39 protein-coding genes and 1 pseudogene are annotated in these 45,351 nt (G+C 61.2%); 16 read left to right on the top strand and 24 right to left on the bottom strand.

What is annotated here, in order from left to right; all coding sequences use genetic code 11:
* Positions 1 to 270 precede the first annotated feature (270 nt).
* A complete protein-coding gene (locus AC5DC2_RS01200) occupies positions 271 to 1,458 on the top strand; it encodes a helix-turn-helix domain-containing protein (RefSeq protein ID WP_491697199.1) in 1,188 nt (395 codons plus the stop codon).
* 21 nt (positions 1,459 to 1,479) lie between these two features.
* On the opposite strand, the gene AC5DC2_RS01195 is transcribed toward AC5DC2_RS01200, so the two are convergent.
* The 4 genes from AC5DC2_RS01195 to AC5DC2_RS01180 all read right to left on the bottom strand — a co-directional run bounded on the left by AC5DC2_RS01195 (position 1,480) and on the right by AC5DC2_RS01180 (position 5,367).
* On the bottom strand, positions 1,480 to 2,019 hold the full coding sequence (locus AC5DC2_RS01195) for a hypothetical protein (RefSeq protein WP_491697198.1): 540 nt from the start codon (positions 2,017 to 2,019) through the stop codon (positions 1,480 to 1,482).
* Positions 2,020 to 2,089: 70 nt separating this feature from the next.
* Positions 2,090 to 3,391, bottom strand: a complete 1,302-nt coding sequence (locus tag AC5DC2_RS01190; RefSeq protein WP_491697197.1) for an alpha-amylase family protein — start codon at positions 3,389 to 3,391, stop codon at positions 2,090 to 2,092.
* Positions 3,392 to 3,431: 40 nt separating this feature from the next.
* Positions 3,432 to 4,001 (bottom strand): TetR/AcrR family transcriptional regulator, encoded by a 570-nt coding sequence (locus AC5DC2_RS01185; protein WP_491697196.1) that lies wholly within the window; start codon positions 3,999 to 4,001, stop codon positions 3,432 to 3,434.
* 400 nt (positions 4,002 to 4,401) lie between these two features.
* Positions 4,402 to 5,367, bottom strand: a complete 966-nt coding sequence (locus AC5DC2_RS01180) for a LysR family transcriptional regulator (RefSeq protein WP_161633066.1) — start codon at positions 5,365 to 5,367, stop codon at positions 4,402 to 4,404.
* Positions 5,368 to 5,472: 105 nt separating this feature from the next.
* Between AC5DC2_RS01180 and AC5DC2_RS01175 the strand changes: the two genes are divergently transcribed.
* The 5 genes from AC5DC2_RS01175 to AC5DC2_RS01155 all read left to right on the top strand — a co-directional run bounded on the left by AC5DC2_RS01175 (position 5,473) and on the right by AC5DC2_RS01155 (position 9,869).
* The gene (locus AC5DC2_RS01175) at positions 5,473 to 7,128 is read left to right on the top strand and encodes a glutaredoxin domain-containing protein (protein WP_491697195.1); all 1,656 of its coding nucleotides are present in this window, start codon (positions 5,473 to 5,475) and stop codon (positions 7,126 to 7,128) included.
* 172 nt (positions 7,129 to 7,300) lie between these two features.
* The gene (locus tag AC5DC2_RS01170; RefSeq protein WP_024709937.1) at positions 7,301 to 7,774 is read left to right on the top strand and encodes a hypothetical protein; all 474 of its coding nucleotides are present in this window, start codon (positions 7,301 to 7,303) and stop codon (positions 7,772 to 7,774) included.
* Positions 7,775 to 8,173: 399 nt separating this feature from the next.
* Entirely contained in the window at positions 8,174 to 8,842 is a 669-nt protein-coding gene (locus AC5DC2_RS01165) for a MarR family winged helix-turn-helix transcriptional regulator (RefSeq protein WP_491697194.1), read from the top strand.
* On the top strand, positions 8,842 to 9,120 hold the full coding sequence (locus AC5DC2_RS01160) for a thioredoxin family protein (RefSeq protein WP_491697193.1): 279 nt from the start codon (positions 8,842 to 8,844) through the stop codon (positions 9,118 to 9,120). Before AC5DC2_RS01165 ends, AC5DC2_RS01160 begins: the two co-directional genes overlap by 1 nt.
* A gap of 5 nt (positions 9,121 to 9,125) precedes the next feature.
* A complete protein-coding gene (locus AC5DC2_RS01155; RefSeq protein ID WP_491697192.1) occupies positions 9,126 to 9,869 on the top strand; it encodes a hypothetical protein in 744 nt (247 codons plus the stop codon).
* Positions 9,870 to 10,244: 375 nt separating this feature from the next.
* Here the strand turns inward: AC5DC2_RS01155 and AC5DC2_RS01150 are convergent, their stop codons facing one another.
* On the bottom strand, positions 10,245 to 11,273 hold the full coding sequence (locus tag AC5DC2_RS01150) for a LacI family DNA-binding transcriptional regulator (protein WP_036238347.1): 1,029 nt from the start codon (positions 11,271 to 11,273) through the stop codon (positions 10,245 to 10,247).
* A gap of 207 nt (positions 11,274 to 11,480) precedes the next feature.
* Here AC5DC2_RS01150 and AC5DC2_RS01145 point away from each other — a divergent pair, with 207 nt between their 5' ends.
* The 8 genes from AC5DC2_RS01145 to AC5DC2_RS01110 all read left to right on the top strand — a co-directional run bounded on the left by AC5DC2_RS01145 (position 11,481) and on the right by AC5DC2_RS01110 (position 20,396).
* Positions 11,481 to 12,467 (top strand): ABC transporter permease, encoded by a 987-nt coding sequence (locus tag AC5DC2_RS01145; RefSeq protein ID WP_491697191.1) that lies wholly within the window; start codon positions 11,481 to 11,483, stop codon positions 12,465 to 12,467.
* A 191-nt stretch (positions 12,468 to 12,658) separates the two neighbouring features.
* The gene (locus AC5DC2_RS01140) at positions 12,659 to 13,633 is read left to right on the top strand and encodes a substrate-binding domain-containing protein (RefSeq protein WP_371260704.1); all 975 of its coding nucleotides are present in this window, start codon (positions 12,659 to 12,661) and stop codon (positions 13,631 to 13,633) included.
* Between the two features lie 103 nt (positions 13,634 to 13,736).
* Positions 13,737 to 15,281, top strand: coding sequence for a sugar ABC transporter ATP-binding protein (locus AC5DC2_RS01135; protein WP_036238344.1), 1,545 nt, complete (start codon positions 13,737 to 13,739; stop codon positions 15,279 to 15,281).
* Entirely contained in the window at positions 15,278 to 16,315 is a 1,038-nt protein-coding gene (locus AC5DC2_RS01130) for an ABC transporter permease (protein WP_024709930.1), read from the top strand. The genes AC5DC2_RS01135 and AC5DC2_RS01130 overlap by 4 nt, the downstream gene beginning before the upstream one ends.
* Before the next feature lie 28 nt (positions 16,316 to 16,343).
* Positions 16,344 to 17,342, top strand: coding sequence for a dihydroxyacetone kinase subunit DhaK (locus AC5DC2_RS01125; protein ID WP_491697190.1), 999 nt, complete (start codon positions 16,344 to 16,346; stop codon positions 17,340 to 17,342).
* An 11-nt stretch (positions 17,343 to 17,353) separates the two neighbouring features.
* Entirely contained in the window at positions 17,354 to 17,992 is a 639-nt protein-coding gene (locus AC5DC2_RS01120; RefSeq protein WP_491697189.1) for a dihydroxyacetone kinase subunit L, read from the top strand.
* Positions 17,993 to 18,076: 84 nt separating this feature from the next.
* The gene (locus AC5DC2_RS01115; protein WP_491697188.1) at positions 18,077 to 18,961 is read left to right on the top strand and encodes an NAD(P)-dependent oxidoreductase; all 885 of its coding nucleotides are present in this window, start codon (positions 18,077 to 18,079) and stop codon (positions 18,959 to 18,961) included.
* A 277-nt stretch (positions 18,962 to 19,238) separates the two neighbouring features.
* Complete coding sequence (locus AC5DC2_RS01110; RefSeq protein WP_491697200.1) at positions 19,239 to 20,396, top strand: M20 aminoacylase family protein; 1,158 nt, start codon at positions 19,239 to 19,241, stop codon at positions 20,394 to 20,396.
* On the opposite strand, the gene AC5DC2_RS01105 is transcribed toward AC5DC2_RS01110, so the two are convergent.
* From AC5DC2_RS01105 to AC5DC2_RS01020, 18 genes are all read right to left on the bottom strand, one after another.
* On the bottom strand, positions 20,393 to 22,159 hold the full coding sequence (locus tag AC5DC2_RS01105; RefSeq protein ID WP_491697187.1) for an adenine deaminase: 1,767 nt from the start codon (positions 22,157 to 22,159) through the stop codon (positions 20,393 to 20,395). The two genes, AC5DC2_RS01110 and AC5DC2_RS01105, sit on opposite strands and share 4 nt — an antisense overlap.
* Positions 22,156 to 23,091 (bottom strand): nucleoside hydrolase, encoded by a 936-nt coding sequence (locus AC5DC2_RS01100; protein WP_024707521.1) that lies wholly within the window; start codon positions 23,089 to 23,091, stop codon positions 22,156 to 22,158. The genes AC5DC2_RS01105 and AC5DC2_RS01100 overlap by 4 nt, the downstream gene beginning before the upstream one ends.
* Positions 23,092 to 23,100: 9 nt before the next feature.
* Positions 23,101 to 24,123, bottom strand: a complete 1,023-nt coding sequence (locus AC5DC2_RS01095; protein WP_491697186.1) for an ABC transporter ATP-binding protein — start codon at positions 24,121 to 24,123, stop codon at positions 23,101 to 23,103.
* The gene (locus AC5DC2_RS01090) at positions 24,116 to 24,895 is read right to left on the bottom strand and encodes an ABC transporter permease (RefSeq protein WP_024707523.1); all 780 of its coding nucleotides are present in this window, start codon (positions 24,893 to 24,895) and stop codon (positions 24,116 to 24,118) included. Before AC5DC2_RS01090 ends, AC5DC2_RS01095 begins: the two co-directional genes overlap by 8 nt.
* Positions 24,892 to 25,719, bottom strand: coding sequence for an ABC transporter permease (locus AC5DC2_RS01085; RefSeq protein WP_491697185.1), 828 nt, complete (start codon positions 25,717 to 25,719; stop codon positions 24,892 to 24,894). Before AC5DC2_RS01085 ends, AC5DC2_RS01090 begins: the two co-directional genes overlap by 4 nt.
* Positions 25,720 to 25,815: 96 nt before the next feature.
* Positions 25,816 to 26,841: an ABC transporter substrate-binding protein gene (locus tag AC5DC2_RS01080; RefSeq protein ID WP_491697184.1), complete on the bottom strand. Its 1,026-nt coding sequence runs from the start codon at positions 26,839 to 26,841 to the stop codon at positions 25,816 to 25,818.
* Positions 26,838 to 27,890 (bottom strand): LacI family DNA-binding transcriptional regulator, encoded by a 1,053-nt coding sequence (locus AC5DC2_RS01075; RefSeq protein ID WP_491697183.1) that lies wholly within the window; start codon positions 27,888 to 27,890, stop codon positions 26,838 to 26,840. Before AC5DC2_RS01075 ends, AC5DC2_RS01080 begins: the two co-directional genes overlap by 4 nt.
* Positions 27,891 to 28,235: 345 nt before the next feature.
* Complete coding sequence (locus tag AC5DC2_RS01070; protein WP_491697182.1) at positions 28,236 to 29,336, bottom strand: Gfo/Idh/MocA family protein; 1,101 nt, start codon at positions 29,334 to 29,336, stop codon at positions 28,236 to 28,238.
* 253 nt (positions 29,337 to 29,589) lie between these two features.
* On the bottom strand, positions 29,590 to 30,375 hold the full coding sequence (locus AC5DC2_RS01065) for a ThuA domain-containing protein (RefSeq protein WP_491697181.1): 786 nt from the start codon (positions 30,373 to 30,375) through the stop codon (positions 29,590 to 29,592).
* A gap of 57 nt (positions 30,376 to 30,432) precedes the next feature.
* Positions 30,433 to 31,461, bottom strand: a complete 1,029-nt coding sequence (locus AC5DC2_RS01060; protein ID WP_491697180.1) for an ABC transporter ATP-binding protein — start codon at positions 31,459 to 31,461, stop codon at positions 30,433 to 30,435.
* A gap of 12 nt (positions 31,462 to 31,473) precedes the next feature.
* Complete coding sequence (locus tag AC5DC2_RS01055) at positions 31,474 to 32,307, bottom strand: carbohydrate ABC transporter permease (RefSeq protein WP_024709198.1); 834 nt, start codon at positions 32,305 to 32,307, stop codon at positions 31,474 to 31,476.
* Positions 32,304 to 33,284 carry a carbohydrate ABC transporter permease gene (locus AC5DC2_RS01050; RefSeq protein WP_024709199.1) on the bottom strand — a complete coding sequence of 327 codons (981 nt, stop codon included), beginning with the start codon at positions 33,282 to 33,284 and terminating at the stop codon, positions 32,304 to 32,306. The genes AC5DC2_RS01055 and AC5DC2_RS01050 overlap by 4 nt, the downstream gene beginning before the upstream one ends.
* Positions 33,285 to 33,380: 96 nt before the next feature.
* Positions 33,381 to 34,658, bottom strand: a complete 1,278-nt coding sequence (locus AC5DC2_RS01045) for an ABC transporter substrate-binding protein (protein WP_491697179.1) — start codon at positions 34,656 to 34,658, stop codon at positions 33,381 to 33,383.
* Positions 34,659 to 34,803: 145 nt separating this feature from the next.
* Positions 34,804 to 35,829 (bottom strand): substrate-binding domain-containing protein, encoded by a 1,026-nt coding sequence (locus tag AC5DC2_RS01040; protein WP_491697178.1) that lies wholly within the window; start codon positions 35,827 to 35,829, stop codon positions 34,804 to 34,806.
* Positions 35,830 to 35,974: 145 nt separating this feature from the next.
* Complete coding sequence (locus tag AC5DC2_RS01035; protein ID WP_491697177.1) at positions 35,975 to 37,765, bottom strand: DUF2264 domain-containing protein; 1,791 nt, start codon at positions 37,763 to 37,765, stop codon at positions 35,975 to 35,977.
* Between the two features lie 114 nt (positions 37,766 to 37,879).
* Positions 37,880 to 39,799, bottom strand: coding sequence for a TRAP transporter large permease (locus AC5DC2_RS01030; protein ID WP_491697176.1), 1,920 nt, complete (start codon positions 39,797 to 39,799; stop codon positions 37,880 to 37,882).
* 214 nt (positions 39,800 to 40,013) lie between these two features.
* Positions 40,014 to 41,000, bottom strand: a complete 987-nt coding sequence (gene dctP, locus AC5DC2_RS01025; protein ID WP_491697175.1) for a TRAP transporter substrate-binding protein DctP — start codon at positions 40,998 to 41,000, stop codon at positions 40,014 to 40,016.
* 44 nt (positions 41,001 to 41,044) lie between these two features.
* Positions 41,045 to 42,277 carry a hypothetical protein gene (locus tag AC5DC2_RS01020; RefSeq protein WP_491697174.1) on the bottom strand — a complete coding sequence of 411 codons (1,233 nt, stop codon included), beginning with the start codon at positions 42,275 to 42,277 and terminating at the stop codon, positions 41,045 to 41,047.
* 328 nt (positions 42,278 to 42,605) lie between these two features.
* On the opposite strand from AC5DC2_RS01020, the gene AC5DC2_RS01015 reads away from it, so the two are divergent.
* Positions 42,606 to 43,706, top strand: coding sequence for a LacI family DNA-binding transcriptional regulator (locus AC5DC2_RS01015; RefSeq protein WP_491697173.1), 1,101 nt, complete (start codon positions 42,606 to 42,608; stop codon positions 43,704 to 43,706).
* Between the two features lie 98 nt (positions 43,707 to 43,804).
* Here AC5DC2_RS01015 and AC5DC2_RS01010 read toward each other — a convergent pair whose 3' ends face one another.
* Positions 43,805 to 44,944 carry an ROK family transcriptional regulator gene (locus tag AC5DC2_RS01010; protein WP_024706848.1) on the bottom strand — a complete coding sequence of 380 codons (1,140 nt, stop codon included), beginning with the start codon at positions 44,942 to 44,944 and terminating at the stop codon, positions 43,805 to 43,807.
* A gap of 265 nt (positions 44,945 to 45,209) precedes the next feature.
* Here AC5DC2_RS01010 and AC5DC2_RS01005 point away from each other — a divergent pair.
* Positions 45,210 to 45,351, top strand: a pseudogene (locus AC5DC2_RS01005) (sugar ABC transporter substrate-binding protein); the annotation flags it as partial.

Below are 45,351 nucleotides of genomic sequence, written 5' to 3'. Positions count from 1 at the left end.
GCACAGCGCCAGCGCCAGCACGGCGACGATGAGGATGTTTCTGTGGTGGAGGAGCGTTTGCTTCAAATGTCCGAATCCGTGATCGCTTCAATCACGGGTGCGCTATGACGAAGACGCCGTCGCGTCGTCCTGACCGGCAGGCGAGGACATCGGACAGGCTGGAAACCGCCTTTCTCCCGGGCGTTTTCCCGAAAAGGCCGGAATTTGCGGTTACCGGAAGGGCGCGCTAGAAAGTTTCCTCAACGAACGATAGAAACGCCGACACCGCCCTTGATCGACCAGTTCAAAACCATTGCCGATACGGCCCTGCCGGTCGTCGCGCTCTATTCGGCCGTGCTGGCCTTTGGCCAGACGCGGTTTCACACAAGCTCCCGGCTGCTCGGATGCCTGTTCCTGCTGGTCTTCATCATCTCGCCCCTGCCCTTGCGTTTCGACGAGAACACGCTTGCGGGGCATGTCTATTCCTCGCTGGTGTGGGGGCTGTTCGCGCCGGCAAGCACATTGCTGGCGCCGCTCTTTTACTTCTATGTTCTGGCGCTGACGCGGGAAGGACCGCCCCGCAGACCGTCGATCCTGCATTTCATCCTGCCCGCCCTTGCCGCCGTCGCCGGCATCGCCATGGCCCTGCTGCCTGTCGCAACGCGCAACGGCCTGTTTTCCGCCGCGGAAACCGGGACGCCGCTGCCGGTGGCGCTTTCCGCTCTTGTCGTCATCTGGCGATTGCTCGGCCCGGCGACGTTCACCCTGTGGCTGGTCTATGTCGTGCTGATGTACCGGAGGCTGACAGGCTACCGCAAGCGGCTCTGCGATCTCTATGCCAGCACCGAGCGGCTGGAGCTCTACTGGATCAACTGGCTGATGGGCTTGGTCGCCATCTACGCCCTGCTCAATCTTGTCGATGCCGCCCTTCTCGACCCCCTGGGCTGGGCCGTGGTTCCGGTCGCCATCGACCGTCTGTGGTCGCTGTTGATTGTCATGGTTCTGGGCGTCTGGGGGCTACGCCAGCGACCGGGCCTTGTGCCGCCGGACGAGGCCCAGGCAAGGACAGGCGAAAGCGGCAAATATGAAAGAAGCGCGCTGTCACGCGAGATGCAGCAGCGGATCGCGGAGAAGCTCACCGCCGCGATGACGGACGAGCGGCTCTACCGGGACGCCAATCTCTCGCTCTGGTCTTTGTCTCAGCATATCGGCGTTACGCCCAATTATATTTCGCAGACGCTGAGCGAAACGCTTGGCCAGTCCTTCTACGCATTTGTCAACGGCCACCGGATCGACGCGGCCAAGAGGCTTCTGGTTTCCGAAACGCAAACGGTTCTCGAGATCGCCTATGATGTCGGCTTTAATTCCAAGTCCGCTTTCTACACCTCGTTCCGGCGCATGACCGGACAAACGCCTGCGGCCTTCCGCAAATCGCAGGGAACGGACGACGACGCAGACCCGAACGGCACCATGGGCTAAAACTGGCGGCCTGCCTTTTCTTCAAACGTGGGAAGCGGAAGCGCCGCGCCGGCGTCGCACAGCCCAGAGGACCAGGAAGACGAGGACGAGGCCGTAACCGGCGCTGCCGAAGACGGACTTGGCGATCGTCAACCGGCTGGCGGTCTCGACCTGTTCGGGCTGAAGGATTGCCGGCCCGGCGAGAAGCATGGCCCTGACGGCGGCGTTTTCCAGATAGTCGAACGCCATCCCGATCACCGGTATTGCGGCAAAGCACAGCTTCCAGAACCGGGTGAAGGGCGCAAGCCGATAGAGCGCAAGGCCAAGCCCAAGCGCAAGCGCTGCCGGAAAGACAAGATCGAGATGCTGCTGCGGACCGAGATAAAGCGCCCGCCCGTTCTCCGACAGCGCCGACAGGAAGGCTTTCGCTTCGCCGAATGTATAGCCGCCCGGCCGCATATCGAAAGGCGGAAGTCCGCCAGCGGTCCGACTGATCGCCGGCAACGTCCAGAGCGTCATTGTCGCGTAAAGACAGGCGGCGATCGCCAGGGCTGCCCAGGCCGTTATACTGATGCGTTTCATGATGTCTGCCTTCACAGGTTTCCGCTCTACAGTGTCTTTGGCATCAAACAGCGCGTTTGGGCCGATGAGGTCAACACTGCGCTGTCGACAGAATGGCCCAGCCCTTTGCCCCCAGATGCAGCGAACCTGCGCCGGAGAAATGCGCATCCCGCCCCGCAAGCACCGTTTTTGCCTCCGGCACGGCAAAGGATGCCGGTCCGTCGAGATTGAGGGCCAGGAAAAGCCGCCGCTCGTCATGCGCCAGTTCGAGGAGGAGCCGGGTGTTTTCCAGCCGCAGGACCTTCGTGTGCGCCCTGACAAGCCAGGGGTGGCGGCGCCTCACCCCGATCAGCTCCTGATGGCGGCGGTAGACCGTCCAGCCATCCGGCCAGAGACCCTGCGGACTGTCGGGAAAGGCTGGGCGAACCGCGTCGTCGCCGCCCTCGCCTTCCGTCTTGACGCCATGGAAGGCCTGCTCGTCGCCGGCATAGACCGAGGGAATGCCGCCGACCGTAAACAGCACGGCAAGCGCCTGTTCCAGCGCGCCGGCGTCCTCAAGGCAGCTCGCCAGCCGCGTGACGTCGTGATTGCCGACAAAGGTTTGCGGAATGAAGTGGTCGAGAAAGCCGTTATGCCGGTCGAGCGCCCAGCTCAGTTCAAAGAAATTGTGGTCGTTGAGCGCGCTCCAGATGGCTTTCCAGAGTTCGTACTGGGTCATGGAATCGACGCCGCTCGTTTGGACGAATCCGGCATAGTCGCCATGGATCATCTCGGCGAAGATGAAGGCGTCGGGGTGGCGCTCGCGAACGCCCGGCAGCACCCGCGCCCAGAATTCCGGCGCCATCGCGTAAGCCGCATCGAGCCGCCAGCCGGAAGCCCCGCGGTCGAGCCAGCGGAGCATCACCGTGCGGACATAATCCTCGACCGCGGGATTTTCCCCGTTAAGCGCCACAAGACCGTGGTGCCCCTCGAATGTAGCAAGTTCGCCCTCCGGCGTGGAACGAAACCACGACGCTTTCGGCGACGATGCGCCGCGCTCCAGCACGTCGCGGACAAAGGGGTGGCTGCGCCCGACATGATTGAACACGCCATCGAGCACGACCCGCAGGCCGCGTGCGCGCGCCTCAACGATCAACCTGTCGAAATCGTTTTCATCGCCGAGCCGCGGATCGATCCGGAAATGGTCGGTGGTGTCGTAGCCATGGGTCGCTGAGGCGAAGATGGGGCCCAGCAACAGGACGGAAGCGCCGAGTTCGACGGCGTAATCGAGCCATTCCAGCAGATGGTCAAGCCTGTGCTCAAGCGGCATGTCGGCATCGGGACGGATCGGCGCCCCGGTGAAGCCGAGTGGATAAAGATGCCAGAAAACGGCGTGCTCAATCCATGAGGGCATCGGTCGCCCCTGATTATGTACTGACTGGTACATTGTGCGATTATTCTCCGTCGGAAGAAGAGGGCGGCAGGGCGCCGTTCAGGAACATGGCGACCGTGTCGGCCGCCGAGCGCGCGTTGAGCGTCGCGAAGCTGTTGAGCGCGATGCCGATATGATTGTTGACCAGGCCGAGAAAGGAGGCCGCCAGAAGCCTGTGCCGCCCCGTCAGCCCGCCGCCGGAAGCTTGCTCATGGGCGCGGAAACAGGCGTCAAACGCCTCGAAATGGCGCTGGTGGTGCTCTTCGGCCGCCTGCCGCGCCTCGCTTTCGACCGGGGCGAACCAGAGCGTCAGGTAAAAGCGGTAGAGCGCGGGTTCCTCACGGGCGAAACCGAATGTCGTTTCCGCGAGCGCAGCGAGCGCACGGTCGAACGGCGCAACCAGGCAGGCCCGCTCCAGCGCTTCGTGCAAGGGGGCCAGACGCTCCTTCAGCAAGGTTTCGAGAAGGCCAAGCTTGGACCCGAAATAGTGATAGAGCGTGGGCTTCCCCACGCCGGCATCGTTGCAGATCTGCTGAACGCCAACGCCTTCATAGCCATAGGCGGAAAAGAGACGAAGGGCATGTTCGAGCAATATGGCTCTCGTGGGGGTCGCGTGTATCATGACTTGATCTATACCGTTCGGTATACCGTCGTCAAGATATACTCTTCCCCTAAGAACGGTATTTGGCTGCAAAAGAATGGTAACGTTCGATGCAAAGCGGGACGCAGCGGCGCATATTTGCGCAGAACGTGACGTGAGGCAGCATCCGGCGTTTTCTGTCTTTGTCAGTTGACCGGCCGGGCATGCGGTATCGGAACATCCGGACTGGAGGCAATCAACCCCACGAAGCCGTAAATCAAGCGGCCAGCAATCACCGTTGGGCCGCGACTTGTCCTAGGCTTCACGCAACGTCCTGACGCGTTCGGCGACCCCGAACCTATCCCCGTGCCCCATCGGTTCTGGCAGGATATCCGGCCGAAATAGGGCCGGCTCAAGTTGCTCTTGCGGTTCTTGAAGCCATCGAGATTCGTTCCGTCGTGAAGTCGTAGGCGCTGGCGACGTCCTTGATTTCCATCACGTGGGAAACAAGCAGATCCAGAAAGGCCCGGACCGCCGGTACGTTCGACCTTTTTGGCGGCAGCGCTGCAAAGAGTTCCATTTGCGGTCCGATGAAATCCGGCAGCGCCCGAACAAGGGCGCCGGCGCGGGCCAATGGCTCAGCGTACAACATCGGCAGAAGCGCGACCCCGGAGCCGGCGCTCAGGATGCCGAGAGCGACAGTCGGTTCACTCACCGTCATCAACGGCTCGCTTGTGAGGTATACGACCTCACCCTTCGAGCCGGTCATTCTCCATTCATGGGGAAACTCATCAATGGCGATGTCGATCCGGCCAAGACCCTCTACAGCGCTCGGATCGGAAAGATCAACCTCAGCGCCGCGCGTGCGGAAGGTGTAGAGCGCGAGCGGCGAGGCGGCGATCTTCCTTGCAACGAGGTAAGGCTCGTTCGGCCGCCCAACGCGGATTACGACATCAAGATCCTCGGTCACCGGATCCGGGCCGCTACTCGTGACACGCAGGCTGGCCTGTACGGCCGGATACCGTTCGGTCAGCCGGGCGAGCACCGGCGCAAGCAGCTTCTGGCCCGAAAGTGCGCTGGACGCGATGCGCAAACGTCCGCTCGGCTCCCCCTGACCGAGGCGCACGGCTTCCTCCGCCGTCGAAAGGAGCGATAGCGCCTCCTCGGCGGCAGGTAGGAGACTCTCGCCGAGCGGCGTCATGCGCAAGCCCCGGCCGATACGATCGAAGAGAGGGGCGCCCGCGGCGTTCTCCAGTCGGTGCAGTGCGCGAGACAGGGTTGCCTTGGGCACCCCGAAGCGTCGCGAGGCGGGACTCAATCCGCCAGCGCTCGCGATCAGGCCAAATCCATGAAGATCGTTCAGATCAAAATTGTTCATATTATTGTTCCGATTTCCGAACGTTTTGTTCAAGAATGATCGGTTTTCGCGCTGAATGTCCAGTGCCAATATATGCTCAACGCGAACAAACGAACGGAGCCCGATATGACCGAGAAGCTGCAACTCTTCACCAAACCCGATTGCCGGTTCTGCGTCGCGGCCAAGGAGACGCTGTCACGCGCCGGCCTCGGATTTGGCGAGCATGACGTGAGCGCCTCGCCGCGGACCGCCAATCTCAGCGTCTACCTGTCCGGTGTATCGACAGTGCCGCAGGCCTTCGCCGGCGAGATGCATATCAACGGTTCGCAGGATCTTGTCGCGCTTAACGCCGCCGGACGACTTGTGCCGCTCGTTGCCGCAGCGACCGCCGCGATCGACACGGATCACCTCTCTGACGAAACCATCGCGCATGGCGCGGAGGATATCGTGCTCAAAGACTATATTCCCGAAAGCGACGGAACGCGTTCGGATGATCCCGAGCAGTGGGCTATTCTGCGTTTCTATAAGGATTTTTTCGGTTTCTGGCCGAACTGTTTTTACTACCAGCATCATTGGCCGGAGAGTTATAAGCTCTTTGTCTATGCCCACAATGTCGGCGCCATCGGGACGGGACAGAGGATTCTCGGCGAACCGGTGATGGTGGCAACCGGCTTTTCCACGTCCGAGGCGTCGGGATGCAACTATTGCCAGGTCCACATGACTTCGGCGGCGGGCGAGAAATCGCTCGGCATCCCGAAACTGATCGAAGCCGCCCGACGGGGGCAGGCACCGGAAGGTTCTCCGATCGGCCCCTTCGAAGCGGCGCTTGCCGATCTCGCCGCTGCGGCGGCGACCAACACGGTTAGCGACGAACTGCTGGCGCGGGTTCGGGCAAATGCCTCGCGGAAGCGCATCTCTCAGGAAGACGTCGAGGCCAATATCACCGGCACGGCGATGATCGCCTCGGCGTTCGGTTTCCTCAACACCTTCAACGATCTTGCCGGTGTCGACATCGAAGCCCATTGGGCGCGACAGTCCGAGCAGAGCGCGGGCATCGAGGCCGGTCGTCACGGTGTGAGCGAGGATCGCACAGCGACCAATCTCGACCACGACCTGCCCCAGGGCGGTCCCTCTGTGGAAGCGATGGTCGCGAAATACGAGGCAATTGTTGAGGCGGCGGGCGGCGTGAACGCATATACCAGACGGGAACTGGGCCTCCTGCCGGACTGGATGCGCCTCTGGCCGGAGCACCTGCGCGCCCGTCACGCGATCTTCTATGCCGAGATGATGCAGGACCGGGATCATTCGCCGGTGCCATCCGAACTCAAGCATCTGATGGCGCGCGTCTCGGCCATTGCCAGAGGCCATGACTATCTCGCCGCGGTGGAGGGGCTGCTTGCCTACAGGGCGGCCGGGAGCGATCAACGCGCGGTCGAGCGTGCCCGTCATTGTTTCGATGCGGCGAAGTCGCGCCCCGAGGGGCAGGCGCTCTTCACCGAAAAAGAGCGTGCCGCGTTGACCGTGGCCTGGCTTTCAGGTCAAGCGCCGATCACCACCCCCAGGCGTTTCATTCAACCCGCGATCGATCACTGGACACCGGTCGAGCTCATTCACCTTTTCACCGTCTGCGGCGTTGCGGGCCTCGTTCAGCGGTTCTCGGCTATTGCCAGGCCGAAGATCGAAGCCCAGGTCCGAGACTTTCTGGAGCAGCACAAATTGACCGCGGACACGCTCGCCCTGCGCTATCCGCTCCCCGAGGAGCGCCACGGGGCGGCGACCTGACGGAATGAATTGCCGGTGGTCCGGGAGCTTCCGACGTTCGACTGCGGCAACCTCAAGGACAAATGCCGGAACCGGACCGCCAGAGCTTTTACGCAGTTGCGGACGGTGACCCGGTATCCACTGCGTCTGAAATCGCTCCAGACGCAGCGTTAACCCGAAAAGGACTCTTTTCATGACCTCTTTGATCTCATCGCTTGTCACGGTCTGCTTCGCCTTCGCATGCGGAATATTCCTGACGCTGTCCTATATCGAGAAGCCGGTCTGGGCGGTCATGCGCAATCCGATGACGCAGAACGTGTCGGACGAGACGGCGCGGACGGTCCACGCGGCACTCAACCGCCTGATCCGGCTCTTGCCCCCGACCATGATGGCCACGATGGGTACGGGAACGGTGTTGCTCGCAGTGCAGGCGTGGCAGCGCGATTTCGCCTGGGCGCCGCTCACGGTGCTGATCGTGCTGGCGCTTTGCCTGGGTTACATGCTGAGTCAGCTCTTCGGCCGTATCGAGGCGGTCAAGGACTACCCGTCCGACGGCAGGATCGAGATCGTACGCGAGGGTCTGGGCAAGCTGGCCGCGCTCCATCATGTCGGGTTGTTCTCGGCGGCACTCACTGTCTTGCTGCAGATCGCACTCGTTCAGGCGTAATCAACAAGTCCAGCGCTTGCGGTGCCAATCCCGCCCGAAACGTCGCCCTCGCCGGAAAACGACCAACTTTGTGCACCCCCAGGCGCTGAACGCTGCCATTTCTCCTCATTGCCTATCTTTGCGCTCCGCCCGCAGCGTGAAACGTCAGCTAATGGTTGACGTTATCGTCCGTCATGGCGGCAAAATCGCCGCTGTTGTCGACCATGCACGGCGGACACGGGTTGCAGCAGGCCGATGTCACCGGCAGAGGCATGTGCACAATCCGGTTGGTCTTGGACAAGGCAAGCTTTTCACCAAATCCTGCCCGGTCCCCTGACCGAAGGGGAAGCTCACAACCAACCGTCGGCTTCGTTGACATACATAGGAGTCCTATGTAAAAAGAACGGCATGGAGAGCGCGATGACAGAGAAATTTCATATTGCCACAGGCCTTGCCAAGATCGGCCTGTATCTAAGGGCTGAAGGGTGGCAGCAGGCCGAGACTGAATCTCTCACGCCGACACAGGCGCAGATCCTCGTTCATCTCGTTCGGCGCGGTCCCGCACGCATCACCGCGCTCGCGGAGGAACTTGCAGTCACGCAACCGACCGCAAGCGACGCATTATCGGCGCTGATCCGCAAGGGCCACGTCGAAAGACGGCCCGATCCGGCAGACGGGCGCGCCTCGCTGCTGCATGTGACGACGCAAGGGCAGCGTGTCGCGGAGGTGATGGCCGAATGGCCCGATGCGCTTCTCGGCGCGATCGATACGCTGGAGGCCGACGAACAAGGGGTTTTTCTGAGGACCCTGACCCGGATGATCCGCGAGTTGCAGGTCCGCGGCGCGATCCCGGTTCAGCGCATGTGCGCGACCTGCAGCTTTTTCCGGCCGAACGTCCATAACGATCCGGCCGCGCCACATCACTGCGCCTTCGTGGACGCCGCCTTCGGGGACGCGAAATTGCGTCTCGACTGCGGCGAGCATGAACCGGCGGGCGAACCCGAGACCTCGGCCCTGTGGCGGAAGTTTCTCGGGACGTCATCCGGAAAAGTGGACGCCCCGCCCGCGGCAACGGGCGAGACGTCCTGATGTCTGAACCCGACTCTCAAAAGACAGGAGACTCCAATATTATGACACAGAAAGCGATTTTCTACCATGCAGGCTGCCCGGTCTGCGTTGCCGCCGAAAACAACATCACCGAGATCATCGATCGCGCCCGCGTCGATCTGGAGATCGTCCATCTCGGCGATGCGCCTCAGCGGATCGACGAGGCCGCTGCCGCAGGGGTGAACTCCGTGCCTGCGCTTGTCATCGATGGTTCTGCGCTGCACATCAATCATGGCGCCGCTCTCTCGGATTTGAGGTGATGGCCATGAGAAACGCTATAGCAGCAGCGGCGATTGCCGCCGCCCTGGCCGCACCGGCGGCGGCGCATGATACGGATCATACGGGGGGCATCCACGCCGAAGCGTCGGACGCGATCCCGGCACAGTTCGACATCGTTCATGCCCGGATCACGACGGAGAAGAATACCGCCACCTTCCATATCGGCGTCTCCGGACGCGCGGGCGAAAGCAAGCCGACACCATCAGGCCAGCTGGCAGGAAGCGAAGTTTTCGCCTATGTCTGGCCGACGAACATCGACCCCTATGAAGTCGGGTTCGAACGCGGGACGGGTCTGCTCGCCCTCGCCGTCACGGCCCATCCGGATTTCGACGATACACCGCTGTTCGATGAGAATGGCGATGGCAACCCGGGCAATGACGGCGACCTCTGGCACAGCCACTGGGTCGTCCTCGGTCCCGACGATGCCTGCGGACCCGGCGCGTTGAAGGTTATCGACATCCCCGAGAGCGCCAGCCCGAGACTGCCGAAGACCTGGCCGGGCCTGCCGATCCTGATCGACAGTCCGGGCTGGGACCCGCTGATCCGCGGAGGGATCGTCGAGGTGCGCGTGCCGTTCGACGATATCGGCGTCGTTGAAGCTGCGTCCTATGACGGCGTGACCGTCGGACTTCGGGTCAATGAGAGTATTCACGCACCGCTTCTGTGCGTCGTCGATGTCTTCGACATCGTTTCGGGCGATCTGAGCCTGCCCGGAAAAGTGAACGAGTGAACCTGTGACCATGCGCCTCGAGCCTGCTCCGGCGCTCCAGGCGGCTCGGCGGCTGAACGCCCCGAGCCGCCATACCAGACCACGTCTGCGACGGCGACATGCCCATCGAAGCCTTCCGGAGGCTATGCCCGGCCCGCGACGAGGTCGAATGCACCGCCCCCAAAAGATTGCAGGGAGATCGCCCAGTATGAAGTCAGCAGCTATCCCCCACAGTTTCCCTGTGGCGCGCGGCACGGATGGCATCCTGCGCAATCTCTCCGGCGTTCGGAGGCGGACTGCCACCGCCTGTGAATTTCTTCGGGCGTTTCCGGAGATGCGGGCACAGCGGGACTTGCCCCTTTGCCCGTCGCGGAGGCGCCCGCTCCGGAAGCCGGCTTAGCCGCTGGAGCGGGCGACAAGATCAGCGCCGACCAGCATCTTTACACACGGAAGGTCGGCAGCACCGTTGATGATGTCATCAAGCAAGGCAACGGCATGAAAGCCGATCTTGCGCTTGGATACGTCAATCGTCGTCAACGGCGGATCGCTGGTGGCACTCATCGGCAGATTGTCGAAACCGATCAGCGAAACATCCTGAGGAATACCGATACCGTTCTCCCGCAAAGCCCGGGCAAAGCCGAGCGCCATGATATCATTGGTGCAAAAATAGCATTCCGCCAGCTTTCCGCCGGACGCCAAATAATCAGACGCACCGCGATGGGCGCCAGTAAAGGTCGATTCGACGGAAATGATCAGCGAAGGATCAACCGCAAGACCGAGCCGCTCCATGTTGCGGAAATAGGCGTCATGCCGCAGTTTGAAGTTGGTCGTTCCAACATGGCTTGCGACAAAACCGACCCGTGAAAAGCCGCGCGACTTGAAGCGCTCCAGCACCTTGTAGACGGCGTCGATATTGTTCATGTTGACGAAATTCGCCTCAACGACGTCGTAAAAGGTATCGATAAACACGATCGGCGCCCCGACGCTTTGCAGCAAGCGGATGTCCTCTTCGCTCAGTTCCGTTCCAAGAGCGATAACGCCGCTGACGCCGGCGGCCCCGGCCACGGCTTCCGCAATCGAGGCAATGGTCTCGCCATCGTGGCTGGCAACCTCGAGCGCATAGCCTCTGCGCAGCGCCTCCTGCGACATGCCGTCGATGTAATCGGAAATGAAATGGCTGTGGTCGCGGTTCACCGTCTGGCCGTGTTTGGCGATTTTCAGGAACCGCAATGTCTCCTTGACCTCGCTGGAACGGCTTCGGGAGGCGCGCGGTACGTATTTAAGGCGCGATACGGCTTCGAGAACCCGCACCCGCGTCGCTTCGGAAATCTCCCCCTTGCCGTTGAGCACAAGAGATACCGTCGCGGCTGACACCCCTGAGGCAGCTGCTATGTCGCGAATCGTGGGAATGGTCTTGGTTTTCATATTCTCAAAATTGCTGGTTGGCGCTCAGGTTGCAACCGTCTTGTCTTCGCGCATTTTGTTTAGTGAATTTTAGCTGGAGCCTAGGCGTATTCCATGCCTTTGAGAAGACCAAATTACGGCTTTTTCCCAAATTTAGCTCTTGATGGCGTCTCGTTCGTCTGCTAGCGTTTAGTAAAGTTATGGCAATTTAGTAAACGGGAGGTGCTAATGCGTCGGCTGGATGGTCAGTTGCTCGTGCTCGCGGTCATGAACCTGGCACTGTTGGCAATCGGCGCCCTGATTTCGGGCGGCACCTTTCTCTCGCTTTTCAATCTGCAATCAATGGCGATACAGGTCCCCGAGATCGGCCTGCTGGCGATCGGCGTGGCGCTTGCCATGTGCGCGGGCAATGGCGGCATCGACCTGTCGGGCATCTCGCTTGCCAATCTCGCCGGCGTGGTTTCGGCAATCGTCGTGACGAGCTTTCTCGATCCCTATGATCAGCCGGTGATGTTCACCGCGACATTTGCGCTGATCGCCGTCGTCGTCGGCTGCCTTGGCGGACTGGTCAACGGGCTCCTGATCTCGTTTGTCGGCATTACGCCGATCCTTTGCACGCTCGGAACGCAAATGGCCTTCACCGGCCTGGCCGTGATCGTCTCGGGAGGGCGCGCGGTGACCGTCGGCAGTCCGGATCCGCTCTACAATATCGGCAATGGCTTCATCTTTGCCGTGCCGGTCGGCTTCATCATCTTCATCGCCGTCGCAACGGTGATCGGACTTGCCGTACGCTTTACGCCCTATGGCAAGTGGCTGATGCTCGGCGGCTCGAACCTGAAGGCCGCCACCTTCGCCGGGTTTCCCAAGCGTGCGGTGATCACGACGACCTATATGCTGAGCGGTCTGCTCGCCGGTATTGCCGGGGTCATCATCGCCGCACGCAATGTCAATGTAAAATGGGACTACGGTACGTCGTATCTGCTGATCGCCATTCTCGTGGCAGTCATGGCGGGGGTTCGCCCTCAGGGCGGGTATGGACGCATCATCTGCGTCGTGCTGTCGGCGATCGCATTGCAGCTCATGTCGAGCCTTCTGAATTTCGGCGGCTTCTCGAACTTCGTCCGGGATTTTGCCTGGGGCGCGTTGCTGCTCGCCTTCCTGATCGTCGGCCGCCACGACCTGGTCAGCTATCTGTTCCCGGGAGGCCGCCGCTAGTCGAAACGGATTCGGGGCGCAAATCGCGCCGCCCCTGATCAAAGGATGCAGGTTTCAGGAGCATCGCTGCACACTCACTGTTGAGGCGCTCCGGCCGTTCGCATTCCCTCGCGTGGACGGTCATGGAAACGGAGGGAAAATTGGAGGAAAGAATGAGAAAGCATTTCAAAACAGTCGCCGTCGCAACCCTTATGGCTGCAACCGCGCTCGCGGGCGCAACCGGCATGGCAGCCGCACAGGACGACAAACCCGTTATCGCCACCGTGTTCAAGATCAGCGGGATTCCGTGGTTTGATCGCATGAATACGGGTGTTGAGGAATATCAGTCCGAGCACCCGGAAGTCGTCGCCGAAGGCTACGGCCCGGCCACCGCCGACGCGGCGCAGCAGCTCCAGATCATTCAGGACCTGATCGCCAAGGGCGTCGACGCTCTGGCCGTCGTGCCGATGGACCCGGTCGTCATCGAGGGCACGCTGAAGCGGGCCATGGACCGCGGCGTTATCGTCGTCACCCACGAGGCCGACAACCAGCGCAATACCATGGTCGACATCGAGGCCTTCGACAACGACAGCTACGGCACCGCGCTCAACGAACGCCTTGCCGAATGCATGGGCGGCGAAGGCAAATGGACGACCTTTGTCGGCTCGCTGGGCAGCCGCACCCACATGCAGTGGGTGGGCGCCGGCGAGGAAAACGCCAAGAAATATCCCGGCATGGAGCTTGTCGATCCGAACAACGAATCCTTCGACGATGCCAATGGCACCTACGAGAAAGCCAAGGAAATTCTGCGCAAATATCCTGACATCAAGGGTTTCCAGACCTCCGCCGGCAACGACGTTCTCGGCGTCGGTCGCGCCATCGAGGAAGCCGGACTTGCCGGCAAGGTATGCCTCGTCGGCACCGGCCTGCCCGCGCCGTCCGCTCCCTATCTGGAATCCGGCGCCATCACGGCGATCGGTTTCTGGGATCCGATGAAGGCGGGCATGGCAATGAATGCCGCCGCTCAGAAACTGCTGGCCGGCGAAGAAATCGTTGACGGCATGGATCTCGGCGTCGACGGCTATCACAGCATCACCGTCACCAAGGGCGCCGGCGACGGCCTTCTCGCCATCGGCAATGGCATGGTCCTTGCCGACAAGGACACATACAAGGACGTCTACTTCTGATCTGTTGACCTCCCGAGCAGGCCGGGGCGCTTTTCGAACGCCCCGGCCACGCGAAGCCTGGCCGACTGCAGGCATCATGATCAATTGAAGAAGGAGCGCGAGCGTGTCAGGATCATCCTCGTCAGAAGAGCCTTTTCTGGAGCTGCGCGGCATTCACAAGCGCTACGGTGGCGTTCATGCGCTGCGCGGCGTCGACATGTCGATCCGTCTTGGCGAAGCCTATCATCTTCTCGGCGAGAACGGCTGCGGCAAGAGCACGGTTATCAAGGTCATGTCCGGCGCGATCGCGCCGAGTGAAGGCGCGATCATCCTGGATGGCGAGAAGCACAATATGCTCACGCCGATCCGGTCTCTCAGCGCCGGCATCGAAACGGTCTATCAGGACCTGTCCCTCATTCCCAATCTGAGCGTGGCGGAAAATGTCGCCCTCAGCGAGCAGCTCGTCATGGGCGGCGGCCGGCTGGCACGCCTTTTCGATCGTTCGCGGCTGCGGGAAACCGCGACGCGCGCCCTTGAGGCCGTCGAATTGCCGACCACCCGCGCCTTCCTGTCAACCGTCGTTTCGGACTTGCCGCTGGCGCAAAGGCAACTGGTCGCGATCGCCCGCGCCATTGCCACAAACGCCAAGCTGGTGATCATGGACGAACCCACGACATCGCTGACGCGGCGCGAGGTCGAAAAGCTGATCACCGTGGTCAACAGACTGCGAAACGACAATATCGCCGTCCTGTTTGTGACCCACAAACTCGATGAATGTTACCGGATCGGCGGTCAGGCCATCATATTCCGCGACGGTGAATCCGTCGCCCAGGGGCCGCTCGAGAATTTTACAAAATCGCAAATTTCCGAGCTGATGACCGGGCGCGAGATCGAGGCGATCCGTTACCGAGCGGCAAAACCGCAGCCGGATGAACTTCTGTCCACCGATCGTCTTTCGGGCAGAGGCTTCGAGAATGTCAATCTGTCACTTAGAAAGGGCGAGATTCTCGGCATTACCGGGCTGGCCGATTCTGGGCGCAACGAGCTGGCCATGGCAATCTCCGGCGTGCATCCGGCAACGGGCGGGACGCTGAGGCTTGACGGCGAAGAGCTTCATATCCGCCGTCCGTCCGACTCCATCCGCCATGGCATCGGCTATGTCCCCGAGGACCGGCTCGATGAAGGGTTGTTTCTGGAGAAGTCCATTCTCGACAACGAGATCGCTCTCGTGGTCGCGCGGCTTGCAAACAGGTTTGGCGTGATCGACAACCAGAAAGGACGCGCGCTTGCCGAGGACCTTTCCAGGCAGATGCGACTGAACACGAGTGATATCGACATGCCCGTCGGCTCACTGTCTGGAGGAAACCAGCAGAGGGTTCTCATCGGGCGCTGGCTTTCGATCCTGCCGAAACTCCTGGTCCTGCACGGACCGACAGTGGGCGTCGATGTCGGATCGAAAGACACGATCTACCGCGCCATCCAATCCCTGGCAGAGGCAGGCATGGGCCTGATTGTTGTCAGCGATGACCTGCCGGAACTCCTGCAGAACTGCGACCGCATCCTCGTCATGTTCGGCGGCAAGGTGGTCAAGAGTTACGACGCCGAAGCCGCCGACGAAGATATTCTCTACCGCACAATGACGGCACCCGAACTGGAGGTGGCGCGATGACATCCGTCGAAATCGAACGCAACAAAGCGCAGCAGAAGGTTGCCGAGGGCGGGTTCAGCTTCCGTCACTTCCTGAAGAACCATCCCGAACTGATCACGCTCACGCTGCTGGTGGCGATCTGCGTGATCGTCTCCGTGATCAATCCGAACTTTCTTCAGGCATCGTCACTGATCGATATCGGACGCGCCAGCGTCGTGATGGGACTGTTCGCGCTTGGCGTGTTCGTCATTCTCGCGGCTGGCGGTATCGATGTATCCTTTACCGCGATTGCCGCCCTGTCCATGTATTCGGTCACGCTCTTCACCGTGAACCATTTTCCCGGCATGCCAATGCCGCTCATCGTGTTCATCGCCACCATCGGCGGCATGCTGCTCGGTTTCGTGAACGGCATACTGGCCTATCACCTGCGGGTCCCCTCGCTGATCATCACGATCGGAACGCAATACCTGTTCCGCGGCATCCTGCTCGCCTTCATCGGCACGGTCTGGATCATGGACCTGCCGCCGCAGATGATCGAGTTCGGTCGGGCGCCGCTGCTCCAGTTCACCAATGCCAACGGCGCGGTCATCACCCTTCCGATCTATTTCCTCGCCCTGCCCGCAGCCGCCGTTCTCACCTGGTGGATCCTCAACAGAACCCTGATGGGCCGCGCCATTTTCGCGATCGGCGGCAACAGCGCCATTGCCGAACGGCTGGGATACAATCTGAAAACGGTGCAGCTCTTTCTGTTCGGCTATGCCGGCGCGCTGGCGGGCCTGGCGGGGATCATTCATGTGTCCAGCAATCGACTGGCCAATCCTTTCGACCTGGTCGGCAGCGAAATCAGCGTGATCGCCGCGGTCGTGCTCGGTGGCGCCCGCATCACGGGCGGCACCGGCACGGTGCTCGGAACGATCCTCGGCGTGTTGCTGGTCACCGTCTTGAACAATGTGCTCGTCATGGTCGGCATCCCCAGCACCTGGCAGCGTTTCGTCATCGGCTTCTTCATTCTTCTCGCCGCTGCGTTCTTCATGGCGCAACAGCGAAAATCGTAATGCCTATTTCTCAGGAAAGCGTAGTCCCATGAAAAAATTCATCAACAAACCGGAAAACGTCGTCGAGGAAATGCTGGAGGGGATCTACCTTGCTCATCCTGCCGTGACCTATGCCGCAAACGACAAGCACTGCCTGGTGACGGCAACGCCGAAGCCGGGCAAGGTCGGCATCGCCACCGGCGGCGGATCCGGTCACCTGCCGCTCTTCCTCGGCTATGTGGGCGATGGCATGCTGGACGGATGCGCGGTCGGCGGCATATTCCAGTCCCCGAGCGCCGAGCAGATGCTCGAAGTCACCAAATATATCGATCAGGGCGCCGGCGTTCTTTATGTCTACGGCAATTACACCGGCGATATCATCAATTTCGACATGGCGGCGGAACTTGCGGAATTCGAAGACATCCGCGTGACCTCGGTCGTCGGCAATGACGACGCGGCATCCTCCGTGATCGGGGAAGAGCACAAGCGGCGCGGCGTTGCCGGCATTTTCTTCGTCTACAAGGCCGCGGGCGCCGCGGCTGCGGAAGGGCTCGACCTCGACGAGGTCACCCGCATTGCCGAAAAGGCTCGCCTCAACACCCGTACGATGGGCGTCGCGCTGTCAAGCTGCATCGTGCCGGAAATCGGCCACCCGACATTCGAGATCGGCGAAACCGAAATGGAAATCGGGATGGGCATTCACGGCGAACCAGGCATCAGCCGCCGCGACCTCGAACCCGCCGACGACGTGGTCGACGCGCTGATGGAGCGTCTGTTTGCCGAGAACCTTTATGAAAGCGGTGATGTCGCCGTTCTGGTCAACGGTCTTGGCGGCACCCCTCGCGAGGAACTCTACATCCTCTACCGTCGTGTCGCACAACGCCTGTCCGACCGCAACATCGCCGCCAAACATGTCTTCATCGGCGAATATGCAACCGCGATGGAAATGGCGGGCGCCTCGATCTCGCTCATGAAGCTCGACGACGAGCTCGACCGGCTGATCGGCGCCGCTGCCAATACACCGTTTTTTACCCGCCTCAAGGGCTGACGGAGGTTATCATGGATCAGATCAACACCGAACACATGCTCGACGTCTTCGCTGGCCTTGCCGCCTTCTTTGCGGACAAGCGTGACTTTCTGATCGCGCTCGACGGCAAGGTGGGCGACAGCGATCTGGGGCTGACGATGAGCAAAGCCTTCGCCGCTGCCCATGAAGCCGTCGCCGCCGAAACCGAACCCGCCATCGCCACCTATCTGAAGGACGCCGGCATGGCGATGGCCAAGGCTGCACCTTCGACAATGGGTACATTGATGGCCACGGGCTTTCTGCGCGCCAGCAAGGCGCTGGACGGCGTGGACGCCATCGGCACTGCGGAAATGGCCGCCTTCTGGCGCGCCTACAGCGACGGCGTCGCCCAGCGCGGCAAGGCCAAGGTGGGCGACAAGACCGTGCTCGATGTACTGGAGCCCATCGCCTCGAGCCTCGAAACCTCGGCCGCGCAGGATTTAGCCCTGCCACAAGCGATGACCAAAGCCGTCGAGGCCGCGAGCGATGCTCTGGAGAACACCAAGACCATGGTCGCGCAGCACGGCAAGGCCGCCGCCTTCCAGGAGAAGTCGAAGGGCCTGCAGGATGCCGGCGCGACTGTCGGCCTGTTCATCATCCAGTCGATGACGGCAACGGTCCACGCGGGCTGAAAATACCGCAGGCTTCGACCCGCCATTGAACCCGGGCGCCAATCGCCGCGTCCGGACAGACACCCCGTTTTGAAGGAGGACGCGATGAAAATTGCCTATATCGGGCTCGGAACCATGGGCCAGGGGATGGTTCACAACCTTCTCAAAGCCGGTCACGAGATCAAGGTCTGGAACCGCACCGCCTTCGATCTGCCCGAGACGCTTGCTGGCGCAGTGCGAAAGAGCACCATCGCGGAGGCCATAACGGGTTGCGAACTCGTCATGGTCTGCCTGACGGGACCGGACGCCCAGAAAGCCGTCTATTTTGGCGACGACGGCATCGTCGCCAATATTGCAGGGGGCACCATGGTCGCAGATGCAACAACAACAGATCCCGAACTGACGCGATCGATTGCAACTGCGATAGCTGAACGCAATGCCACCTACCTTGATACGCCGGTTTTCGGAAGCAAGGGCGAAGCCTGGGCCGGAAAGCTCGATTTCGTCTGTGGCGGCGACCGAAAAGCGTTTGATCGTTTGGTCCCGGTCCTGGAACCGCTCGCAGCGACCGTGCACCATATGGGACCGCCCGGCAGCGGCGCGATGATGAAGCTCGTCGGCAATCTGCTGGTGGCGGCCCAAATGGAGTCGCTCGGCGAAGCCCTGTCGCTCGCCCGCAAGGCCGGGCTTAACGGCGATGCCGTCATGGGCGTCTTCGACGTGACGGACTACAGTTCTCTTCTGATCCGCAATGTCGGACGAGCAACCCTTGCCGGCGATTATGCGCCAAGCTTTTATCTGCGCCACATGCTTAAGGACACCCGCCTGGTTCGGGCCTTTGCCTGCAGCCAGGATGTTCCGGTACCGTTAACGACCCTGATCGGAGAGCTCTATGCCGCGGCCAACAACAAGGGCCTCGGCGACCTCAATGCATCCGCCATTCACGAAATGCTGTTCGAACTCTCCGGACTGCAAAAAAGCAGCGATTAACCGTGCCTTTGCGACGCCAGGCTTGGGCTAAGCCATACCCACCCGCATCAGAACCTTGCTGACCTTCGTCGCGCCACGACTGCGTATCGTGAACCATCAAGCGACAGGTTTCGCGAGAAGTGACCGTACTGCAGCACCTCGCTATTCGCGTTGATACCGCTTAAAAGGCGATCTAGGCCGTACAAATCTCGTTACGGAATTTAGAGAAACACTCCGAAAGGCTTTTAAGAGGATGACTGCACAGGATAATCGCGCGACACCGGTTCTTTCCGAGATCATGAGTGATCACGCCTTCTGGCGGTCGCTGCGTCAGGATCTGCACGCCCATCCCGAGCTTGGTTTTGAGGAGCACAGGACCAGCGAGATCGTCGCCAGGCTGCTCGGCGAAGACGGCATTGCGGTTCATCGCGGGCTTGGCGGCACGGGCGTTGTCGGCACGCTGAAGGCTGGCGACGGCAATCGCGCCATCGGCCTGAGGGCCGATATGGATGCGCTTGCCATGCCGGAAACGGCAGACCGCCCCTATAAAAGTACCGTTCCCGGCAAGATGCATGCCTGCGGCCATGACGGACACACGGTGATGCTGCTGGCGGCGGCGCGCTACCTGGCGCGGACGAAGGACTTCTCCGGCACGGTTCATTTCATCTTTCAGCCGGCCGAAGAGGGCCGCGGCGGCGCGAAGAAGATGGTCGAGGACGGGCTTTTCAAGCTGTTTCCCTGCGATGCCGTTTACGGCCTGCACAATATGCCGGGGCTCGATGTCGATGAAATGGCCGTGGTGGAAGGCGCGCAACTGGCCTCCTCCGACAGCTGGCGCGTCACGTTCAAGGGCACCGGCACCCACGGCGCCAAGCCGCATCTGGGACGTGATCCGGTGACGGCTTCCGGCCATTTCATCGCAGCGCTGCAGACGATTGTCGGACGTGTGGTCGATCCGCTTCAGCCTGCGGTCGTCTCGGCCTGTTCGGTCGAAGCCGGTGATCCGAATGCGCTGAACGTGATTCCCGATATTGTGAAGATTGGCGGCACGGCGCGCGCCTATTCGCCCGAAACCCGCGACCAGCTGGAAGAGGAAATCGGACGGCTGGCCCACGGCATGGCGGCCTCTTTCGGCATTGAGGCCGAGTATCGGTTCACTCGCCGCATTCCGCCGGTCGTCAATGCAAAAGAACCGACGCAAACGGCACTCAGGGCCGCGGAAACCGTCTTCGGTGAAAAAGTGCGCACGGCCTTTCCGCCATCGACCGCCGGCGACGACTTCGCCTTTTTCGGCCATGAGGTGCCAGGTTGCTATGTCTGGCTTGGCAATGGTCCCGCCGTGGACGGCGCTTTGCACCACAACACGGCCTATGATTTCAACGATGACGCCATCGGCCACGGCGCGGCCTACTGGGTGCGGCTGACAGAGACCGAACTGCCAATCAAGGCCGGCTAGAAAATCCGCCGCAGCACAGGGCTTTCCAGAACAATGCCAGCCGCCACATCAGCGATGCCCATATCGGTCTGGTGCGGACCGGCATTGCAGGCAAGCGTTGCGCCGACCAGCGCCTTGAAGGTGAGATAAGGCGGCTCCCAGTCAACGATTGTTCCGGCGGCCTTGCGCACGGCCTCGAAATCACGGGCAACATCTTCAAGCGGTGCATCCGAGATCAGGCCCAGCAGCGGCAGGGCAAGCAGTGCTTTCACCTTGCCGTCAGCCACCACGACCATGCCGCCGCCGCTCTCGATCAGTGCGTTGGCGGCCACCGCCATATCCTGGGGGGTTCGGCCAAAGACCGTCAGGTTATGGCTGTCATGCGAAACCGTGGTTGCGAAAGCGCCCCGCCATTCTCCCCATCCACGCAGAAACCCGGTTTTCGGCGCTGCTGCTGCTTTGCCATGGCGGTGGACGACGCTGATCAGCGTGGAACCATCCGGCGGCACGACAAATCCGTTCTGAACATCCGCCTCCGCCTTGCCCCAGCGGGTAAACCGCGGCTGGTCGATGGTGGCAACCTCGACGCGCGCGCCCTCTGCCTTCACGCTGAAATCACCCGCCGAAAGCGGTTCAACCTTCATGGAGCCCCTGAGCATGTCGGAAGGATGATCGGAATCGGCAGCAATGAGGCACCCGTCAGAGGCAATGACCTTGCCATCCACAATCACATGGCGGGTATTAAACGTTTCCAGGTCCTCGAAAATCGCGATATTGGCGCGCCGTCCTGCGGCAACAAGGCCCAGATCATCGCGGTGCAGTCGCCGTGCTGCATTCAGCGTCGCCGCCTGCAGAACCTGAACCGGTGACAGCCCACCTGCAACCAGCGCGCGGATCAGGGCATCAAGACCGCCCTGTCCCAGAAGATCATCCGGGAACACATCGTCGGTACAAAGCGTCAGTGTTTGCGGCCAGACCGGCAGGTTCTTCAAGGCCTCAATGAAGCCATCGAAGAGATAAGGATGAGAGCCGCGCAACTCGATTGTCAGCCCGGCGCGCAGCTTCTCAAGCAGATCATCGCCCGATGTCAGCTCATGATCGGATGAAACGCCGGCACTGATGAAGGCGGCAAGCCTTTCGCCGGAAAGCCCACGCGCATGGCCGAAAACCGGCTTTTGTGCATGAAGCCCGGCATTGACGATTGCGCTCATGCGCGGACTGCCGCTGATCACGCCTGCCATATTCATGACTTCGGCGATGCCACCGATTTCCGGTCTTGCAAGAAGTCCGGCGACCGTTTCCGGCCCGAAATCCGCGCCTGCGCGTTCCAGCCCCGGCGCTGACGGCACGCAGGAGGGCGCCAGAATGATCGCCTCGAGCGGCATGTCACGGGCTGCCTCAATCGCCCAGTCGACAGCAGGAACACCGGCGACATTGGCCAGTTCATGCGGATCCCAGACAATGGTCGTCACGCCGCGCGGCAGAACGGCTTTGGCATAGGTCGCAGGCGTCGCCATCGAGCTTTCGACATGCATGTGCATGTCGATCAGCCCCGGCGAGACGAAGGCCCCGCCTGCATCAATGGTTTCCGCAGCGTCACGGCGCGCTCCGGGCGGCATAACCGCCGCAATCAGCCCGCCGGAAAGGCCGACATCGGCCTGCCTCAGCTCGCCGGTCGCGACATCCACCACTGTGCCGCCGGAAATCATGAGATCGAATGGCCGCTCACCACGGGCAGCTTCAACCGCTGCGGCGCGCATGGCGGGATCGTCAATGCTTTTCATCGCCGTGCCTCCGCCTGCAATGCGCCCATGATCGTGTCATGCGCGGCATTGGCATCAACCTCGGTGATGATCGAGGCGTTGAAGCTTGTCTCCGGCGCCAGCTTGTGGGCGCGGGTTTCGACAACACTGCGCCCGCGTGTGATGTGTCCGGCCGTTTCAAAGGCCAGATGCACCGGCTGCAGGGAAACAAGCGACGGGTGACAGAAAGCCACTGCCGCCGCAGGATCAAAAAACGCCATTTCTGTGCGACCGCGCTTTGCGGCTATGTTGAGAAAACCTTCCGTCAAATCGGCCAGAAGCGGTGCGTTCCTGCCGTTTTCAGCGCGCAGCGCCGCCACATCGTCCGCATTGATCGTAACCTTGCGGCAGAAATCGAGATCCGCCATGACGAAGGGGATGCCGCGCGACAGGATGATGGCGGCGGCCTCGGGATCAGCCAACGCATTGAACTCCGCCGATGCGGTGTGGTTGCCACTGGTGACGCCGCCCCCCATCCAGAGGATCTCGCTGATCCGGCCTGCAAGGTCCGGCCGTGCCAGACAAAGGGCTGCGATATTGGTCAAGGGGCCAAGTGCCAGAATGCGTTTTTCTCCGTCGTCCTTCGAAAGCCAGTTGCAAAGGGCAACGAAGGCCGGATCGGATGGCGGAAGTGTCGCTTCCGGAAGGCTGAGTCCCGCCGTCGGCATGCCGGCATCGCTGAGGATCGAGGCTGCGGTTTCAACATTGCCCATCACCGCCCGGCCAGCCCCGGCATGGATCGGAAAGGTCCAGTCGAAAACCTTTGCCGCCGAGGCAGCATTGCTGCAGACCTTGGCCAGTGTCGTGTTGCCGAAGGTCAGCGACAGGCCGTCGATCTTCTCGCCGCTTGCCCGAACGGTGAGGATGGCGGCGATGTCGTCAAACCCCATATCCGTGTCGATCCAGACGCCCATGATCGCCGCCTATCGTTTCAGGACAACGGCGTCTTCGACCCGAAGATCGAAGGCGAGGTCTTGGCCCAGGCTATGTGCCGGTTCGCTCGCATCCACATCGACCTTGATGTGACCGAGCGGCGTTTCCAGCACATATTCGCGCATCTGACCGACAAAGGCCGCGCCGATCACCGTACCGGTGAATGCCCCTTCGCCAAGGCGCACGAAACGCGGCCGCCATGCCAGACCTTTTGCATCCGCAGGAAGCGGCTCGGGAAGTGAGAAGGCTTCGCCCTTGCCTTTGAGCTTGCCGCCTTCAACCGTGAAAATGTTTTCAAAGCCGACGAAATCGGCAACGAAGGCGGATTCGGGACGGTTATAGATATCCTCCGGCGTTCCGAGTTGCTCGATGGCGCCATCTTTCATCACAACGATCCGGTCGGCCAGAGACAGGGCTTCGGACTGGTCGTGGGTGACGAAAACCATCGTCAGGTCGTTGGCCTTCTGCACCCGCTGAAGCTCGGTGCGCATTTCAAGTCTGAGACGCGCATCGAGGTTTGAAAGCGGTTCATCGAGAAGCAGCACTTTCGGGTCCATCACCAGCGAGCGGGCAAGGGCCACGCGCTGCTGCTGACCGCCGGAAAGATCGGCCGGGCGCCGGTCGGCATAATCGCCAAGACCGACAGCGCTCAAGCCTTCACTCACGCGGGCAGAAAGGTCCGAACCGCGCATTCCCTTCAGTTTCAACCCGAAGGCGACATTCTCAAATACCGAAAGATGTGGGAAAAGCGCATAGGACTGAAACATCAGCCCAACCTCGCGCCTGTTCGGCGGAACACGGGTGACATCGCGGCCATCCAGAACGATCTTGCCGCCCGACGGCGCCATCAGGCCGGCAATGGCGCGCATGGTCGTCGTCTTGCCGCAACCGGAAGGGCCAAGAAGGGCGATCAGTTCTCCCCGGGCAATTTCAAGGTTGAGCCGCTCGACGACGGTGTTCTTGCCGTAGGACAGCGACAGGTTGTTCAGGGAAAGCAGAGTTTGGTCAGACATAGCGGGTAAAGCCCAGAAAACGCTCGGCGACAAACACAATGCCGATCGAGAGGAAAGCAAGAAGTGCGGCGAGTGCGGCGACGGATGGATCGTAGGTGGTTTCCATATAGCCGATCATATCGATGGGCAGCGTGCGCACGCCTGGCCCCGACAGAAACAGCGATACCGGCACCTGATTGAAACTCGTCACGAAGCCGAGAATGAAAGCCGAGAGCACGCCGCCCCGGATATTGGGCAGCACCACGCGGAAAAACGCCCCCGCCCGGCTCGCGCCCAGCAGGATCGCGGCCTCTTCGATATCGGAACGCAGATTGTTGAGGCTGGCCGAAACCACGCGCACCGCATAGGGCAGGATCAGCGCCGTATGGGCGACGAACAGCGCCAGCGTGATTGACAGCGACAGCGGCACGACGAAATAGCGCAGCAACGCCAGACCGACGATAATGCCCGGCACGATGATCGGCGAGGAGACGATCAGCCGCACGGTTTCCGCGCCCGGCACCTTGTAGCGCGACATGGCATAGGACGCCGGAATGCCGAGGATCAGCGCCGCCAGCGTGCCGAAGATCGCCAGAAACATCGACATGGCGAAGCTGTCCCGGAAGCTCTCGACAGAGAAAACCTTGATCACCCATTTCAGCGAAAGCCCCGGCGGCGGAAAGGCGAGATTATTGCCGGAGGAAAGACCCGCCATGACAATGACGATGAACGGGCCGATCAGAAAGACGAGCGTCAGCGCCAGCGGCAGGAAGATGAAGAATTTCGATCTCATTTCCCACCTCGCGCAGATGCGATTTTCTTGAGCAGGAAGTTGGCGGAAAAGGCCATGGCCATCAGGATGAAGGCAATCACACTGGCCGAGACCAGATCATTGGCGACGGTCACGCGCTGATAGAGCAGCGTTTCCAGCATCAGCACCTTGGAGCCACCGAGAATGGCGGGCGTGATATAGGCGGTCATGGAACCGGTGAAGACCAGCGTTCCCCCGATGATCAGCCCCTCGCGGGTGAGCGGCAGGATCACCTTCCAGAACACCTGAAACCAGTTGGCGCCCAGAACACGGGCCGCCGGCACGGCATCGCGCGGCATGTTTTCCAGAGCGGAAATCAGCGCAATGATCATCAGCGGCAGGAAAAGCTGCAACAGGCCGATGGTCACGGCCGTTTCGGTAAAGAGAAAGCGGATCGGCTCATCCGAAAGCCCGAGACCGACCAGCGCCTTGTTGATGATACCAGTGCGCCCCAGAAGCACGATCCAGGCATAGGTGCGCGCCACCGGCGAAATCATCAGCGGCAGGACGATCAGCCCGATCATCCGGCCCTTGCTTTTCTCCGGCAGGCTGACGGTGGCATAGGCCGCGGCATAGCCGATGATGGCGGCAATGACGGTCACCAGTGCGGCCAGTCTCAGCGTGCGAAAAAAGACGGTGCGGTTCAGCGATTTCGAGAAGAAATCGGCATAGGCCGAAAGCGTCCACTGGCCGTCGATATGCACGCCCTGCGCCAAAAGCACCACGACCGGAACCAGAAACACCACTCCGGCGAAAAGGGCTGCCGGCAGGACAAGCGCCATGGCCTCAACGCGGCTTTGAAACATGAGGTAACTTTCTCTTGTCAAACAGCACGGCGGCGCAATCGCCGCCGTGCATAGAACAGACCCGGACGGGACAAGGTCTGCCGGTTTCAGCCAGCCTTACTGGCCGACTTTTTCATTCCACTGCTCAAGCCACATATCGCGGTTATCCAGCAGCACTTCGGAGGGCAGAAGATGGAGGTTATCAGCCGTTTCCGCGCCATAGGTGAGGTTATCCGCAACCGCGTCGGAAACCACGACCTCCTTGTTGGCCGGGCTGTCCACCAGCGCCTCGGCAAGCTTGGTCTGCACATCGGTCGACAGCCAGAAATCCATGAACTGCATCGCCAGATCTTCGTGGCCGCTGTCCTTGGTCATGACCATGACATTGAGGCCCCCGGTCTGGCCTTCCTTCGGTGTGGCCCATTCGACTGGGAAACCCATATCGGTGAACCCGCCCCAGGCGAAACGACCGATCGGCGCGGCCCAGATTTCTTCCTGCTGCATCAGCTGTGCCAGCTGCGAGGAGCGCACATAAAAGGTCACGAAATCGTCGCGATGCTCGGCAACCGCATCAATCGGCGCCGTCAGATCGTAATCGTCATTGCCGATGGCCTTGCCGAGCATATAAAGCGCTGGCGGGCCCTGATTGGTGGTGACATTGGGAAACGCGACGCGGCCAGCCAGTTCCGGGCTCAACAGATCGTCCCAGCTGTCGATTGAAACCTTGTCGGAGCGGTAGGCGATCGATGTGGCGTAAAAGGTGTAGCCGACGCTCTTGCCGTCACCATTGGGATCCTTGGCGATATCGTAAAGCTTGTCGTAATTGGACAGCTTCGCATAGTCGATATCGGCGATCAGCCCCGCGCGCGAGGCCGAAAGCGCATCGGCCATCGACATGACGGCCATATCGACGACGGGGCTCTGCTTGTTGGCCTCCATCTTGGCCAGACGTTCAACGCTGTTGCCGGTTTCAACAACAATGTCGCAGCCGCAGACTTCTTCGAACGGATCGTAGACGATCTCTTTGAAGGCATCCTGCGCGAAAGCATAGACGGAAATCGTCAGCGTCTTGTCGGCGGCTGAGGCGGTTCCGGCCGAAAGCGCCAGAGCCGCGGCTGTGGCGGTCATCATCAGTTTCTTCATTGGTTCAGTTCTCCTTCCGAGGTTTTTGCAAAAGCAGGCTTCTTGCCTTCTTCTTGTTGCGCCGGTCCGGTTGAACGGCGGACGACAAGGGTCATGGGAACGCGGTCGCGGGCAGCCTTCACGGTCTGACCGTCGGCATCGGATCTCGTCTCGATCGCCTGTTTGAGCGCGGCAATCGCAATGTCGGCGACCGCAGGCATATCCATCCGCACGGTGGTCAGCGCCGGGGTGACGACGCTTGCAAACATCAGATCGTCAAAGCCGGAGACCGACGCCATGGCCGGAACGCCGATCCCGGCATTTTGCAGATGGGTGAGCACCTTCAGCGCCTGAAGGTCGGAGACGGTCACAAAGGCGGTAAAGCCATCCTCATACCACTGCGTCGCGTCGAACCCATTTCCTGCCGCCATCGACGGGCTGTCGAGCCAGATCGTCTTTGTCGTGGCGGCGGCAAGGGCAGCGCGCACGCCTCCAAGCCTGTCGTTTTGAACAATGGAATTGCGATGATTGCCGATCAGCAGGATTTTCCGGTGACCAAGGGCGGCCAAATGCTCGCCTAGAAGAAAACCACCGCCCCAGTGATCGGCAGAAACCGTATTGCCCGGGGTCGAAGGAGAATCGATCATCGCCACCGGACAACCGATATCGCTGACGCGCGTGCCGCGCCGCGGCACCACGATCATGCCGTCAACGCCGTGATCCTTCAAATGCCGGATTGCTTCCGTCTGCGCCTTGATGCTGCCGCGTGAATCCGCAATCAGAACGCCGAGCCCGGCATCGGTAGCCGCGTTTTCAATCGCCTGTGCGATCTGCGGGAACAGCGGATTACCGATATCGGGCAGGACAAGGCCGATGACGCCGGTCTGCCCGGTGCGCAGCGCGCGCGCCGACAAACTCGGCACATAGCCCAGTTCGTCCGCCGTTTGCCGTATCCGTTTTGCAAGATCCGCCGAAACCCGCCCCTTGCCGGAGAGCGCATTGGAGACAGTCGCGGCGGAAATATCCAGCCGTTCCGCGATCTCGGTCAGTTTGGGCGCGCGCTGCTGCATTCAGATCATGACTTGATTAAACGATTAAGCAAGCATGTCGAAAAACGAACGCAATGTCGAGTCTTGTCGATACTCTCATGCGTCAAAACGCGCCAAGCCGCTGACAAACGGCTCATGGCGAAGGTTTTTCCCGATCAGCCACCTGGAAGCCCTGTCTGAAGGGTGAGGTGCAACGGCACCATCCAATCAGTCGGGAGGCTTCCTTCAAAGCCCGACCCGGTCGCCACGATAGCGGCCGCGTTCAACCGCCATATCATCCATTCCGCCCGCGCGCTGCGCTTGTTCTTTCTGAGACCAAGACTGCCCGTAAACATACCCGCCAGCGACGGCTGGCGGGTATGCTTGTCAAACGGCGGCGATTGTTTCTTCCACCGGTTCCAGCGTCAGAGAACGGCAATCCATGTCCTGCGAGCGGCCGGCAAGGTCGAGAACCTGCTGGAGTTCCGCACCGCGTTCGAAGGTCGGCTCGGCCGGTTCCTCGCCACGGATTGCGGCAATGAAGCGGTCGTAGATTGTCGGAACCTTCGGGCATTCGATGTCCGTCCAGGTCTCCTCCAGCATCGCTTCCGGACCGATGCAGCCGCGCAGAATGCTCTGCTCCTGCTCGAACAGAACCTGCAGCCCGCCGAGATCGCCATAGATGCGCAGCCTCAGGTCGTTGTGGTGGCCGGAGGCGAAGCGGGTGGCGGAAATCGTGCCGATTGCCTCGTTGGCGAGCTTCAGATGCATCACGAAACTGTCATTGGCGTCGAGTGTGTATTCGCCGATCCTGCCGCCCTCCGCCTTGCCGAACACCGCCGTGCGGCAGGATACGGATTCCGGCGCGACACCGGCGATGTAGGTGGCAAAGTCGATGATGTGGATGCCGACATCGCCGAGCACGCCCTTGGAGCCGTGTTCGGTCGAAAGCCGCCACAGCCAGCCGGGCTCCGTGCGCCAGTCGCCCCATGCGGCCTGGGTGAGCCAGCTCTGCAGGTAGGAGGCCTCGAAATGGCGCACCGTGCCGATGGCGCCCTCGGCCACCAGTTCCGCGGCCTTCTGAAGCGCCGCGACATTGCGGTAGGAAAGGTTGATCATGTTGACCACGCCCGCTTCCTTCGCCTTCGCCGCCATCTCGGCCGCGAATTCGTAGGACGTGCTCAGCGGCTTTTCACAGAGCACATGCTTGCCGGCCTCGATGAGCGGTATGGTGGTGGCATAGTGAATGCCGTCCGGCGTGACATTGGAGGCGGCATCGAAGTCGCATTGTTCCAGCGCCTCGGCAAGCGAGGCATAACGGCCGGGAATGCCATGCTTGTCGCAGAAAGTCTTCAGTATGTCCGGCCGGGTATCGACGCCGCCGACAACCTCAACGCCTTCCATCTCATTGAACGACTGCGCATGCACCCGCGCCATGCCGCCCGTGCCGACGATCAGCACGCGCACCGGTTTTTTCGTCTTCTTCATCTCATCGGTCTCCCGAATTGGGCGTATCGCCCAGTGTTTTTCTGGTGTTTGAGGACCTTGCTCCCATCAATCTCCCCCCTTGAGGGGGAGATGCCCCGGCAGGGACAGAGGGGGGCGCCTCCTTTCAAAGAGCACGCGATTGCGGCTTTTAGGGCTTGCACCCTTTACCCCTCTCTGTCGCTTTCGCGACATCTCCCCCTCAAGGGGGGAGACCGGTTGGAGCAAGGGGCGATCTCCGTTTGCGAAACCGCCCTTACCGGAACCCGGCCTCGCCGGCCGCGTGCAGCGTCTCGCCGCGTTCCTCGATCTTTTCCGGGGCCTTGTCGACGGGGACGTTCGGCGCATCGGTCGGATCCGCAACGCGCGCGGCCGGGTTGTGGGCCCAGTGCACCGCATTGGTGATGACCTTCAGCACATTCTCGTTGTGATAGGTCGGGTAGGTCTCGTGGCCGGGGCGGAAGTAGAAGACATTGCCCGCGCCGCGCTTGTAGGTGAGGCCGGAGCGGAACACCTCGCCGCCCTGGAACCAGCTGACGAACACGGTCTCCAGAGGCTCCGGCACGCCGAAGGGCTCGCCGTACATTTCCTCGTTCTCGAGCTCGAAATAATTGTCGATTCCGGCCGCGATCGGGTGGTTGCGGGAGGTCACCCACAGCCGCTCGCGCTCACCCGCCTCGCGCCAGGTGAGGTTGCAGGGCGCGCCCATCAGCCGCTTGAACGGCTTGGAGAAGTGGGCGGAGTGCAGGAAGATCATGCCCATGCCGCCCCAGACCGCCTCGCAGACGCGCTCGACGACCGTGTCGTCGACATCGCCATGGGCCGCATGGCCCCACCAGATCAGCACATCAGTGTTGGCGAGCCGCTGGGCCGTCAGCCCGTGCTCGGCATCCTGTAGCACCGCGGTTTCGGCGGTGATGCCGGCATCCTTGTTCAGCGCGCCGGCGATGCAGGCATGCATGCCGTCCGGATAGAGTTTCGCGACCGTCTTGTTGGTCTGCTCATGTACGTTTTCACCCCAGACGAGGGTTCTGATCGTCATCGTTTTCTTCCTTCATGCTGGAGGCGCCGGCGAACCCGACCCTCGATTTCCGAATGCTCAGGCCGCCGTCACGGTTTCCGGAAGCGGCAATCCGTCCTTGTCGAAGCGATGGATGAAGCCGGGGTCAGACGGCGCCAGTGACACCGCGGTGCCAATCACGGTGTCGAGCTTGCCGCCCTGGCGCACGGTCAGCGGCTCCTCGGCCCCGATATCGACGAACAGGTGGTGGTCGGAGCCGAGGTCTTCCGTGTGGATGACCTTGCCCTGCCACAGCCCGTCGCCGGCTCCGACGATATCGATATGCTCCGGCCTGATGCCGAGTGTCGCGCAATCGAATCTTTGGGCAAAGGCGCCGGTGAGAAAATTCATCTTCGGCGAACCGATGAAGCCTGCGACAAAAAGATTGGCGGGCTTTTCGTAGAGCTCGGAAGGCGTGCCCACCTGCTCCACAAGGCCGTCGCGCAGAACGCAGATCCGGTCCGCCAGCGTCATCGCCTCCACCTGGTCATGCGTCACATAGACCATGGTGACATTGTCCATTTCATGATGCAGCCGGGCGATTTCGAGACGGGTCGCGACACGCAGCGCCGCATCGAGGTTCGACAGCGGTTCATCGAACAGGAACACGCGCGGATCGCGCACGATCGCCCGGCCGATCGCCACGCGCTGGCGCTGGCCGCCGGAAAGCTGGCGGGGCAGCCGGTTGAGCAGGTGCTCGATCTGCAGCATTTCGGCCGCCTTCCTGACGCGCTCGTCCATCTCGCCGGACGATGCGCCGGCGAGCTTCATGCCAAAGGACATGTTCTTGTAGACGGTCATGTGCGGATAGAGCGCGTAGGACTGGAAGACCATGGCGATGCCGCGCTTCGATGGGATGACGTTGTTCATCCGCCGGCCATCGAACAGGAGTTCGCCGCCGGTGATGCTTTCGAGCCCGCAGATGAGCCGCAGGAGCGTCGACTTGCCGCAGCCCGAAGGACCGACGAAGACCATGAATTCGCCCTTCTGGATCTCGAGGTCGATGCCCTTGATAACCTCGATGACGCCGAAGGATTTGCGAAGTTTTTTCAGTTCAATCTGAGCCATTTTTGCCTCCCGTCAGCCCTTGACCCCGCCGGCGGTGAGGCCGGAGACGATCTTGCGCTGGAAGATGAGAACGAGCAGCACCAGCGGCACCGTGACGAGCACGGATGCGGCCATGATGGTGCCCCACGGGGTTTCGAACTGCGATGCGCCGGAGAGCAGCGCGATCGCGACCGGCACCGTGCGCTGGGTCTCGGATGCGGTGAAGGTGAGCGCGAACAGGAACTCGTTCCAGGCCGCGATGAAGGCGAGAAGTCCGGTCGTCACCAGTGCCGGCCACAAAAGCGGCAGGAACACCTGGGTGATGATGACCCATGGCGTGGCGCCATCGACGATCGCCGCCTCCTCGATCTCCAGCGGCAGATCGCGCATGAAGGTGGTCAGCACCCAGACGGTGAACGGCAGGGTGAAGATCGTGTAGGACAGGATCATCGCCCACGGCGTGTTGAAGATGCCGAGGAAGCGCACGAGTTCGAACAGACCGGCGAGCACCGCGATCTGCGGAAACATCGAGACCGCCAGGATGGTCATCAGCAGCAGCGCCCTGCCCCGAAACCGGACGCGGGCCAACGCATAGGACGCGGTGACGGCGAGAAAAAGCGCGCCAAGCACCGTGACCGAGGCGATGAACACCGAGTTCAGCACCGAACGCGGAAAGTTGCGCGCCGTCAGCACCGAGACATAGTTGGCGAAATCGATGACCTCCGGCAGGTAATTGACCCGGAACAGCGCCGTGCCGGTCTCAAGGCTCGTCAGGATCGCGTAATAGAACGGGAACACCGCAACAACGACGATCAAGAGAACGGCGAAGTAGAAGGCGACCTTCTTGAGGATGTCGGTGGCTGTCATCGTGCATCCTTCCCGCCGAGATCGACACGGCCGAGCCAGATATAAAGGATGACGAACAGCGCGATGATGGTGAACAACAGCGTCGATTGCGCCGAGCCATAGGCGAACTTGTTGAAGTCGATCATGTTCTCGCGGCTGATGATCGACATGGTCTTGGTCGCCGCCGAATTCGGCGTCAGCACGTAGATGAGGTCGAAGATCCTGAGCGCATCGAGCATGCGGAAGATCACCGCCACCATCAGCGCCGGGCGCACCAACGGCAGCGTAACCCGGAAGAACACCTTCACCGGATTGACGCCGTCGACCTTGGCCGCCTCGTAGATGTCACGCGGGATCATCTGCAGGCCGGCAAGGCAAAGCAGCGCCATGAACGGCGTCGTCTTCCAGATATCGACGATCAGCACCGCGATCATCGCGGTATCGATATTGGCGGTCCAGGCGATCTTGTGGTCGATGAGGCCGAGTTTCAACAGCATGTCGTTGATGATGCCGAACTGGTCGTTGAACATCAGGCCCCACATCCTGGCCGAGACGATGGTCGGGATCGCCCAGGGAATCAGGATCGCGGCGCGCACGATGCCGCGCCCGACGAAGCGGGCATTGAGCACCAGCGCCACCATGAGGCCGAGCACGGTTTCGATCGACACCGAGATGACCGAAAAGCGCACGGTGTTCCACACCGCATTCCACCAGGCGGCATCGGCAAGCGTGCCCCGCCAGATGACCCGGCCGGAGGAAAGCTCGCGGCGATAGAGATAGTTGTCGAAGCCGATCCACGTGCCGCCATAAAGATTGTCGAGCGTGGTATCGGTGAAGGAGAAATAGATGGACCGCAAAAGCGGCCAGGCGGCGACGCAGAACAGCATCACCAGCATCGGCACGAGAAACCAGAAGGCGGCGCGGCGGCGCTGATCCTCAAGGCTTCGCTCGCGCCCGCCGCCGGTGGCGGGGGGAAGCGCGGACGAGGTTTCGGTCATGGCCCGTTTCCTGTCGGTTACTGCCGCTGCCGTCTTCGGCGCGGCCGATGGAAGATGGGGCGGCAGGCAAATGCCGCCCCGACCAACAAAGGAGCGTTACCAGCCGCTGCCCTTCAGATCCTCAAGATCGATCTCGAGGATTTCCAGGTTTTCGGCAGCCGTGCCATCACCGGCGAGCGTATTGTGGACGGCCGACCAGAACAGCGAGGAGACCTCGTTATACTTGCCCTTGGTGGGGGCAGACGGCCGCGGAACGGCGTTCAGGAACACCTCTTTCCAGCGCGGAATGATCGGCTGCTTCTCGGCAATCTCGGCGTCGTCATAAAGGGCAACCAGGGTCGGCAGGTTGGTCTGCTTCAGGGCGCGTTCCTTCTGCGCCTCGGGGCCGGCCAGATACATGGCAAGCGAGATCGCGGCCTCCTGGTTCTTGCTGTATTTCGACACCGCGACATTCCAGCCGCCAAGCGTTGCCGCGGGCGTTCCGCCGTCGGGCCCCGCCGGCAGCGTCGTCACGTCGAACTGGCCCTTGATCGGGCTCGAATCGTCATTGCCCAGCGCATAGGCATAGGGCCAGTTGCGCATGAACACGGCATTGCCGGTCTGCCAGACGCCGCGGGCCTCCTCTTCCATGTAGGCGAGCACGCCCTCCGGCGAGATCGTGTTGACCCAGGAGGCAGCCTCCTCGATGGCAGCCGCGGCTTGCGGGTTGTTGATCGAGATCGTGCCATCCGGCTCGACGATCTGGCCGCCGCCATAGGATTTCACCCATTCAAGAGCATTGCAGGTCAGCCCCTCATAGGCATTGCCCTGCCACACATAGCCCCACATGTCGGCATTGCCGTCGGCCCGCTCGCCGTCCTGAATTTCCTTTGCGGTCTCGGCGAGCTCCGGCCAGGTTTTCGGCGGCTCCTTGCCGTATTTCTCGAGCAGGTCCTTGCGGTAGTAGAGCGCCGGCGCATCGGTGAAGATCGGCATCGCCACGAGCTTGCCGTCAACCGTCTGCGACTGGATGATCGACGGGAAATAGTCGTCGATGACATCCTTGGCGGCATCGCTCAGATCGACGAAATGATCGGCAAGCTGCGGCGCCCAGATGACGTCCGTCTGGTAGAGATCGACATCGGCATTGCCGGCGGCGAGCCAGAGGCGGTACTGACCGAACTGATCCGTGGTCGACGACGGCATCGGCACGATCTTCGCGGTGTTGCCGGTCTCGTCCTCCCACGGCTTCACCAGTTCCTTGAAGTTCTGCACTGCCGTGCCCGTATCACCCGAAACAATGGTGACCTCGACGGCGAAAGCGGGGACCGCAAGGCTTGCGAAAAGCGCTCCGCCTGCGGCAAGATATGCCAGTCTGTTCAGTCGCTTGACCATGATTTCCTCCCTTGAAGACAGCCGACGCTCCCACATCGGCAAACAACGTTTCTTGATCTCCGTAAAATCCGAAACGTTTCGGGAGAGTATGCCCGCAATTGCATTCTGTCAACGGCGCAAGATCGGCATGGATCCGGCCGGAGCCTCAGATCGTGGCGACTGAAGCCCGCTCGATGAAAACGGTGCGGCCGACTTCCTGCATTTCGGCAAGCGGATGGCCGCCCTCGATGGCGCGGGCCAAAAAAGTGGCCATCGGCTTCCAGCTTTCCGACAGGGCACTGGCGGTGACGGTGAGCGGCGGATTGAAGCGCTCGGAATCGAACTCGAACAGCAGGTCGTCATGGGCGACCACGGAGACATCCTCGGGGATCGACAATCCCGTGGCCTCGACCGCGTGGTAAACACCCTTTGCAATCCGTGTGTTACCGCAGATTACCGCCGTCGGGCGCTCGGCCGTGTGGGCGACAAGCCGCACGCTTTCGACCAGGCCCGCGCTCTCCGTCATCTCGACGGCGACGTGCAGCGTCTCGTCATAGACGATCCCCGCCTCGGAAAGCGCGCGGGCATAGCCCCTCTGACGGGCCTCGACGAATGTCAGCGAGCGGAGACCATTGATGAAGGCAATGCGACGGTGGCCTCGCTCGATGAGATGGCGCGTGAGACGATGAGCAACCTCTTCATTATCGATATCGAAATAGGGATGGGCGCTATCGGGCGCGGCGCGGCCATGGACCACGAAGGGCACCTCCCGCTCGCGCAGGAAGGCGATGCGACGGTCGTCGACAGCCGGATTGAGGATCACGAAGCCATCGAGCGTGCGGCTGTCGACCAGCCGCCGGTAGACCTTGATTTCGTCATCCGCCAGCCGGCCGACATGCAACATGAACTGCAGGTCATGCTCGGCAAAGAATTCAGAAAGCCCGCATGTCGTCTCCACAAAGAGCGTATCGGCCGGCACTTCCGAACGATTTCGGAAGACCAGACCGACCGTGCCGGAGCGGCCGGAAACCAGCCGACGCGCCGAGACATTGGGCATGTAATTCAATCTCTTGGCCGCGTCCACCACGCGTTCCCGGGTGGCTGCGCTCACATCGCTGTGGCCGTTCAGCGCCCGGCTGACCTGGGTTACCGAAAGCCCGAGGGCATGACTGAGGTCTTTCAAAGTGGTCATTTTGTCCCGAGGCGCAAATCAATTGTCCGGCGCCTTTTCCGCACCTATCTTGCCAACCGGCGCCAGGGCCGGCAAGGCCTAAAAACCGAAACGTTTCGGGCATCATGGACGCACATCGGGCGCGACTGCGTCCTGCCTTTGATCGCTAGTCCAGCAGGTCGGCAATATCGGTGTCGCGGCGTGAGGAGACACGGAACTTGTGGGTGAGCGTGTGCTGCCCTGCCGGCAATCGCGCCAGCAGGAACGGCGTGGCAGTTCTTGGCGCGCTCAGATTGGTATGCGTCCTGCGGGCCGCGCCGGCGAATTTCGGATAGGCGTCGAGACTGCGGATCGCCGACAGACCGTTGGCGCCGCGGACGGCGATAACGGCTTCTGTCTTCATGATATCGTCGCGATCGCAATCCTGCATCAGCAGGCGGGTTTCGGCCGCGCCCGGCTCCGGCGCCAGAACCTCCGCCTCCTCATACCACTGGTCCACGGCAAAGCCGCTTTCGACGACGAAGGCCGGTCGTGCGAGTTCGAACACATGGCGGCGTATAAAGCTGCCGTCATCGGCGACCTCGATGGTCGTTTCCACATCCTGCTCGCCGGTGCTCCAGCCAAGCGACAGCATCCGGCCGTCGAGCCGGCTGAAACTGTTGCTGCGCCGCATCTGCCAGTTGATCCCACGATCAAAGCTGAAGGCGAGGATATTGTCGCCGAAGCGGAATTCCTCGGCATATTGCAGGGCGTTGATCTCCATGCCGAAATTTGTGGAATAGGCGAACTTGTTGTATTTGTCCGGCTGCACGTCGGCACGCACAGGCGCGCCGTAGTGAACCACGCTGTGGCCTTCGATCCGCTGCGCGATCGTGTTGTTCGCCGGCATCGGGTAGACTTTGTCCGGGCATGGCAGCGGTTCCTCCTCCGCCTGCCAGAATGCCGAATCCTCCGGCAGTGCCAGCGGCATGAACGCCTTCATCGCCCAATAGGGCGAGGTAGGAGAATTGTAGTCCTCGCACATGATGAGGTTCGGATAATAATAGCCGCGGGTCATCAGCCCGTCGGCCGTGAAGATCGGCTTGTCGCGCCAGCTGCGCAGCTGGCGGGCCCAGATGCCCTTGATCTGACCGGGGCTCATCCCGTCCAGCTCGCAGACGGCCGCCATGCCCCAGAAGGCCGCCATGGCGAACCGGTAGGTGAGCGACCGACCGACCATCAGGCCTTCGCCGGTTTCGGCAAACCAGTAGGAGAACGGCACCAGGAAGGCCGAGGCCCGCTCGCGAAAGGCCTTGACCAGCGCCGGTTTCGGATCCCTGGCAAAATGGACGTAGAGCAGCGCATAGAAATGAATGGCGAAGGCGCCGTAGTGATCGACGGGCAATGTCGGGCCGTCGCCATACCAGCCATCGCCCAGATACCACTCGCTGACACGCTGGATGTATCTGTCCTGCAGTTCCTGATCGATGAGATCAGCGCGCCCGATCTTGCGCAGGCCTTCCTGGACGAGGACGGCAAAGAACAGCCAGTTGTTGTCGACGAGGACGACATGCTGGATCTCTTCGAGCCAGCGCAGCAGATTGTCCTTTTCCCGATCGGAAAACGGAACAAAGGCGGCTTCCGGCGCGGCCATCAGCATGACGCCGATTGCGGCCATTTCCACGCTGTGCTGCGACGGGCTCTGCGTCGGCCCCCAGTAGTCGGGGTGCTCCGGATCCGTGCCTTCGGAAATCACGCGGCGCATCAGGGTCCACCAGCCGCAATCATCGCCGGAACCGACTGTCAGTGGAATGAGGCCCCAGAGCGGGCGTGCAACGCCCTCGAGCGAGCTGGAAGCCATCGGGTAGACGGCGGCCCCTTCGTCAAAATCGACACGCGCGCCCTGACGCTCGATATAGCCGGCGACCGGTGCGATGAGATCCCTGACAAGGGTCTGGAAATCGGTGCGTGTCCGCATCGGGTTTTCAGAGAACTTTGAATAATACGCCATTTGCCTGGTATTCCTGACTGATGGTCCGAAGCCCCCTTGAAGGGGGCCTTGATGATTGAACCCGATCGCCGGCCTTTGCCTCTACATTCCGAACAGCCGCGGCAGGAACAGGCTGAGTTCGGGGATGTATGTGATCAGCAGCAGGCCGGCAATCTGTACGAAAAAGATCGGCAGCAGCGGCCGGACCACGCGGGTGATGGGCTGGCCGGTAATGCCGCAGGACACGAACAGAACCGTGCCAACCGGCGGGGTCACGACGCCCATGCACAGGTTGTAGATCATCACCACGCCGAAATGCACCGGATCGACGCCCATGGCCGTGACCACGGGATAGAGGATCGGGGTGAAGATCAGCAGGGCCGCCGACATATCCATGAAGACGCCACCGATCAGCAGGCTGATATTGATCAGGAGAAGAATGACATACTTGCTGTCGCTGATGCTCGTCAGGAACGTGCCGATGCTGTCGGGAATGCTGGCAAACGTCATGCTCCAGCTCATCAGCCCGGATGCCGCGATCAGCAGCAGGATCACACCCGCGGTGATCGCGGTCTGGTAGGTCGCCCGGATCAGCTGCTTCCAGGTCAGGCTGCGATAGACGATGGCGAGCAGGAGACTGTAGAAGACGGCGATGCCGCCCCCCTCCACTGCCGTGAAAACACCGCCGACAATACCGCCGATCACGACCAGAACGAGGGTAAGGCTTGGCAGCGCCTTCCACACAGTCACCATGACCTCGGAGACCCTGTAGGGCGACTTGTCGGTCGGGTATTTGTTGCGGCGGGCGTAGATATAGGCCACGACCATGACAGACAGGCCCATGATGATGCCCGGAACGTAGCCGGCAAGGAAAAGCGCCACGATCGATGCGGACCCGCCGCTGATCAGCGAATAGATGATGAACGGTCCCGATGGCGGGATCAGCATGCCGGCAGGTGCCGACGCCGCATTGACGGCGGTCGTGAACGGCATATCGTATTTCTTCTCTTCCGCCACGGGCGCGATCATGCTGCCAATCGCCGTCGCTGCCGCGATGCCGGAGCCGGAAAGGCAGCCGAACAGCATGTTGGCAATGACGTTGGAATGCCAGAGGTTGCCCGGAATGCGCCGGCCGATCAGCATGGCGAGGTCGATCAGGCGCCGGGCGATGCCGGCCTGCGTCATGATATTGCCCGCCAGCACGAAGCAGGGCAGCGCCAGAAAGCCAAAATTATCCAGGCTGTTGAACAGCTTCTCGCCGCTCGTCGTAAACACGGTTGCCGGGTCGAGCTGGAGACTGATCGTCAGCATGCCCGAGATTGCCAGACCGACGGCAATGGGCGTCCCGATCGCAAGAAGAACGAAGAACACGCCGAAAAGCACGACAACCGAAAACAGTTCGAGCCGTTCATCGACGAGGTATTCGTAGACGGACGTGCCGGAGAACCACCAGATCAGCGCGAAGACGAACAGAATGACGGCGGCAGACATTGCGATCGCGGAAATCGAGGCCTCGCCGGCGCGGCGCAAGCGAAGCAGCTCGACGCATTGCGAGACGACGGTCATGACGCCGGAAATCAGAAGAACGCTTTGAAGCGTGCCGATCGAGATATTGATGATCGGCGCCATCATCCGCGAATTCTCGAAGATCGCGTTGTAGCCCGACCAGGAAAGAATGAGGCCGAAAAGCAGGCAAAGCCAGGCATTGACGGCCTTGAGAAAGCCCGCGCGCCGCTTTGGCAACATTTCCAGAACCAGCGGCAGGTTCAGGTGCTGGCCGCTCATGAAGCAGTAGCCAGCCCCCAGAAGCCCGAGCCAGATCAGGGAATAGCGCAACAGACCTTCCGTCAGGGTGCTTGGCGCATTGAAAACATATCGTGCGACAACCTGATAGGTGATCATCGCACTCATGGCCAGGGTCAAGGCCATCAGGACTGCGCCGAGCAGCTTCCCGAAAAGCGCATAGGCGCGACCAAGCGTATGGGTAAGGGTAGAGTTCGGAAGTTCGTTGGTTTGCTGCATAGGACCAGTTCCCGGAACATACCGCAAAGCGTGTTGCGGTCGATTTTCAGCCGCGACCCGGAGAGCAAATACGGGTCGCGAGGGCATTGGGGGAAGCCCTGCTTGTTTCAAGACCGGAGGCGCCAGAAAGGGAAGCCAAAGCCCGGGCGGCAAGACAAGGTCTGCCACGTATCAGGCTCTGGCAAGACGACCGGACATCCAGTCGAAAGCAGGATCAGAGCTGACGGCCTTCGATCGCGAAAATCGCTTCGAGCAATGCGCGCTTCTTCGGATCCTCAGCAGCTTCCTGATACATCGGCTGGACAGCTTCCATGAGCGGAGCCTTGTCGATCTCGACAATGGTAACGCCGAATTTTTCGGCACCCAGTTCTGCGCTGCGGGCGAACTGGCTGTCGATGAATTCAAGCGACTTGAGGCTGACCTTCATCAACTCTTCCTGAACGATCGCCATGTCTTCCGGGCTCAGACTTTCGCGGAACTTGTCGCTAACGACGACGAAGTCGGTCAGACGGGTATGCTCCGTGAGAGCGGCGTACTTGGCGGCCTGACCGTAGTTGAGGTCGTAAAGGCCGCTCAGGGAACCGCCGGCGCCGTCGATCACACCCTGCTGCAGCGCAGGGAAGACATCGCCGAATGCCATCGGCGTCGGAACCGCACCGAATGCCGTGTACATGTCGACATAGGTCTGGCTGGAGAGCGTGCGGATCTTCATGCCCTTCAGGTCCGCCATCGTGTTGACCGGCTTGGTCAGGGTGAGGCTACGGAAGCCGTTGGAGAAGAAGCCCAGCGGAACGAAATTGTGGCTTTCTGCCGACTCGAAAAGCATATCCTGAATTTCGGGATTGCTCATCACCTTGCCGTATTCGTCAAGCGTACGGAACACGTAAGGCAGGTTCACGACCGAAAATTCGGGAATGATGTTCTCCAGCGTGGCGCTGTTGACGAGCCCGAGATCGACGACGCCCTTCTGGATCTGCTGAAGATAGTCTTCCTGGCTGCCCAGAACGCCGTTCGCAAAGACCTTGATCTTGACCCGGCCATCCGTTCTTTCGTCAACGGCTTCGACGAATTCGCCGATCAGAGCGCCAGGTCCGACATCGGCCGTGGTGTTGGTCGCGAACTTGTAGGTCTTGGCCTCGGCTCCGGTAGCCATAAGCCCCGCAATGCAGGCCACTGCGATCATAAGTGATCGAAATTTCATTTCTCTCTCCCGATTTGTTGTTGGTATATTCGTCTTCGCTGTGGTCACCAGAAAAACTGGCGATATCCAAGGCCCCTCAGAACGGCCTCGAAATAGTAGTAATCTCCGTATGGAAGCATGGCGTTCGCCAGGTTGGGGCGCCCTTGCGCCTTTGCGCCGTGCACGTGCGACGCGCCGGCGGAGAGCAGGCCTTCCGCATCAGGGTCGCCCGTCAGATCATGCCGTTCACGCAGAGCAAACAGCATTTTCAGGGCGGCGGTCCGGTAATGCTGGCCACGCTTCTGATCGCCGATCCGACAAAGCACGTCGGCCAGAATGAACAGCCCCGATGATGTGACGGCGCCGGCGGAACTGTCCTTGATCCGCTCTTCGCCGGCCGGAAGCAGATAATCCCAGTCAGGAACGTAATCGTCGCCCATCTTCTCGAGGGCATAGTCGGCCAGCTTGGCGCTCAGTTCGAGAAATTCGAGATTGCCTGTGGTTTCGGCCAGTTGCGCGAAACCGTGAATGCCCCAGGCCTGGCCACGGCTCCAGCACGAAGCGTCCGCATAGCCCTGCGCCGTATTGCCGCCGATCGGCATGGCGGTGGAGGTGTCGAAATCGAAGGTGTGGAAGGTGCTGTAGTCGCTCCGCACGATGTGCTTCTTAAGCGTTTCCGCATGCCGGAGGGCCGCATCGCGATAGGAGATGATGCAGGTTTCCTGATAGGCCCAGAGCAGCAGCGAAAGGTTCTGGATGGAATCGATGATGACCTTTCCCTGAACCTTGGCCGCGTGTTCCATATTCTCCCGGCTTGCCGTCCACGCCACCAGGTAGTCGCCGGCCCAGTTGAAGCGGCCCTTCAGGGCATCAGCCGCCCGCAAGGCGAGCGTGCGCGCCTGCTGGTTGCCGGTGAGCTTGTAGTCGGCAACGGCGGAGAGCGAGAACAGAAAGCCGAGGTCATGGCTCAGCCACAACGGCGTGTTGAGAATGCGCTCGAGATGCAGATTGCGCATCCGCGCCATGTTCTTGTAGCGCTGATCGCCTGTCAGCATATGCGCGAGCCAGAGCTCGCCGATCCAGAATGAATCCGTCCAGAAATAGCCGATTTCGGGATAGAGCCAGCGGTGATCGTCCGCGCCGGCGCCAATCATCGGATTGCGCGACCCGATCCGGGGGGCATTCCGCTCAATACTGCCGAGAATATCGGCCTTGACCGCCTCGAGATCCTGCTGGGTTTCTGCCGCGATCGGCGGAATGATCCGTCCCTCATCGTGAACAGGAAACATATCGTTCATTGGGCAAACTTTCCTAGACAACGCACTACGGCGACCCACCACGTCGCGCGGCGATGCCATGGTCTCCTGTATCCGGGATGTTTTGGCATATCTCCGCCCGCCCGAAGGCAGCTCCACCCTTGAAATCAGTCGCCGTTTTGAATGCCAGAGGCAGACAGGACGACGACCGACCGTTGGCGGGCATATTGGTCCCGACTATTTTCTCAGTCAATCATAATTTTCCTATTTTTCTTTATTTTCCATTTTTTCCATATTACGCTTTGATTTTCCACGCGCTTGTGGTCGACGCGCTTTCGTGTATTTCTCGAAATCGAAGGGAAGAAAACCGATGAGTGAGACAATGGAACCGGCGCATCCGGGCAAGAATCCAAACGCGGAAGACAGGCAGGATGCCGCAGACGCCAAATCCGCCCGCTCCTCCGCAAAGCTGACGGATGTCGCCGCCGCCGCCGGCGTTTCGCTCGCAACAGCCTCCAAGGCCCTCAACAATCGCCGGGGTGTCAGCCGGCGAAACCGCGACGCCGTTTTGCGCGCCGCGCAGGCGGTCGGCTATCTGGAATATGAAAGCCAGTCGCCCCGGACGCTGCCCTCGACGGTCACGCTGTTCACCTATGGGAGGATGGTCGGCAATGATGCGTTTTATGGCGATATCATCGACGGGATCGTTTCCGAGGCCACCGTGCAAGGCGTAACGGTTGAAGTCTCCATCCTCGACGAAGCGCTTTCCAAGCGCGGAGAACGCACGTGGAAAACGCTTCCGAAAGCCGCCATTTTGATGGGCATTGACGAACCGCGGCTGCTGGAAGAGATGCAGCAGGGCGGAATACCGGGCGTTCTGGTCAACGGGATCGATCAATCGATGAATTTCCCGAGCGTTGCGCCCGATTATTATTTCGGCGGCTGGGCGGCGACCCGCCATCTGCTTGACCTCGGACACACCGAAATTCTTCACGTCACGCATGTCTATCGGGTCTCGATCGCCCAGCGCGAAATCGGCTTCCGGGATGCACTTGAGAGCGCGGGCATCGCATTCGATCACGCGCGCCATATTCTCGACCTGGGTTCGACCGACATGATCAGCATGAATGCGGGTCCCGCAGTCGCCAAACATCTAGCCGGCATGGAGCGGCGCCCGACGGCGCTGTTCTGCGTATCGGACGTCGTCGCCATGAGCGCAATCCAGGCGATCAGGGACATGGGGCTTTCCGTTCCCGACGACATATCGGTCGTCGGCTTCGACGGCCTGCCGATCGGGGCGCACGCCATTCCGTCCCTGACGACGGTCGGCATCGACCGGCGGGAACTGGGGATCGCAGCCGTCAAGCTTCTCGCCGAGAGAGCGTCCTTTCCCGACAGCCCGGCAAAAAGGATCAGCATCGGTGTCGAGCTGCTCAATCGGCAGTCGACCGCGCCAGCACGGAAGGGCTGACGTTCCGAGCCACAGCAGGGGCGACCGACGTTGCGCTGGACCGGCGCATTTTGTCATCATCCGCCAAGCTCAGTCCGGCGCGCGGCAGATGGGGCTGCCTATCCCGCAACCAGCACGGCGTTGAGGTCGACGAGATAACGGTCGGAAAGCGGCAGGCTGGCGGCGCCGAGCGAACGGCCGTTCGGCCCGATCGTGCCTTCGGCAATTTCGGGTTTCTCGATGCCGGGGGCATCGGTCCGCTTGAGGATCGCCGCCGTTCTCGCGACGATTTCGGCCCGGACATTGCCCGGCAGCCAGCCATCGATCAGCACGGTCCCGACATCGACGACGCAGCAGGAGGCTATGATGGCAACGGCCAGGCTCCTGCAGGTCTCGTCCAGCCAGGGCTCCAGCAGGCTGTCTTCGACCACCCAGTCATCCGGCGGTCCCCAAAGGCATTCACTGGATTGCCCGGCCAAGGCCATCGCCCGCTCCAGCAGGCAGAGCGAAGCCGTGTCCGCCAGTTGACGATACGAGCCATCGGCCTGCGCGATCGGCAGGGAACCGAGTGCTGCCGCGTTGCCGGAACGACCGGTATAAAGCCGGTTGTCGAGCACCAGGCCGCCGCCAATGAAATAGCCGATGAAGAAATGCAGGAAATCCTGCGGGCGCTGCCCCTTGCCGAAGGCCAGTTCCGCGCCACAGGCCGCCGAGGCGTCATTTTGCAGGTAGACCGGCAGCCCGAGACTGGCCTCCAGCTCCGCGCGGATGTCGCGGGTACGCCACTCATCCATCCGGCCGGCCGGGGCGCCGGCGATACGCGCCCAGTCCCAGATGCGGAACGGTATGGCAATGCCGAGGCCGGCCAGACGCTCCTGCGGGACGGTTGCCCGCATTCCGGCAATCGCCGGCAGGACGAAAGCCATCATATCGTCGAGACGCGGATAGTCGTAGACGAGATGGGCGCTATCCAGAACATCGCCGATGAAATTGAGCAGAACGATATCGGCCGATCGGCGTCCGATCTTGAGGCCGAAGAAGAAGGCGCCATCTGGAGCCAGCCCCATCGGAACCGATGGTTGGCCGATCCGGCCGCGCACCGGCTCGCCGCGTTTCAAAAGGCCTTCCTGCTCCAGGGAACGCACGATTACGGCGCTTGTCTGGATCGAGAGCCCGGTCCTGCGCGCAATCTCGGCCTTGGCCAGCGGGCCGTTGCGGCGGATCGTGGACAACACCAGCCGCTCATTATGGGCGCGCACACCCGATTGGTTCGATCCTCTTGAAGTCGTCAGGTTTTTATTTCCCTGACCGTCTCCGGATAAATGCATCGTCACGTTTCAAGCTCCATCCTCCGCCCTTGGTGCAATATATTCTGCGGATTGTAAATTGATCGCAATAAATAAATCGGAGTGATTTAATATCTTGACAAAGGGCATCTCCATCGTGCTTCCTATGGGCATCGCGGCGCTTGCCGCAGCACACGCAGGCTTGGGAGAGCCTGTCGGTCAACGGAGGAGACATTTCATGCTATTCAACACTTCGCGTGCGAAAGCCCTTTGCTGCGCGACCGCGCTGGGCGTCGCGGTTCTGGCCGGGAACGCGCAGGCAGCCGACACCTCGGCCTGCCTGATCACCAAGACGGATACCAATCCCTTCTTCGTCAAGA

The sequence above is a fragment of the Martelella sp. genome (assembly GCF_984369615.1).
This window is presented reverse-complemented; position numbering and strand designations above follow the sequence as displayed.

Bases quoted from the DNA above. Each gene is read 5' to 3' on its own strand.
- AC5DC2_RS01195 (WP_491697198.1), bottom strand. From the start codon at position 2,019: ATGAAACGCATCAGTATAACGGCCTGGGCAGCCCTGGCGATCGCCGCC.
- AC5DC2_RS01190 (WP_491697197.1), bottom strand. From the start codon at position 3,391: ATGCCCTCATGGATTGAGCACGCCGTTTTCTGGCATCTTTATCCACTC.
- AC5DC2_RS01180 (WP_161633066.1), bottom strand. From the start codon at position 5,367: ATGAACAATTTTGATCTGAACGATCTTCATGGATTTGGCCTGATCGCG.
- AC5DC2_RS01175 (WP_491697195.1), top strand. From the start codon at position 5,473: ATGACCGAGAAGCTGCAACTCTTCACCAAACCCGATTGCCGGTTCTGC.
- AC5DC2_RS01170 (WP_024709937.1), top strand. From the start codon at position 7,301: ATGACCTCTTTGATCTCATCGCTTGTCACGGTCTGCTTCGCCTTCGCA.
- AC5DC2_RS01165 (WP_491697194.1), top strand. From the start codon at position 8,174: ATGACAGAGAAATTTCATATTGCCACAGGCCTTGCCAAGATCGGCCTG.
- AC5DC2_RS01160 (WP_491697193.1), top strand. From the start codon at position 8,842: ATGTCTGAACCCGACTCTCAAAAGACAGGAGACTCCAATATTATGACA.
- AC5DC2_RS01155 (WP_491697192.1), top strand. From the start codon at position 9,126: ATGAGAAACGCTATAGCAGCAGCGGCGATTGCCGCCGCCCTGGCCGCA.
- AC5DC2_RS01150 (WP_036238347.1), bottom strand. From the start codon at position 11,273: ATGAAAACCAAGACCATTCCCACGATTCGCGACATAGCAGCTGCCTCA.
- AC5DC2_RS01145 (WP_491697191.1), top strand. From the start codon at position 11,481: ATGCGTCGGCTGGATGGTCAGTTGCTCGTGCTCGCGGTCATGAACCTG.
- AC5DC2_RS01140 (WP_371260704.1), top strand. From the start codon at position 12,659: ATGGCTGCAACCGCGCTCGCGGGCGCAACCGGCATGGCAGCCGCACAG.
- AC5DC2_RS01130 (WP_024709930.1), top strand. From the start codon at position 15,278: ATGACATCCGTCGAAATCGAACGCAACAAAGCGCAGCAGAAGGTTGCC.
- AC5DC2_RS01125 (WP_491697190.1), top strand. From the start codon at position 16,344: ATGAAAAAATTCATCAACAAACCGGAAAACGTCGTCGAGGAAATGCTG.
- AC5DC2_RS01120 (WP_491697189.1), top strand. From the start codon at position 17,354: ATGGATCAGATCAACACCGAACACATGCTCGACGTCTTCGCTGGCCTT.
- AC5DC2_RS01115 (WP_491697188.1), top strand. From the start codon at position 18,077: ATGAAAATTGCCTATATCGGGCTCGGAACCATGGGCCAGGGGATGGTT.
- AC5DC2_RS01110 (WP_491697200.1), top strand. From the start codon at position 19,239: ATGAGTGATCACGCCTTCTGGCGGTCGCTGCGTCAGGATCTGCACGCC.
- AC5DC2_RS01105 (WP_491697187.1), bottom strand. From the start codon at position 22,159: ATGAAAAGCATTGACGATCCCGCCATGCGCGCCGCAGCGGTTGAAGCT.
- AC5DC2_RS01100 (WP_024707521.1), bottom strand. From the start codon at position 23,091: ATGGGCGTCTGGATCGACACGGATATGGGGTTTGACGACATCGCCGCC.
- AC5DC2_RS01095 (WP_491697186.1), bottom strand. From the start codon at position 24,123: ATGTCTGACCAAACTCTGCTTTCCCTGAACAACCTGTCGCTGTCCTAC.
- AC5DC2_RS01090 (WP_024707523.1), bottom strand. From the start codon at position 24,895: ATGAGATCGAAATTCTTCATCTTCCTGCCGCTGGCGCTGACGCTCGTC.
- AC5DC2_RS01085 (WP_491697185.1), bottom strand. From the start codon at position 25,719: ATGTTTCAAAGCCGCGTTGAGGCCATGGCGCTTGTCCTGCCGGCAGCC.
- AC5DC2_RS01080 (WP_491697184.1), bottom strand. From the start codon at position 26,841: ATGAAGAAACTGATGATGACCGCCACAGCCGCGGCTCTGGCGCTTTCG.
- AC5DC2_RS01075 (WP_491697183.1), bottom strand. From the start codon at position 27,890: ATGCAGCAGCGCGCGCCCAAACTGACCGAGATCGCGGAACGGCTGGAT.
- AC5DC2_RS01070 (WP_491697182.1), bottom strand. From the start codon at position 29,336: ATGAAGAAGACGAAAAAACCGGTGCGCGTGCTGATCGTCGGCACGGGC.
- AC5DC2_RS01065 (WP_491697181.1), bottom strand. From the start codon at position 30,375: ATGACGATCAGAACCCTCGTCTGGGGTGAAAACGTACATGAGCAGACC.
- AC5DC2_RS01060 (WP_491697180.1), bottom strand. From the start codon at position 31,461: ATGGCTCAGATTGAACTGAAAAAACTTCGCAAATCCTTCGGCGTCATC.
- AC5DC2_RS01055 (WP_024709198.1), bottom strand. From the start codon at position 32,307: ATGACAGCCACCGACATCCTCAAGAAGGTCGCCTTCTACTTCGCCGTT.
- AC5DC2_RS01050 (WP_024709199.1), bottom strand. From the start codon at position 33,284: ATGACCGAAACCTCGTCCGCGCTTCCCCCCGCCACCGGCGGCGGGCGC.
- AC5DC2_RS01045 (WP_491697179.1), bottom strand. From the start codon at position 34,658: ATGGTCAAGCGACTGAACAGACTGGCATATCTTGCCGCAGGCGGAGCG.
- AC5DC2_RS01040 (WP_491697178.1), bottom strand. From the start codon at position 35,829: ATGACCACTTTGAAAGACCTCAGTCATGCCCTCGGGCTTTCGGTAACC.
- AC5DC2_RS01035 (WP_491697177.1), bottom strand. From the start codon at position 37,765: ATGCGGACACGCACCGATTTCCAGACCCTTGTCAGGGATCTCATCGCA.
- AC5DC2_RS01030 (WP_491697176.1), bottom strand. From the start codon at position 39,799: ATGCAGCAAACCAACGAACTTCCGAACTCTACCCTTACCCATACGCTT.
- dctP (WP_491697175.1), bottom strand. From the start codon at position 41,000: ATGAAATTTCGATCACTTATGATCGCAGTGGCCTGCATTGCGGGGCTT.
- AC5DC2_RS01020 (WP_491697174.1), bottom strand. From the start codon at position 42,277: ATGAACGATATGTTTCCTGTTCACGATGAGGGACGGATCATTCCGCCG.
- AC5DC2_RS01015 (WP_491697173.1), top strand. From the start codon at position 42,606: ATGAGTGAGACAATGGAACCGGCGCATCCGGGCAAGAATCCAAACGCG.